Origin of the sequence: Mesorhizobium sp. M8A.F.Ca.ET.218.01.1.1, from assembly GCF_004791165.1 — a bacterium.
In the GTDB taxonomy this organism is placed as follows: domain Bacteria; phylum Pseudomonadota; class Alphaproteobacteria; order Rhizobiales; family Rhizobiaceae; genus Mesorhizobium.
In genome coordinates, this window is record NZ_SRUZ01000005.1 from 226030 (window position 1) to 283700 (window position 57671).

At 64.9% G+C, this 57671-nt stretch carries 49 protein-coding genes (2 of these 49 only partly in view); 31 read left to right on the forward strand and 18 right to left on the reverse strand.

The features are described 5' to 3' along the window. The 8 genes from EN861_RS19815 to EN861_RS19855 form a co-directional block, all read left to right on the forward strand. Positions 1-786, forward strand: the 3' portion of a protein-coding gene (locus tag EN861_RS19815) for a branched-chain amino acid ABC transporter permease (protein WP_167531366.1). The gene continues 216 nt to the left of window position 1, outside the view; only the last 786 of its 1002 coding nucleotides appear in the window; its start codon lies off the left edge, out of view; its stop codon occupies positions 784-786. Further along, complete coding sequence (locus tag EN861_RS19820; RefSeq protein WP_127277808.1) at positions 783-1811, forward strand: branched-chain amino acid ABC transporter permease; 1029 nt, start codon at positions 783-785, stop codon at positions 1809-1811. Before EN861_RS19815 ends, EN861_RS19820 begins: the two co-directional genes overlap by 4 nt. Positions 1812-1869: 58 nt before the next feature. Continuing rightward, the gene (locus EN861_RS19825) at positions 1870-3111 is read left to right on the forward strand and encodes an ABC transporter substrate-binding protein (protein WP_245511736.1); all 1242 of its coding nucleotides are present in this window, start codon (positions 1870-1872) and stop codon (positions 3109-3111) included. A 13-nt stretch (positions 3112-3124) separates the two neighbouring features. Continuing rightward, positions 3125-3922, forward strand: coding sequence for an ABC transporter ATP-binding protein (locus EN861_RS19830; protein WP_127870585.1), 798 nt, complete (start codon positions 3125-3127; stop codon positions 3920-3922). Then, on the forward strand, positions 3915-6131 hold the full coding sequence (locus tag EN861_RS19835) for an ABC transporter permease (RefSeq protein ID WP_127277811.1): 2217 nt from the start codon (positions 3915-3917) through the stop codon (positions 6129-6131). The genes EN861_RS19830 and EN861_RS19835 overlap by 8 nt, the downstream gene beginning before the upstream one ends. Before the next feature lie 89 nt (positions 6132-6220). Then, entirely contained in the window at positions 6221-8407 is a 2187-nt protein-coding gene (locus EN861_RS19840; RefSeq protein WP_135865142.1) for a flotillin family protein, read from the forward strand. A 255-nt stretch (positions 8408-8662) separates the two neighbouring features. After that, entirely contained in the window at positions 8663-9100 is a 438-nt protein-coding gene (locus EN861_RS19850; RefSeq protein ID WP_127275949.1) for an SRPBCC family protein, read from the forward strand. Between the two features lie 9 nt (positions 9101-9109). Further along, on the forward strand, positions 9110-10633 hold the full coding sequence (locus tag EN861_RS19855) for a zinc-binding dehydrogenase (protein WP_135865144.1): 1524 nt from the start codon (positions 9110-9112) through the stop codon (positions 10631-10633). Between the two features lie 9 nt (positions 10634-10642). Here the strand turns inward: EN861_RS19855 and EN861_RS19860 are convergent, their stop codons facing one another. Next, positions 10643-11926, reverse strand: a complete 1284-nt coding sequence (locus EN861_RS19860; RefSeq protein ID WP_135865146.1) for a D-tagatose-bisphosphate aldolase, class II, non-catalytic subunit — start codon at positions 11924-11926, stop codon at positions 10643-10645. Then, positions 11923-12876, reverse strand: a complete 954-nt coding sequence (locus EN861_RS19865) for a sugar kinase (protein WP_135865149.1) — start codon at positions 12874-12876, stop codon at positions 11923-11925. The genes EN861_RS19860 and EN861_RS19865 overlap by 4 nt, the downstream gene beginning before the upstream one ends. Positions 12877-13123: 247 nt before the next feature. Here EN861_RS19865 and EN861_RS19870 point away from each other — a divergent pair, with 247 nt between their 5' ends. Next, positions 13124-14158, forward strand: coding sequence for a LacI family DNA-binding transcriptional regulator (locus tag EN861_RS19870; protein ID WP_127870590.1), 1035 nt, complete (start codon positions 13124-13126; stop codon positions 14156-14158). On the opposite strand, the gene EN861_RS19875 is transcribed toward EN861_RS19870, so the two are convergent. From EN861_RS19875 to EN861_RS19885, 3 genes are all read right to left on the reverse strand, one after another. Further along, positions 14146-15099: an alpha/beta hydrolase gene (locus tag EN861_RS19875; protein WP_135865151.1), complete on the reverse strand. Its 954-nt coding sequence runs from the start codon at positions 15097-15099 to the stop codon at positions 14146-14148. The genes EN861_RS19870 and EN861_RS19875 overlap by 13 nt on opposite strands. Before the next feature lie 18 nt (positions 15100-15117). After that, positions 15118-16266 carry a Gfo/Idh/MocA family oxidoreductase gene (locus EN861_RS19880; RefSeq protein WP_135865153.1) on the reverse strand — a complete coding sequence of 383 codons (1149 nt, stop codon included), beginning with the start codon at positions 16264-16266 and terminating at the stop codon, positions 15118-15120. Between the two features lie 268 nt (positions 16267-16534). Then, positions 16535-17296: a DeoR/GlpR family DNA-binding transcription regulator gene (locus EN861_RS19885; RefSeq protein ID WP_135865408.1), complete on the reverse strand. Its 762-nt coding sequence runs from the start codon at positions 17294-17296 to the stop codon at positions 16535-16537. Between the two features lie 162 nt (positions 17297-17458). On the opposite strand from EN861_RS19885, the gene EN861_RS19890 reads away from it, so the two are divergent. From EN861_RS19890 to EN861_RS19945, 12 genes are all read left to right on the forward strand, one after another. Beyond that, positions 17459-18259: a class I fructose-bisphosphate aldolase gene (locus EN861_RS19890; protein ID WP_135865155.1), complete on the forward strand. Its 801-nt coding sequence runs from the start codon at positions 17459-17461 to the stop codon at positions 18257-18259. 3 nt (positions 18260-18262) lie between these two features. Then, positions 18263-19246: a PfkB family carbohydrate kinase gene (locus EN861_RS19895; protein WP_135865157.1), complete on the forward strand. Its 984-nt coding sequence runs from the start codon at positions 18263-18265 to the stop codon at positions 19244-19246. A gap of 56 nt (positions 19247-19302) precedes the next feature. After that, positions 19303-20448 carry an ABC transporter ATP-binding protein gene (locus EN861_RS19900; protein WP_135865159.1) on the forward strand — a complete coding sequence of 382 codons (1146 nt, stop codon included), beginning with the start codon at positions 19303-19305 and terminating at the stop codon, positions 20446-20448. A 111-nt stretch (positions 20449-20559) separates the two neighbouring features. Continuing rightward, positions 20560-21807, forward strand: a complete 1248-nt coding sequence (locus EN861_RS19905; protein ID WP_135865162.1) for a sugar ABC transporter substrate-binding protein — start codon at positions 20560-20562, stop codon at positions 21805-21807. A 138-nt stretch (positions 21808-21945) separates the two neighbouring features. Then, positions 21946-22842: a sugar ABC transporter permease gene (locus EN861_RS19910; protein WP_135865165.1), complete on the forward strand. Its 897-nt coding sequence runs from the start codon at positions 21946-21948 to the stop codon at positions 22840-22842. A gap of 5 nt (positions 22843-22847) precedes the next feature. Continuing rightward, positions 22848-23690 (forward strand): carbohydrate ABC transporter permease, encoded by an 843-nt coding sequence (locus EN861_RS19915; RefSeq protein ID WP_127870598.1) that lies wholly within the window; start codon positions 22848-22850, stop codon positions 23688-23690. Positions 23691-23869: 179 nt separating this feature from the next. Then, positions 23870-24691: a sugar phosphate isomerase/epimerase gene (locus tag EN861_RS19920; RefSeq protein WP_135865166.1), complete on the forward strand. Its 822-nt coding sequence runs from the start codon at positions 23870-23872 to the stop codon at positions 24689-24691. A gap of 4 nt (positions 24692-24695) precedes the next feature. Then, entirely contained in the window at positions 24696-25772 is a 1077-nt protein-coding gene (locus EN861_RS19925) for a Gfo/Idh/MocA family oxidoreductase (protein ID WP_135865168.1), read from the forward strand. Beyond that, positions 25772-26590: a sugar phosphate isomerase/epimerase gene (locus tag EN861_RS19930; RefSeq protein ID WP_135865170.1), complete on the forward strand. Its 819-nt coding sequence runs from the start codon at positions 25772-25774 to the stop codon at positions 26588-26590. Before EN861_RS19925 ends, EN861_RS19930 begins: the two co-directional genes overlap by 1 nt. After that, entirely contained in the window at positions 26590-27420 is an 831-nt protein-coding gene (locus tag EN861_RS19935) for an alpha/beta hydrolase (protein WP_135865171.1), read from the forward strand. The genes EN861_RS19930 and EN861_RS19935 overlap by 1 nt, the downstream gene beginning before the upstream one ends. Continuing rightward, on the forward strand, positions 27417-28139 hold the full coding sequence (locus tag EN861_RS19940) for a ribulose-phosphate 3-epimerase (RefSeq protein ID WP_127281284.1): 723 nt from the start codon (positions 27417-27419) through the stop codon (positions 28137-28139). The genes EN861_RS19935 and EN861_RS19940 overlap by 4 nt, the downstream gene beginning before the upstream one ends. Continuing rightward, positions 28136-29158: an ROK family protein gene (locus tag EN861_RS19945; protein ID WP_135865173.1), complete on the forward strand. Its 1023-nt coding sequence runs from the start codon at positions 28136-28138 to the stop codon at positions 29156-29158. The genes EN861_RS19940 and EN861_RS19945 overlap by 4 nt, the downstream gene beginning before the upstream one ends. Positions 29159-29331: 173 nt before the next feature. On the opposite strand, the gene EN861_RS19950 is transcribed toward EN861_RS19945, so the two are convergent. Then, on the reverse strand, positions 29332-30660 hold the full coding sequence (locus tag EN861_RS19950) for a dicarboxylate/amino acid:cation symporter (protein ID WP_127280707.1): 1329 nt from the start codon (positions 30658-30660) through the stop codon (positions 29332-29334). A 312-nt stretch (positions 30661-30972) separates the two neighbouring features. On the opposite strand from EN861_RS19950, the gene EN861_RS19955 reads away from it, so the two are divergent. From EN861_RS19955 to EN861_RS19965, 3 genes are read left to right on the forward strand one after another with little or no spacing between them, the layout of a single operon-like run. Beyond that, positions 30973-32790 carry a sensor histidine kinase gene (locus EN861_RS19955; protein ID WP_127870669.1) on the forward strand — a complete coding sequence of 606 codons (1818 nt, stop codon included), beginning with the start codon at positions 30973-30975 and terminating at the stop codon, positions 32788-32790. Then, the gene (locus EN861_RS19960) at positions 32787-34139 is read left to right on the forward strand and encodes a sigma-54 dependent transcriptional regulator (protein WP_135865175.1); all 1353 of its coding nucleotides are present in this window, start codon (positions 32787-32789) and stop codon (positions 34137-34139) included. The genes EN861_RS19955 and EN861_RS19960 overlap by 4 nt, the downstream gene beginning before the upstream one ends. A 29-nt stretch (positions 34140-34168) precedes the next feature. Beyond that, positions 34169-34594: a GNAT family N-acetyltransferase gene (locus tag EN861_RS19965; protein ID WP_127278729.1), complete on the forward strand. Its 426-nt coding sequence runs from the start codon at positions 34169-34171 to the stop codon at positions 34592-34594. Here the strand turns inward: EN861_RS19965 and EN861_RS19970 are convergent, their stop codons facing one another. The 9 genes from EN861_RS19970 to murA form a co-directional block, all read right to left on the reverse strand. After that, the gene (locus EN861_RS19970; protein WP_127278730.1) at positions 34595-35710 is read right to left on the reverse strand and encodes an anhydro-N-acetylmuramic acid kinase; all 1116 of its coding nucleotides are present in this window, start codon (positions 35708-35710) and stop codon (positions 34595-34597) included. 4 nt (positions 35711-35714) lie between these two features. After that, a complete protein-coding gene (locus EN861_RS19975) occupies positions 35715-36719 on the reverse strand; it encodes a serine hydrolase (protein ID WP_127278731.1) in 1005 nt (334 codons plus the stop codon). A gap of 208 nt (positions 36720-36927) precedes the next feature. Next, positions 36928-38676: an ABC transporter ATP-binding protein gene (locus EN861_RS19985; RefSeq protein ID WP_127278732.1), complete on the reverse strand. Its 1749-nt coding sequence runs from the start codon at positions 38674-38676 to the stop codon at positions 36928-36930. Further along, positions 38673-39512 (reverse strand): ABC transporter permease, encoded by an 840-nt coding sequence (locus EN861_RS19990; protein ID WP_127870608.1) that lies wholly within the window; start codon positions 39510-39512, stop codon positions 38673-38675. The genes EN861_RS19985 and EN861_RS19990 overlap by 4 nt, the downstream gene beginning before the upstream one ends. Then, the gene (locus EN861_RS19995; protein WP_127278733.1) at positions 39512-40471 is read right to left on the reverse strand and encodes an ABC transporter permease; all 960 of its coding nucleotides are present in this window, start codon (positions 40469-40471) and stop codon (positions 39512-39514) included. Before EN861_RS19995 ends, EN861_RS19990 begins: the two co-directional genes overlap by 1 nt. A 34-nt stretch (positions 40472-40505) precedes the next feature. Beyond that, positions 40506-42020 carry an ABC transporter substrate-binding protein gene (locus EN861_RS20000; RefSeq protein WP_135865180.1) on the reverse strand — a complete coding sequence of 505 codons (1515 nt, stop codon included), beginning with the start codon at positions 42018-42020 and terminating at the stop codon, positions 40506-40508. A gap of 170 nt (positions 42021-42190) precedes the next feature. Beyond that, a complete protein-coding gene (gene murQ / locus EN861_RS20005; RefSeq protein WP_127278084.1) occupies positions 42191-43114 on the reverse strand; it encodes an N-acetylmuramic acid 6-phosphate etherase in 924 nt (307 codons plus the stop codon). 164 nt (positions 43115-43278) lie between these two features. Beyond that, positions 43279-44160 (reverse strand): N-acetylglucosamine kinase, encoded by an 882-nt coding sequence (locus EN861_RS20010; RefSeq protein WP_127278083.1) that lies wholly within the window; start codon positions 44158-44160, stop codon positions 43279-43281. Continuing rightward, positions 44157-45413: a UDP-N-acetylglucosamine 1-carboxyvinyltransferase gene (gene murA / locus EN861_RS20015; RefSeq protein WP_127278082.1), complete on the reverse strand. Its 1257-nt coding sequence runs from the start codon at positions 45411-45413 to the stop codon at positions 44157-44159. Before murA ends, EN861_RS20010 begins: the two co-directional genes overlap by 4 nt. Positions 45414-45585: 172 nt before the next feature. On the opposite strand from murA, the gene EN861_RS20020 reads away from it, so the two are divergent. Continuing rightward, positions 45586-46437 (forward strand): MurR/RpiR family transcriptional regulator, encoded by an 852-nt coding sequence (locus EN861_RS20020; RefSeq protein WP_127278081.1) that lies wholly within the window; start codon positions 45586-45588, stop codon positions 46435-46437. Positions 46438-46450: 13 nt separating this feature from the next. Here the strand turns inward: EN861_RS20020 and EN861_RS20025 are convergent, their stop codons facing one another. The 3 genes from EN861_RS20025 to EN861_RS20035 all read right to left on the reverse strand — a co-directional run bounded on the left by EN861_RS20025 (position 46451) and on the right by EN861_RS20035 (position 51001). Then, positions 46451-47806: a glutamine synthetase family protein gene (locus EN861_RS20025; RefSeq protein ID WP_127278080.1), complete on the reverse strand. Its 1356-nt coding sequence runs from the start codon at positions 47804-47806 to the stop codon at positions 46451-46453. A 248-nt stretch (positions 47807-48054) separates the two neighbouring features. Continuing rightward, on the reverse strand, positions 48055-48753 hold the full coding sequence (locus tag EN861_RS20030) for a GntR family transcriptional regulator (protein WP_127278079.1): 699 nt from the start codon (positions 48751-48753) through the stop codon (positions 48055-48057). A 187-nt stretch (positions 48754-48940) separates the two neighbouring features. After that, positions 48941-51001, reverse strand: coding sequence for a N,N-dimethylformamidase beta subunit family domain-containing protein (locus tag EN861_RS20035; protein ID WP_127278078.1), 2061 nt, complete (start codon positions 50999-51001; stop codon positions 48941-48943). A 42-nt stretch (positions 51002-51043) separates the two neighbouring features. Between EN861_RS20035 and EN861_RS20040 the strand changes: the two genes are divergently transcribed. From EN861_RS20040 to EN861_RS20065, 6 genes are all read left to right on the forward strand, one after another. Further along, positions 51044-51358, forward strand: coding sequence for a hypothetical protein (locus tag EN861_RS20040; protein WP_127278077.1), 315 nt, complete (start codon positions 51044-51046; stop codon positions 51356-51358). Between the two features lie 88 nt (positions 51359-51446). Further along, entirely contained in the window at positions 51447-52484 is a 1038-nt protein-coding gene (gene ftsZ / locus EN861_RS20045) for a cell division protein FtsZ (protein ID WP_135865182.1), read from the forward strand. A gap of 185 nt (positions 52485-52669) precedes the next feature. Further along, complete coding sequence (locus EN861_RS20050) at positions 52670-54055, forward strand: SWIM zinc finger family protein (RefSeq protein WP_245512072.1); 1386 nt, start codon at positions 52670-52672, stop codon at positions 54053-54055. After that, positions 54052-55491 carry a DUF5691 domain-containing protein gene (locus EN861_RS20055; RefSeq protein WP_135865186.1) on the forward strand — a complete coding sequence of 480 codons (1440 nt, stop codon included), beginning with the start codon at positions 54052-54054 and terminating at the stop codon, positions 55489-55491. Before EN861_RS20050 ends, EN861_RS20055 begins: the two co-directional genes overlap by 4 nt. Before the next feature lie 20 nt (positions 55492-55511). Further along, positions 55512-56591, forward strand: a complete 1080-nt coding sequence (locus EN861_RS20060) for an AAA family ATPase (protein WP_135865188.1) — start codon at positions 55512-55514, stop codon at positions 56589-56591. Between the two features lie 4 nt (positions 56592-56595). Continuing rightward, positions 56596-57671, forward strand: partial view of a DUF5682 family protein gene (locus tag EN861_RS20065; protein ID WP_135865191.1) — the start only. It continues 1174 nt past the right edge of the window; 1076 of the gene's 2250 nt are visible here — the first part of the coding sequence; its start codon is at positions 56596-56598; its stop codon lies off the right edge, out of view.

The following is a 57671-nucleotide window of genomic DNA, read 5'->3' on the forward strand; positions in this document are numbered from 1 at the left end:
CTCGCACATGGCTCGCTCTATCTGCTCGGCGCCTATATCGGCTACGAGGTCACCAACCGCACCGGCTACTGGCTGCTCGGCGTCGCCGCCGGCTTCGCGGTGCTGGCCATCGTCGGCGTCGTCATGCAGGTCTTCGTCTTCCGTCGCCTCGAAGGCGACGACCTGCGGCAGACCCTGGTGTCGATCGGCATTTCGATCGTCGCCGCCGACCTGATGCTGGCGGTGTGGGCCGGCGGCACTTACCAGATCACGACGCCGGAATGGCTCGACGGCGCCTTGACCTTGCCTGTCATCACGGCGGTGCGTTCCAACGGCGCCTCGGTCTTCCTCACCTATCCGCTCTACCGCGTCGTCGTGCTGGCGGCGGCGATCGTCATCGGCGTCGGCCTCTGGCTGATGCTGCACAAGACCCGCGTCGGCATGATGATCCGCGCCGGCGTCGACGACCGCGCCATGCTGCAGGCCTCCGGCGTCAACGTGCACGCGGTGTTCGCCATCGTCTTCGCGGTTGGCGCAGGTCTTGCCGGTTTTGCCGGCGTCGTCGGAGGGTCGGCACTGTCGGTCGCGCCCGGCGAGGACGTGCGCTACCTCCTGGCGTCGCTGGTCGTGGTCATCGTCGGCGGCATGGGCTCGATCACTGGCGCGGCCATCGGCGCGCTGCTGATCGGGCTGGCCGAACAGATCGGCCTCGTTTATTTCCCGACCTATGGCATCGTGCTGACCTTCGTCATCATGGTGGTGACGCTGGCGGTCAGGCCGCAAGGCATCATGGGGAAGGCAAGATGAGCCTCGCCATCGCCACCGACAGCACCACCACACAGCGGAACTGGCTGGAGAAGCTTGGCGCCGGCAACATCATCCTTGCCGTCGCACTGGTACTTTATCCATTGGTCGCGTCCGATTTCTTTCTGACGCAGATCGGCGGCTATTCGCTGATCTTCGGCATGCTCGGCCTGTCGCTGATGCTGCTCGCCGGCTATGGCGGCATGGTCAGCCTGGCGCAGATCACCGTTGCCGGCATATCAGCCTATGCCATCGCCATCCTCGGCAACAACAATTCCAATATCCTCGGTTTCGGCTGGCCGTGGTGGTTGGCGGTGCCATTCGCCGTGCTCGCGGCGGCGCTGGCATCGGCGCTGATCGGCTGGATCTCGGTGCGCACCGAGGGCATCTACACGATCATGATCACGCTGGCGATCGCCACCGCGACCTACTATTTCGCCCAGCAGAACTACGCCATCTTCAACGGCCATTCCGGCTATGCCGGCATCCGCGCGCCGGCCTTCTGGGGCATCGGTTGGCGCGACGCCAAGCCCTTCTATTACCTTTGCCTCGGCCTGGCGGCGCTGTGCTACGCGGCGGTGCTTTATGGCTCGCGCTCGACCTTCGGCATGACCTTGCAGGCGATCCGCGACAACCCGCGCCGCATGCGCGCGCTGGGCTACCATGTCACCGCGCACAAGGTGTTCGCCTGGCTGCTCTCCGGCGTCATCGCCGGTCTGGCGGGCGTGCTGCTGGTCTGGTTCAACGGCCGCGTCTCGCCAGGCACTATCGGCGTCGATGCCGCGATCGATGTCTTGATCATCGCCGTCATCGGCGGGCTGCGCCATCCGATTGGGCCGTTCCTCGGCGCGCTCGTCGTCGTCCTGATGCAGACCTTCGCCATCGACATCGTCGGCGCTGAGCGGTTCAACACGCTGATCGGCCTTGTGTTCCTGGTGATCGTCTTCGTCTCACCGGACGGAATTCTTGGGTTGTGGGGGAGGATCAAGCCACATCTTGCCCAGGAGTCCTTGCGTCCCGGCGCCTAGCGACCGGGATGGAATGAACCACTGCAAAACGAAATCAACGGGAGGAAAAAACATGAGGATGCATAGACGTACCTTACTGGCGCTCGCGGTGTTCACCGGGCTGACCGCGCCGTCGATGGCGCTGGCCGCCGACGACACCGTCAAGATCGGCCTGCTCGCCACCTTCGAGGGACCGTTCACGGTGCTTGGCGAGGACGGCGAACGCGGCGCCATGACCGCGGTCGAAGAGATGAAGGGCATGGTCGCCGGCAAGAAGATCGAGATCGTCAAGGGCTCGTCCGACGCCTCGCCCGACAGCGCGGTGCGCGCGGCGCGCAAGCTGGTCGAGCAGGACGGCGTCAAGGTGCTGGTCGGCCCGCTTTCGGGCGACGAAGGCATCGCCGTCAAGGACTACGCCAAGACGCAGCCGAACGTGACCTTCATAAACGGTACGTCGGCCGCGCAGGACACCACTTTGCGCAATCCGGCGGAAAACTTCTTCCGTTTCTCCACCGACGGCGCGCAGTGGATGGCCGGCCTTGGCACCTATGCCTTCAAGGACAAGGGCTATAAGAAGGTCGCCACCGTCGCCGAGGACTATTCCTTCCCCTACACGCAGGTGTTCGGCTTCATGGCCGAGTTCTGCAAGGCCGGCGGCCATGTGCCGTCGAAGTCGTGGGTGCCGATCGGCAACAAGGATTTTTCGTCGGTCATCGCAGCCATTCCCGAGGACGTCGATGCGATCTATGTCGCGCTCGGCGGCGCCGACGCCGTCAACTTCCTGACCCAGTACCAGCAGGGCGGCGGCACCGCGCCGCTGATCGGCGGTTCGATCACCGTCGACCAGACGGTGCTGACTTCGAAGGGCAAGCTGAAGGACGTGCTCAAGGGCACGCCATCGGCCGGACCGACCGCCGACACCAATGACGCGCCGGCGTGGAAGGCGTTCGTCGAGGCCTACAAGAAGCAGCCTGGCGCCTTTCCGTCGCCCTCGCTCTTCGCCCATGGCTATTATGTCGACATGAAGGCGACATTGCTCGGCCTCGACCAGGTCGGCGGCGATGTCTCCGACGGCGGCAAGAAGCTGCGCGACGCGCTGTCGAAGCTCTCCTTCGACACGCCGACCGGCAAGGTGTCGCTCGACAAGAACCGCAACGCCATCGCCGACATCTTCCTGACCGAGGTCACCGAAGGTGCCGACGGCAATCTCCTCAACAAGCTGGTCAAGGTCGTGCCGCAGGTCAACCAGACGCTCGGCATTCCCGAAGACGAGTTCATGAAGCTCGGCGCGGTCAACCGCGACAATCCGAGCTGCCCGTAACAGCCAATATCGAATGCAGCCGCCAGTGACCGAAAGCCTCGCAGCAAACCGCCTCCAGAGCACCGGTGCCTATGCGCTGGAGCTCGATGGCGTGGCGCGGCATTTCGGGGCGCTGGTGGCGCTCTCGGGCATCACCATGAGGATCGCGGCCGGAGAACGGCGCGCGGTCCTCGGCTCCAACGGCGCCGGCAAGACCACGCTGTTCAACGCCGTGACCGGCGACTTCATGCCGACGTCAGGGCGCATACGCTTCTTCGGCGAGGACATCACCGACCTGCCGCCGCATGAGCGCATCCGGCGCGGCCTGCGGCGCACCTATCAGATATCGCAATTGTTCAAGGGCCTGTCGGTTCTCGATTCCATCTTCCTTGCCTGTCGCGGCGTCTCGAGGCGGCGCTTCTCGCTGCTGCGGCCGGCCGCGTCGGACGTCAACATGGTGCAGGCGGAATCGATCCTCAACGCCGTGCATCTGGAAACCTATCGCGACACGCTGGTGGCGACGCTGAGCCATGGCCAGCAGCGCCAGCTGGAGATCGCCCTGGCGCTGGCTGGTGCGCCGCGCTTCATCCTCTTCGACGAGCCGGCGGCTGGCCTGTCGCCAACCGAGCGCCGCGACCTCGTCGCCATCCTCAACGCACTGCCCAGGCATATCGGCTACATCATCATCGAGCACGATCTCGACGTCGCGCTGCGCGTCTCGGAATATGTCTCGATGATGCACAATGGCCGCCTGTTCAAGGAAGGCACGCCGCAGGAGATCGAAGCCGACCCGGAAGTCCAGGAGATCTATCTCGGGGGCAAGCATGGCTGAGCGTGCCGGGAAGACCGCCAAGGCAATGCTGCGCATAGAAGACCTCCAGGTCTTTTATGGCGAAAGCCATGCCTTGCAGGGCGTTTCGCTGACGCTGGAAAGCGGCGTGCTGTCGGTGGTCGGCCGCAACGGCATGGGCAAGTCGACGCTCTGCAACACCATTGTCGGCCTGAAGCGCGCGAAGTCCGGCTCGATCCGCCTCGACGGCCGCGAAATCACCTCGCTTGAGCCGCACGAGATTCACCGTCTCGGCGTCGGCTATGTGCCGCAAGGCCGCCGCGTCTGGCCGAGCCTGACGGTCGACGAGCATCTGCGCCTCGCGGCCGGCAACAGGCGCGACGCCTCCTGGACGGTCGAACGGGTCTACCAGACCTTTCCGCGTCTGGCCGAACGCCGGACAAATGGCGGCTCGCAGCTTTCGGGCGGCGAGCAGCAGATGCTGGCGATTTCGCGTGCGCTGCTCAGCGATCCCAAGCTGTTGGTGATGGACGAGCCGACCGAAGGGCTGGCGCCGGTCATCGTTGACCAGGTCGAAAAAATGCTGGTCGATCTCGCCGCCGAGGGCGAGATGGCGGTGCTGGTCATCGAGCAGAACATCGGCGTGGCGACCTCGGTGTCGAACCAGGTCGCCATCATGGTCAACGGCCGCATCAACCGGCTGATGGACGCCAAGGCGCTGGCCGCCGACCGCGAACTGCAGCAGCGGCTGCTTGGCGTCGGCCGCCACGCCGAGGAAGCGCCCGTCACGCTGGCCGAAGCCGCGCAGGCCAGGGAGCAACTGGCGAAAGTCTATCGCGTCGACCGTACCGGCACCGCATCGGGCGAGCCGATGCCTCAAGACGGCGTCTACCGACCGGTCGTCGAACTGCCCAACCGCTGGAACGTCCCGGTCACCGAATTGCGCCAGGCGGCGGTCGACAAAACCGCCCCGCAGGACGATCCGAAAAAAATCTTCGCCATCCCCTTTGCCGAGCGCATCGGCAGGACCGTGCTGGTTGTCGGCACCTTCGATACCAAGGGCAAGGAATTGCGCTTCATGGCCGACCGGCTGAAGGCGCTGGGCCTGCCGGCGCGTACGGTCGACCTGTCGACCTCGGGAAAACCGACCAGCGCCGACGTTCCGGCCATGCAGGTCGCCGGCATGCATGTGCGCGGATCCTCCGCCGTCTTCACCAATGACCGCGGCGGTTCGGTCAGCGCCATGGCGGACGCCTTCGCACGCTGGATCGAGCGCGAGCCGCGCATCGGCGGCGTGATTTCCGCCGGCGGCTCCGGCGGCACAACGCTGGCCACCGCAGGCATGCGCGTGCTGCCCGTCGGCATTCCCAAGCTGATGGTGTCGACGGTGGCGGCCGGCGATGTCGCCAAATATGTCGGCGGCGCCGACATCATGATGTTCCATTCCGTGGCCGATGTGCAGGGGCTGAACTCGATTACCGAACAGGTGCTCTCCAATGCCGCGCACGCCATGGCCGGCATGGTCGCGCAACTGCCCGATGCCGAGGCCTGGGAAGCCAAGCGCAAGCTGGCGCGGCCGGCGGTCGGCATCACCATGTTCGGCGTCACCACGCCTGCCGTGCAGGCGGTGACCAGACGACTCGAAGCCGACTATGACTGCCTCGTCTTCCACGCCACCGGCATAGGCGGGCGGGCGATGGAAAACCTCGGCGATTCCCGGCTGCTGTCAGCCTTCATCGATCTCACCACGACCGAAGTGGCCGACATGATTGTCGGGGGCGTCTTCCCGGCGACGCAGGATCGCTTTGGCGCGGCGATCCGCACCGGACTGCCCTATGTCGGCTCGGCCGGCGCGCTCGACATGGTCAATTTCGGCCCGCGCGACAGCGTGCCGGACAAATTCCGCAGCCGCAAATTCGTCATCCACAATCCCAACGTCACACTGATGCGCACGACGCGTGACGAGAACCGCGCCTTCGGCGAATGGATCGGCGCGCGGCTCAACGCCATGAACGGCCCGGTGCGGTTCCTGCTGCCCGAGGGCGGCGTTTCCATGCTCGGTGCGCCCAGCCAGCCCTTTCATGATCCCGAGGCTGACAACGCTTTGTTCGAAGCGATCGAGAGGACCGTTCGCCAGACGCCGCAGCGCAACGTCGAGCGGGTGCCGGCCAACATCAATGACCCGGCCTTTGTCGACGCGGTGATCTCAGCGTTCCACGCCATCACGCCGAAGCTGCAGAGGCGGGCATGAAGAATTGGACTTCGCCGCCCGACGGGTGGATGTTTGAAAATACTGCCGGTCGCCTCGCGCCGACCGCATTGTCTTGGGGAGGATAGATCATGGACGCGCAGACCTTTGGCGCTTTCCTGTTGTGGCTGATCATTGCGGCGATCGTCGTCGTGATCGCCGTCTACATCTTGCGCTGGCTCTATCGCCGCTCGACCAAGGAGACGGCGTTCGTGCGCACCGGCTTCATGGGCGAGAAGGTGGTGGTGAATGGCGGCGCTTTCGTCATTCCGGTGCTGCATGAGATCACCCCGGTCAACATGAACGTGCTGCGCATCGAGGTGCGCCGCGAGGACGCGCTGGCGCTGATCACCCGCAACCGCATGCGCGTCGACCTGATCGCTGAGTTCTTCGTCCGCGTCGGCGCGCATCGCGAACTGGTGGCCGCCGCCGCGCAGACGCTCGGCCGCCGCACGCTGCAGCCCGACAGCCTGCGCGAATTGCTGGAAGGCAAATTCGCCGGCGCGCTGCGCACCGTCGCCGCCCAGATGACGCTGGAAGAAATGCATGAACTGCGCGGCGACTACGCCGCCAAGGTGCGCCGGTTGGCGGAGGAGTCGCTCGCCGCCAACGGGCTCGAGCTCGAAAGCGTCGCCATCGTCGATCTCGACCAGACCAGTCTTGAATATTTCGACCCGTCCAACGCCTTCGACGCCGAGGGCCTGACGCAACTGACCGAATCGATCGAGACCCGGCGCCGCATGCGCAACGAGATCGAGCAACGCACGCTGGTCGATATCCGCAACCAGAACCTCGACACCCAGCGCAAAGTGCTGGAGATTGACCGCGACACCGAATATGCGCGCCTCGAACAGGAGCGCGAGGTCGAGATCCGCCGCGCCGCGCAGCGTTCCGAACTCGCCATAGAGCGCGCATTGCGCGACCAGGAGTCCGAACAGGCGCAGCTTTCCTCGCGCGAGGCGGTCGAGAAATCGCGCCTCAATCAGGAGCGCAACATCACGCAGGAGCGCATCAACAGCGAGGAAGAGACGCAGCGCCGTGAGATCGCCCGCCGCCGCTCGCTCGACGAGACCGAGATGAAGATGCGCGAACTGACCGAGCGCGAGCAGATCGCACTCGAATTGTCGCTGGAGAAAGCCCGCATCGAACGCGAAGGCGCGCAGCGTGAACTCGAAATCCAGCGCAAGAAATTGCTCGAGGTGGCCGAACTGGAGCGGCAGATCGCACTCGCCGAAAAGGCGCTCGAGGTGACGAAGGCGGAAGCTGAGAAGCGCCGCGCCGAAATTTCCGAGAACCAGGCGACCGAGACCGCACGCATCGCGCAGGAGCGTGCGGTTGATGAAGTGCGGATCGCCAGGGAGCGGCATCTCGAAGCGCTTCAGATCGCCAAGCGGCAGGCCTTCGAGGAGGCCGAGATTTCGGCCGGAGAGGAGGTCGAACGGGCCCGCATCACCACCGAGCGCGGCATCGAGGAAGCGCGGCTGATCAAGGAACGCGACATCCGCCAGCTTGGCGTCGACCGCGACCAGAAGATCGAAATCGCCGAAATCCAGAAGGCGATCGACATCGCCAAGAAGACGCAGGAGCGTTCTTCCGCGATCGCGGCGTCCGAAGCCGTGCGCGCCAAGGCCATCCAGGCCGAGGAACAGGCCTTCACTGCCCGCGAACGTGAAATCGCCGAGCGCCGCAAGCTGACCGACCTGATCGGCGCGCAGCGCGAGGCCGAGCGCGAGGCGCTGCGAGTCACATCCGCTGCCGACGCCGAGATGAAGGCGGCCAAGAGTCTGGCGGAAGCGCAGAAGATCGCGGCGCTGGCATCGGCCGAAGCGGAGAAGATCCATGCCCTTGCCGCGGCACAGCGTTACGAAGTCGACGCCGCCGGCAACCGCCAGCTCAATGAGGCCGAGAACCTGTTGTCCAGCGAGGCACGCGCCGGCCGCCTGCGCGGCAAGCTGCTCGACCACATGGAAGGCATCATCCGCGAAAGCGTCAAGCCGATGGAGAAGATCGACGGCATCAAGATCCTGCATGTCGATGGCATCAATGGCGGGCAGGGCGGTAACCGCAACGTCACCGACGAGGTCATCGACTCCGCGCTGCGTTATCGGGTGCAGGCGCCGATGATCGACAATCTGATGAAGGAGATCGGCATCGAGGGCGGCTCGCTCGGCCGCATGACCGACGTGCTGCGCGACGCCAAGGACATTTCCAGCCTGACCCGCGACAAGAAGGGCAAGGGCAAGAGCGCCAAGGACGACGATGACGACCGCGATCATTGAGGTGAACATCTGCGCTGCCCCTCACCTGCCTGCCGGCATCCTCTCCCCGTATAGTGACGGGGAGAGGGGCGCCGTCATCGACGGTTTCGCCAGCAGCCAGCGTTGCAAGGTGGGCGCCGAGGTAGCGGCCAGCCTCTTTCTCCCCGTCACTATACGGGGAGAAATGTCCGGCAGGACAATGAGGGTCGGCGCTGACATCAACAGGGAGGGCACACCCAAGCTCGGCCTCCATCGTTCCACTCTCGGCCAGCAAGCATGACCAAGGTCTATGTCTCTTCGGTCATTCCCGCACCGGCGGCGGAGGTCTGGAAGATCGTGCGCAATTTCAACGGTCTGGCAGGCTGGGCGCCGTTCGTCGCCGAAAGCCGCATCGAACAGAATGCGCAGGCCGACCAGATCGGCTGCATCAGGAATTTCACGCTCAAGGACGGCGGTCGCATCCGTGAAAGGCTGCTGGCGCTGTCGGATTACGACCTGTCCTGCAGCTATGCGATTCTGGAAAGCCCGATGGCGGTGGAGAACTATGTCGCCACGCTATCGTTGACGCCGATCACCGACGGCAATCTGACGCTCGCCGAATGGCAGGCGGAGTTCGACTGCGCTGACGATCGCGAGGCGGCACTCATGCAACAGATCGGCAATGGCGTGTTCCAGACCGCGTTCACCGCGTTAAAGCACCGGTTCGGGCGCTGACGCCGGCCGATGGTCAGGGTTTGCCAGAGCACGATCATCGATGCACCGATCGACGAGGTCTGGGCGATCCTGCGCGATTTCAACGGCCATGATCGCTGGCACCCGGCGATCGCCTTCAGCGAGATCGAAGGCAGCGAGCCGGTCGATGCCGTCGGCTCGGTGCGCCATTTCAGGCTGAACGACGGCGGCGAATTGCGCGAGCAATTGCTGGCGCTGTCCGACAAGGACCGGCGGCTGAGTTACTGCCTGCTCGAAGCGCCGCTGCCGCTGATGGGCTATGTCGCCTCGCTGCGGCTGAAGCCGGTGACCGACGGCGACGCCACCTTCTGGGAATGGCGCTCCGAGTTCAACCCGCCAGCGCATCGCCGCGACGAGCTGGTCAAGCTGGTCACCGAAGGCATTTATCAGGCCGGCTTCGCCGCCGTGCGCGCTCTTCTGCGGCGAAACGCCGGCGCGCCGTTGGAGGCGCGATCATCGCCAGCGATCGTCCCGCCGGCCTCATCCGCAAGCGCGCCGCTCGTCACCTCAAGGGCTGCCGCGAGCCATGCCGAAACGACCCACGCGATCGTCGTCGAGCGCTATGGCGGACCGGAGGAGTTGCAACTCAGGGACTTCGCCTTGCCTCTGCCCGCGCCGGACGAGGTGCGGATCCGTCACACGGTGATCGGTGTCAATTTCATCGACGTCTACTGCCGCACCGGGTTCTTCGACCTGCTGCAACCACCTGGCGTCCCGGGCATGGAAGCCGCCGGCGTCATCGAGGCGGTTGGTCCGGCGGTATCGGGTTTCTCAATCGGCGACCGGGTCGCCTATGCCTGTCCGCCGGTCGGCGCCTACAGCGAGCGGCGCAACATGGCGCCCGAACTGCTGGTTCGTCTTTCCGACGATATTTCGGACGAGACCGCGGCTGCCGGCCTGCTCAAGGGGGTCGCCGCGAGTTTCCTGCTGCACGATGTTCATGCCGTGAAGACGGGGGACATCGTGCTCATCCATGCGGCGGCAGGCGGCATTGGCCAGTTGCTGGTACAGTGGGCGCGCCATCTCGGCGCGACAGTCATCGCCACCGTGTCGAGCGACGACAAGGCGCGCATCGTCGAGCGGCTCGGCGCCCACCATGTAATCGTCTATTCCCGCGACAACTTTGCCGAGGCGGTCATGCGGCTGACTGGTGGCAGGGGCGCGAATGTCGCCTACGACGCGGTCGGCAACGACACGTTTGCCGGCTCGCTGGCGGCGCTTGCCGTGCGCGGCCATCTCGTCAGCTTCGGCCAGGCTTCGGGGCCGGTAGGCAATTGGGACATCGGCCGCTTCGCCTCGAAATCGATCACCGTTTCACGCCCCAACTATGCCCATTACACCGACACGTCGGAAAAGCTCGGCACCCATGTCACCAGGTTTTTTCAGGCGCTGCGCCAGGGTGTGATCAGGGTCGAGACGCCGACGCACTACGATCTTGCCGATGCCGCTCGCGCGCATCGCGATCTGGAGGATCGTCGCACGACGGGTGCCCTCGTTCTGGTGCCACGGGCATGACTGTCGGGATCAGCCGGTTGCGCTGGCGTAGATGTCGAGAACATCCGTCACGGCTGCGATCAGGAGTTCCCTGGCCTTTGGGGCGACGGATCCGCTCGCTACCGCGCCGTCGAGGCGGCCGAGATACTGGCTGATCAGCGGCGAGGGGATGTCGCGCTCGCCCAGCGCCTGCATCAGCGCGTCCACTGCCTGCCGCGCCGCCTGCGCCGGCCAGTAGTAGCGGATACGGTCGCTGTAGGAGAAATGCCGCTCGATCCGCTGCTCGGCCTCGCTGCCGTGATAGTAATTCTTCCAGTTGCCGGGCGCCGCCAGCATGACGCGCTCCATCGCCGCCGGCAGGCTTTCCCGAGCCGGGTCGGGAGCAAGAATGTCGGCGATGTGGCTCAAACCGTAGAGCGCTTCGCGCAGCGCGAAGGTCAGCCAAGGTCCGACTTTCAGGATGGCGAAGCCATCGTCGACCAAGGCGCTCAGCGCCGCGATAGGCTGGTAGTCGGTCGAATGCGCCTCGAATACGAATTGCGGCAGGTCCCGCGGCGTGCCGGCCAGCGCCTGGGCGCGTTCGGGCCGGTAGGTGATGACCTCGGCATTGCCGAATTCGACGCCGGGCTGGACGACGACGCCGATCGCCCGCGAGAAGGCATGGTCGAGGCCACGCTGGTGGAAGGCCTGCTGGTGGATGCGCACCGTCTCGCCAGCCGCTTCCGGTGTCGTCACAGCCAGATGGTCCATCGCTTCCAGGGCACCGCCCGGCACCGGCACTTCCGTGCCGATCACATAGACAGGCTTGGCGCCGGCTGTTCGTTCAACCGCGGCCTCCGCCACCTCGGCCAGTTCGGCGGCGCGCGCGGCGATCGTCGCGTCGGGTGGTGCGGCACCTTCGCCGGCACAGCCCATGCTGGCGTCCAGGTGGATCTTGGTGAAGCCGGCCTCGGCATAGGCGTCCACCATGCGCGCTGCCTTTTCCATCGCCTCGGGCGCCGGCAGGTGCTTCCAGGGATTGGGGCCGAGATGGTCGCCACCGAGCACAAGCCTGTCCAGGGGAAACCCGGCCTTGCCGGCGATCGTCTCGACGAAGCGGCGGAAATCGCCCGGCGTCATGCCGGTATAGCCGCCTTCGTGGTTGACCTGGTTGCAGGTGGCCTCGATCAGCACATCGGCGCCGCGCGCCTTGCCGTGGCGCAGCGCCGCTTCGATGACCAACGGATGGGCCGAGCAGATCGAGGCAATGCCGGCGCGCTCGCCGGCCGTACGACGCTTTGCTATGGCGGCCAGCCTGTCGGTCGCCTGGCTCATGCCGGTGCTCCGGTCCTGGCGGTCGCGACGAACGCCTCGACAGTGGCCAGCGAGGCGATGCCTTCCATCGGGCCCTTCTCCGTCACCGCCAGCGCGCCGCAGCCATTGGCGATCTCGAGCGCCCTCCTAGATGCTTCTCCACGCAGCCAGAAGGAGACGAAAGCCGCCGCAAAACAATCTCCGGCGCCGGTCGGGTCGATTTCCTCGACGACGAAGCCGGGTGAAGCGATGCGCCCCGACCGGTCGTAGTGAACGGCGCCCTGCGCGCCCTTCTTGACGACCACGGCGGAGATGCCGCGGTCCAGCATTTCGCGCGCCGCGCTCTCCTCGTCGGTTGCCTCGGCGAAGGTGAAGAGTTCCGGCCCGCTCGGCAGGAACACATCGGTCTTGGAGAGCACGAAATGCAGGGCGTCGCGCATGCCCGGCAGATCGAGCATCTCCTTGCGGATGTTGGGGTCGAAGGAGATCGTGCCGCCGCGCGCCTTGACGGCTTCGATCCCCTCGCGGGCGACCTCGATCACCTCGGGCGAGAACAGCGATGTGCCCATGACGTGAAAATGGTCGGCGCCAGAGAGCAGCGCGCGTGCTTCCACGCCGATCTCGATCAGCCCGGCGGCGCTTTGCCTGATGTTGTAGACGAAGTGGCGGCTGCCATCGGTCTCATAGGTGACGAAGGCGGTTCCGGTCGCGGCACCCCGATGGACGGTGATGGCCGAGATGTCGGCGCCGTCGGCGCGCAAGCGCTCTATGTTCAAATGGCCGAAATCGTCGTCGCCCACTGCCGCGATCAGCCCCGCCGGCTGACCGAGCCGCGCCGCCTGGTCGATGAAGATGGCGGGAGCGCCTGACGGAAACGGGCCGACCAGCGGGCCGGCGGCGCGAAAACTCTGGCCGATCCGCTCGGCCATGATCTCGACCAGGATCTCGCCGGCGCAAACCAGTTTCTTCATGTCCTCACCATCTGCCGGACTCTGGTTGCCGTACGCTCCCCCCATGTCCGTGCGGTTCAAAACCTAAGTTGTTGTTTTCAGAGCGTCAATAAATAATTTGACGTGCGCAATACTTTTGCGTTGTACTGGAAACGTGGAAATTTGACTGAATAAGTTCGGTCAAGCAATGCTGCCTCATCGCGACGGTCGCAAGGCTGATTCTGGCCAGAGCGCGAAGGGCGGCTTTGAGGTAAAGGGCTAAATATAGATGGCGGAGAAGACCCACCGGACGATGGATGATTTCGCCAGGGCGTCCGGCGTGTCGCGGCCGACCCTGTCGAAGTATTTCGACGATCCGGCCAGCGTGAAGCCGGCGACGCGGGCGCGCATCGAGGCCGCACTTCGTTCCTCGGACTATCAGCCGAATGTTTTTGCACGCAATCTCAACCGCAAGCGCACCCGCAATGTCGGCATCGTCGTGCCGACGATCACCGATCCGTTCTACGCCGAGATGGTCAGCCGCATCGAACTGCGCTGCCGCGACGAAGGGTTTTGGCCGATCGTCATTTCCTCGCACGGTTCGCCGAAGCTGGAGGCGGAATCGGTCAGGACGCTGATGTCGCTGAAGGTTGCCGGCGCCATCGTCGCTCCTTTGGGACGGGTCTCCGAACCCGGCGTCTTCGAGCGGATGAGCGAGGACATCCCGATCGTCTATTTCGACACTTACATCGAAGGCGACACGCCGTTCGTCGGCAATGACAATCACCAGAGCACCTCGACGATCGTCGATTATCTCTGCCGGTCCGGCGAACCGCCGGTCTATGTCGACATTCCGCATGTCAACCACAATTCGGGCGAACGTCTGCAGAGCTATGTCGACACGATGCACGCCGCAGGCCTGGAGCCCACCGTTCTCAAGGCGGCGGGCGACTACAGCTGGGACTTCGAGCGCATCGGTCACGAATGGATGGACAGGACGCTCGAGAAAGGCGGCCTGCCGGCCCGCACGCTGCTCTGCGCCAATGACCGTCTCGCCTTCGGCGTCATGTCGGCCGCCTTTTCGCGCGGGCTGAAGATCGGCCGCCGCGCCGATTGCGATTTTCGCGTCGCCGCCCACGATGATCATCCGCTGAGCCGCTACACCTGTCCCGCGCTGACCACCATGGCGCAGGACTTCGCTGCCATGGCTGGCCGCAGCGTCGAGATCCTGCTGGCGTTGTTGGACGAGGCCGATCCGCCCGGCCACGACATGGCGCGCAACGTCAAGCTCGGCGCGACCCTGGTGATGCGTCAGTCGGCCTGAGCACGCGTCTGCAGTTGAAGCCAGGCCGCCGCCTCGCTCACCGCTTGCCGCGCGGCCAGGATGTGGCGGCCCATGGAGACGAAGCCATGGATCTGGCCCGGCCAGTGCCGCAACACCAGCGGCACTCCGTCGGCGCGCAGGCGCTCGGCATAGGCCGTGCCTTCGTCGGCAAGGATGTCCTGGCCGGCGATCGCGACGAAGGCCGACGGTGCGCCGGCAAGGCTGGAGGCCAGAAGCGGCGAAACACGCCAGTCCGCGATGTCGTCAGGCGTTCGCACATAGCGGTCGCGGAACCAGGCCATGGTGGCGGCGGTGAGCCCGAAGCCGTCGCCGAAACGCCGGTAGCTGTCCGCGATCTGGCGGGCATCGGTGTTGGGATAGATCAGGATCTGGGCGGCAAGCGGCGGCGCCAGTCCGTCGCGGGCAAGCAGCGCCAGCACGGCGGCAAGGTTGCCGCCGGCACTGTCGCCGGCGACGGCAATGCGGGCTGGGTCGATGCCAAGGTCTCCGGCATTCCCGGCCATGAAGCGCAGCACTGCCGCGCAGTCCTCGAGCCCGGCGGGAAATTTGTGCTCCGGCGCCAGCCGGTAGTCGGGACAGATGACGACCGCGTTGCCGAGATTGGCCAGCCAGCGGCAGATCTCGTCATGCGAATCGAGATTGCCGATGACCCAGCCGCCGCCATGCAGATAGAGCACGGCGCGTGCCCCGGTCCGCGGCGCGCCGATACCGCGATGGATGCGGACCGTCACCGGGCCGTCGTTCGGCCCGTCGACCTGCCGTTGTTCGGTTGCCGCGACCGGCTCGCGGTCGCCCTGCTGGGTCGGGAATGAAGCGATATAAGCGGCCCGCGCCGCCGCCACGCTGCCATTCTCGAACGGCTCGCCACCGGCGGCCCGGCCGATTTCGAGGGCACGCTGTGCATCCGGATCAAGTGTCATCGTGATCTCCATTGGAGGTCAGGCGAGCAGGTCGCGCGCCTCGTCTTCGCCGAGCAGGGCCGGCTGGACGACGTCACCGGCAATGGCGACCGAGCTTTTCGTCTCGCCCGACCGCAGGATCGCTTCCATGATCTCCAGCACATGCAGCGCCAGATTGCCGGACGCGCGCGGCGCCGCGCCTGTCTTCAGCGAACGTGCGAGATCGGCGACCCCGAGCATGCGGTAATTGGCGCGGTCGGGCGCTGCGTAAGGCCAGTTGCGGGCGCCGTAGAGTTCGCCTTCGCTGGCGAAATCCTTCCACTCCGCGCCGCGTTCGGACAGCGAGACGGTGCCGCCGAACGTGTCCGGGTCGGGCAGGCGCAGCGAGCCTTCCGTGCCGTGCAGTTCGATCGGATGGTTGGAATGCCTGAAGACGTCCCACGATGCGCCGAAGGTGACGGTGGCGCCGGAGCGGAATTCGAGCAGCGACAGCACATTGGTCGGGGCGCCGACCTTGAACGTCGTGTTCTTGAACGGCCCTTCGGCCGATATCAAACGTTCCTCCTGGCCCTTCGTCGCCATCGCCATAACGCGCGCTACCGGACCGAGCAGGTTGACCAGCATGGTCAGGTAGTAGGGCCCCATGTCGAACACCGGGCCGCCGCCAGGCTGGTAGTAGAATTGCGGGTTGGGATGCCAGTGTTCCATGCCGCGTCCCATCATGAAGGCGGTGCCGCAGACCGGGCGGCCGATCGCGCCCTCATCCATCAGACGGCGCGCCCGGCGGCCGGCCGCACCAAGGAAGGTGTCGGGAGCCGAGCCGAGCAGCACGCCGCGCTTCGCCGCCTCCGCCACCAGGCGGCGCCCGTCATTGGCCGACGTCGCCAGCGGCTTTTCGGTGAAGACATGCTTTCCCGCCGACAGGGCTGAAATCGAAATGTCGAAATGCGCCGCCGGAATGGTCAGGTTGAGGACGAGGTCGATCTCGGGATCGGCCAGCAGCGCATCGACGCCAAGGGCACGGATGCCATATTCCTTGGCTCGCAGCGCCGCCATTTCGGCCGAGATGTCGGCGCAGGCACGAAGCTCGACCCCGCCAAACATTGCGGCGTTGCGCAGATAGGTCATCGATATGTTGCCGCATCCGATGACGCCGATGCCGAGTTTGGCCTGTGAGCTTGCCTGCATTTTCTGTTCTGCCTCCCAATACGGTCACGCGTCTGCCAGATCCGTCGCGACGATGCCGGATCGTTTTCGAAATCGCTATACAACATTTTAAATATTGACGCGCGTAAAATTTTTATAGAACATGCGGAAATGCTGGCGCGATATCGGGAGGCTGCCAGCCGTAGGAGGAGAAAATGACAGGCATGAAAAATCGGCTGGGCGCCGACGCGAATCCCGTGGATCAGGCGCACATTGGATTTTTGCCGCGCCACCAGGGATCGCGACGGCTTCAGGCATAGATCACCTTGGCCACGGCCCTATCGAGCTGGCTGCGTATCGGGCCGGACAGGCCATCGTCGGTGATCACCACATCGACACCCGACAGCGAAAAAGCCTTGGAGGTTCCGCTGACGCCCCATTTGCTCGAATCCGCAAGCAGAACCACGCGCCGGGCCATGCGCACCAGGTTTCGCTTCGTTCGCGCCATGTCTTCATTCACGTCGACCACATCCAGTGAGGAGTCGATCGCATGCGCTCCGACAAAGACCTGATGCGCCACCAAGCCGCCGAGAGCCGTGTCGGCATCGGTGATCAGCGTGCTCACCGTGTCTGGATAGACCCGGCCACCGATCATGTGAACGTCGAGCCCGGGCCGATGCATCAGATGCTGCACGATATTCATCGCCGTGGCCGCGACCACGACATTGCTGAGCGGCGGTAACTGCATGGCAACCTGCATCAACGTCGAGCCGCCGTCGAAGATGACCGACTGGTTGTCCTCGAACAGTTCCACCGCCGCCCGGGCGATGCGTTTCTTTGCCTCGATGTTGGTTTGCATGCGCCGCGCGAACGCCGCCGAGGTCGAATCGGTGGTCCGGGTCACCGCACCGCCACGGGTCTTGGTCAGCAGTCCCTTGCGGTCCAGTATTTCGAGGTCGGATCGCACCGTGACTTCCGACACGCCGAAATCGTCGGACAGGTCCTTGATGCGAACCTGTCCGCTGCGTTGCACCTCGCCCAGGATCGCTTGGCGTCTCTGCTCTGACAACATTGCCCCGTCCTTGCCTCCACGCGCCAGGCGATCGCCATGGCCTCGGTTCGTCATACCCAAAATACGCAAATTCGAAAGCTTTCGAAAGATTGATTTTGTGATTTCTTTCGCAAACACTGCGTTTGGGATTTTGAAATCAACCGATTGGAGAATTTTGCAGTCATGAGTCTCGGAACCAAGGTGCGCCTCGCACGCCTCTTCTCGCATCCTTCGGGGAACCTTTTTGGCGGCGCGGTGGACCACTTCGTCGGCTATGGCGACGTGCGCAAAGGCGGTCTCGCCGACCTGCCGGGCGCGCTCGCTCGCGTCATGGAAGGTAAGCCCGACTACGTCAGCATCCAGCCCGGCACCGCGCGCCATCTGTGGCCGCAATACGCAGGCAAGGCTTCCCTGGTGATCCAAGCCGGCTGCTTCACCCCGGACGATCGCATCAGCGAACTGATTGCGACGCCCGAGGACGCGGTGCGGGCTGGCGCCGACGCGCTGGCCGTGGCCATTCCGGTGCGCGGCGCGACCGAGGGCAAATACATACGCTGGCTGACCGACTCGGTGAACGCGGCGGCCCGTTACGGCATGCCCGTGGTGGCGCATATCTACCCTCGCGATTTCACCGACGGTGCAAAGATCGTCTTCACTCCAGACGAGATCGCCTATGCGGCGCGCATCGGCTATGAGTCCGGCGTCGACGTGATCAAGATCGGTTACACCGGCGATTTCGAGTCGTTTCGAGAGACCGTTCGGACCTGCCCGGTGCCGGTTGTCATCGCCGGCGGCCCGAAGACCGATACGCTGCTCGGTGCCCTTCAGCAGACGGTGGACGCCATCCGTGCCGGCGCGCGCGGTGCCGTGGTGGGCCGCAATCTCTGGGGGCATGGCGATCCGCAGAAGGCGGCCATTGCCTTCCGGGGCGTCATCCATGACGGCCTTTCGGCGCAGGACGCCCTGGCGAAGGCGGGTGCCTGAACCATGCCCACCGTCCCTGCAATCCTCGGCTTCGGAGCGATCGCGATCGACGACATCGTCTATGTCGATCAGCCGTTGTCGGCGGGCAAGGGGAAGGTTCTGCAAAGCGCCCGGACTTTCGGCGGAAATGTCGCGACGGCGCTTGCCGCCGTCGCGCGGCTCGACGGAAGCGCCGGGTTCATCGGATGGCTTGGCAGTGCCGTGGACGACGCCGTGCTGTGCGATCTCGTTGCGAGCGGCGTTGAAACCGCGTTCGCGCCGCGCCACGCCGATGCGCGCCCGGTGCGCTCACGGATCACGGTCGGTTCGGATGGGGACCGGTTCATCGCCTATGACGACGAAGCGATGCTGGGCACCGCACCGGATTTTCCGGACGAGGTCCTCAGCCGCGCGACCGTCCTGATCGTCGATAGTTACGCGATCGGGTCGCTGGATGTCGTGGCGCGGGCTCAGGGTCTCGGCCTGGCGATCCTCGGCGATGTCGAATGGAACGGCGGCCCAGCCACCGAGAGGCTGATCGCGCTCTGCGACCATCTCATTCTTCCCCTCGGCTTTGCGCGGACCGCCACGGGCCGCCGATCGCCGGCCGAGATACTCGATGCATTGTGGTTGCCGTCGCGGTCCGCCGTGGTTCTGACGGATGGCGGCAGGGGCGTCTACTATCGCGGACGCGACGAAGCCGGGCTGTGGCACCTGCCTCCGCACCGGGTTGAAGTCGTCGACTCGACCGGCGCCGGCGACTGCTTTCATGGCGCCTACGCCCTTGCATTGACGCGCGGCGCCGACACCGCGGGCCGGGTCGCATTCGCGGCCGCTGCTGCGGCTCTTTCGATAACGGGGCGGGGCGGGCGTGAGGCGCTTCCGACCGACGATCAGGTCAAGGCACTCCTGGCATCGACGAACGCGCCGTCGGCAGTCGAACTGGAGCATGCGCGGCTCGATACCGCAACAGAGCCCGAACTATCCGAGGAGATATCTCGCAGGTAAACCCAAGCCGAGGATAATTATAAAAATCAGTGGCTTGGACTTGTGGAGGGAGGAAGATGGCAGAAGTCGTTCTTGAGAATATCTGCAAGACCTATGGCAACAATTTTCACGCGATCGACCAGCTGAATCTGTCGGTCGAGGACGGCGAGTTCTTGATTCTCGTCGGGCCGTCCGGTTGCGGCAAATCCACCGCGTTGCGGATGATCGCGGGATTGGAGGACGTCACCAGCGGCAGCCTTCGGATCGGCGGTATCGACGTCGTCGACATGCCGCCCAAGGACCGCGACATCGCGATGGTCTTCCAGAGCTACGCGCTTTACCCGCATATGACGGTGTTCGAAAACATCGCCTTCTCGATGCGTCTGGCAGGCAAGTCCAAGGCCGAGCGCAAGAAGCGCGTGGACGAGATCGCCAAAACCCTGCAACTGACGTCGCTGCTGGATAGCAAGCCCGCGAACCTTTCGGGCGGGCAGCGTCAACGGGTTGCCATGGGCCGCGCCATGGTGCGCGAGCCGGCCGCCTTTCTCATGGACGAACCGCTTTCCAATCTGGACGCGAAACTGCGCGTGCAAATGCGCGCCGAAATCACCAGCCTGCAAAAGCAGCTCGGCGTAACGACCATATACGTGACCCACGATCAAACCGAAGCGATGACGATGGGGGACAGGGTCGCGGTGTTGAAAGGCGGCGTGCTGCAGCAGGTCGACACCCCCAAGAGGCTCTATGAATCGCCGGTGAACGCTTTCGTTGCGGGCTTCATCGGGTCTCCTTCGATGAACCTTTTCGAGGCGACCCTGACGGGCGACGAACTGACGTCCGGCGCCTTGGCTATCCGTTTGCAGGATGCGGCCTTCGTCCGCAGGCCGGGCTTGAAGTCCTATGCGGGGCGCAAGGTCGTGTTCGGGATCCGACCCGAGGATCTCTATGACAGCAACCTCGAATCGGGCCGCAAGTATCAGACCATACCGGCAAAGGTGACCTCGATCGAAGAACTCGGGTCCGAACACATCGTCCATCTCAACATCGATGCGGTCCGGGTGGACTCCGGCGACCCGGACGCGGTGCAGGATTTCGGCCTGGCGTCGAACGCGGTGGCGAGATTCGAACCGGCCAGCACGGTCCGCGCCGGCTCGGAAATCCGCTTGGCCCTGGATGACGCCAAGCTCCATTTCTTCGATCCCGAGACGCATCTGGCGATCTGAAGACCCGCGGCAAGGCCCGCAGGCGAGGGTGAGGCGCCTGCGTAAGAAGACTTCTGAATAACCAGACGGTCGTCCGCATTGTGCGGTCGATCCCCAAAGAAGGAGGAGAAAATGACGTTTCGTATTAAACCCGCAATGCTGAAAATAGCCGCGGCCGCATGGTTGCTCGGCGCAACCGGCGCCCTGGCGGACACGACGCTGGAATTCACCCAATGGTGGGAGCCCGAATTGCCGGCTGGCTCGCTCAGGTCAATCATGGATGAGTTCGAGGCCGCGAACCCCGGCATAAAGGTGACGCTGGTCAGCGGCCCCTACGCGACCACGCGAGACCAGATCTCGGTTGGTGCTGCGACCGGAACGCTCAGCGACGTTGTCGGTCTCGACGGTGCCTGGGTGAACAATCTGAATGCGCAGAACGCGCTCGCCGACATGAATCCGATGATGGATGCGAGCAAGTTCGACAAAGGCCAGGTCGCCGATATCATCAAGGTGGACGGCAAGGCGGTGATGTTTCCGGTGGCATCCTTCGTCTATCCGGTCTTCGTCAATCTGGATCTCGCCGCCAAGGCCGGCGTGACCAAGCTGCCGTCGACCCGCGCGGAATTTCTCGACGCCGCCAAGAAGATGACCGACGCCAACAAGAACCAGTATGGCTGGGTGCTGCCGCTGTCGCTGCAGTCTCCCGGCGGAGTCCAGAACGATCTGATGTCGTGGGTCTGGGCTTCGGGCCAGTCGATGATGGCGGACGGCAAGCCCGCCCTCGAGGGCAAGCCGGTGGTCGATATGCTCTCCTTCGTCAAATCGCTCAATGACGCCGGCACCATCTCGCCCGGCATCGCCACCAAGACCGAGCAGGAAAAGGTCGAGGAATTCGTCAACGACCGCGCCGGGATGATGATCGACTCGCTCGCGCATGTGAACCTCATCCGCAAGCGCAATCCGAAGCTGAACTTCGACCTGATCCCGGTCCCGGTCGTGGAAAACTATACCGGCAAGCGCGGCCTTCCCTATGCGTCCTGGGGCATCGGCATCTCCGCCGCCTCGAAACATCAGGAGGAGGCCTGGAAACTCGTCCAGTATCTGATGAGCGAAAAGGTGAACGCCAAGCTGGTCTCGCTTGCAAACGCCTTCCCGGGCAACGTCAACGCCAAACCCGACTTCGTGACGTCCGACAAGGCTTTCGGCAAGGCCTTCGAGATATTCAAGACCGGCTATCTCACCAACGAGTTCACGGGCCTGCCGGTGGCCGAAGACCTGATGACCCAGTTCGACGTGCAAGCCCAGAAGATGCTTGCCGGCGAGCAAACGCCGGAACAAGCCGCAGCCGCTGCTCAGAAGGGTTGGATGGCGAAATTCTGATCGGCCTGTTCCCCTTTGCTATCTTCGACCGGGTGGCCTGGCTTCGGGCAGGCCACCCGGCAACAACGGATCGGCAATTTGAGATGGACCTGTTTTTGAAGCTTACCTTCTCTTGAAGGCGTATCCCAAGGTTGGCACATGACCCGGCAAAAGCGCTCCCACCACAAGCTGAAACGAGCGGTCGCACCCTACCTCTATCTGTCGCCCTCGCTGCTCATCATCGGCCTTCTGATGCTGTTGCCGATGGTGACGGTGATTGCCTATTCGTTCCAGAACAGCGCCGTGCTGCGCCGCGACCCATCCTTTGCCGGACTGAAGCACTACCAGGCGATCTTCGACGACCCGGTGTTCTGGGCGTCGCTTTGGCATACGCTTTACTTCACATGCATGAGCGTCATTTTCCACATGACCATCGGCATGATCTTCGCCCTCATGCTGAACAGCGACCGCATCAATCCGACGCTGCGCAATATTCTGCGGGTGCTCTACATACTGCCCTGGCTGTTCACCGCGGTGATCATCGCCGTGATCTGGCGCCTGCTGCTCGAGCCGAATGGCGTGGTGAACAGCATTCTCATGCAGATCGGCATCATCGGTTCCAAGGTCGAGTGGTTTTCCTCGCCGCAGACCGCGCTGCACGCCGTCACCTTCGCCAACATCTGGGCGGGCTATCCGCTGTTCATGGTCAGCCTGCTCGCGGGCCTGCAAGGCATTCCCAAGGATTTCTACGAGGCCGCCGATATCGATGGGGCGAAGGCCTACCAGAAGCTGATCTTCATCACCATCCCGCAGCTGATGCCGATCATCATCAGCATCTCGCTGCTCGATTTCATCTGGACCATGCAGGTCTTCCCGTTGATCTGGATAACCACGGGCGGCGGTCCGATCTACGCGACCGAGGTCCTCAGCACCTACACCTACAAGCTGGCGTTCTCGAGCTACAACCTGTCACAGGCGTCGGCGAGCGCCGTGGTCATCCTGCTGATCTCGCTTGGCCTGACGCTGTTCTATATCCGTTATCAGAAGGCTCGGTAGTCACCATGAGGAAACGAAACTCTGGCAAAGACAAGCTGATCACCGTCGCGCTGCATGTCGCTCTTGCGGCAGGGCTGTTCTTCGCGGCCTTCCCGATCTACTGGATGCTGAGCAGCTCGTTCAAGTCGAACACCGAAATCTTTGCCCTGCCGCCAACCATCCTGCCGAAGGCTTTCACGCTGGAAGCGTATGCCGCCATCCTTGGCGACCCGGTAAAGCTGCGCTTCTTCTTCAACAGCTACTTCGTGGCGGGAGCGGTGACCGTGCTGACGGTGCTGATCGCCTTGCTGGCGGCCTATGGGTTCAGCCGCTTCAACTTCCGCGGCAAGGGCAGCCTGAATACAATCATCATCAGCACGCAGACGATCCCGCCGATCACACTTTTGATCCCTTTCTTCGGGCTTGTCGTCTCGTACGGCATCTTCGACACCTATGTCGCGCTGATCCTGACTTACCTGGTGTTTACGCTGCCCTACGCGATCCTTTTGATGACAGGATATCTGAACACCTTGCCCCGCGATCTCGATGAAGCGGTGGCTGTCGACGGCGGTAGCAGTTGGACCGCACTCTGGCGGGTGATCGTCCCGATCTCGCTGCCCGGTATCGTGGCGACCTCGGTCTACACTTTCCTGCTGTGCTGGAACGAATTTCTCTTTGCGCTCACGCTGACCAAGTCGACCTCGATGCGCACCGTCCCGATCGGCATCCAGCTGTTGATGGGGCAGCACGCCTTCGAATGGAACCAGATGATGGCGATGAGCGTGCTCGGCTCGCTACCGCTCTTGCTCATCTACCTCGTTGCCCAGAGGTACTTCCTCGCCGGCATGACCGCGGGCTCGGTCAAGTAGGATGTCCATCCCCAGAAGAACTGACCCGCGTATTGCAATCGATGATTGGACCTTGTCTGCTGGCAGGCGATATCGCCGCGGCCTCGTCCGTCATCACCGCTCCGCTACTCGTGTTGTTCTTCTAGCGCCACATCATCGCGGGGCGGCATCAAGAGTAAGCGGTATCAAGGAATGAAAGGATGAACGTGAAAGACCTCAAAGTCGGCTGCCAGACCTTCACCTGGGAAATGCTGGGAGACCGGTTTACCGGCGGTCCCGACGATCTGTTGAAGGCGATCGCCGATGGCGGCTATGCAGGCATCGAGATCACCGACACCATGATCGGCCGCTATGCCGGCAAGCCGGCCGAGTTCGCCGCTGCCCTGAAGTCGTCTGGGCTGACGCTCGTCTCCTTCGCCTTCGGCTCACGCAGCGGCTTCACGCTGAAGGATCAGATCGGCACCGATCTCGAAACCGCCAAACGCTGGATCGACTTCGTCGCCGCCTTTCCTGGCGCGCTAGTGTCGATGGGCTCGGCGACCCTCGTCTCCGACGGGCCGCGCGACGGCAAATTCGCTATTGCCGCCGAGGTGTACAACAAGGCCGGCGAGCTCGGCCGCAAGGCTGGCGTCCAGGTGGCGGTGCATCCGAGTTCGCACCACAACACGCTGCTGTTCGACCGCGCCGACTACGACGCGATTTTTGCCTTGCTCGATCCCGACCTGGTCGGCTGGGTGCCGGACACCGGTCACATCCTGCGCGGCCACAAGGACATGGCCGACACGCTCACCACCTACCGCGACCGCATCCGCTACATCCATCTGAAGGACGTCGACGCCAGCGGCACCTGGGCGATGTTGGGCGAAGGCGTCTGCGACACACCTAAAGTCATCGAAATCGCCGGTACCGCGCCCAACTTCAACGGCTGGCTGGTGCTGGAGGAAGAATCCGACACCGCCGCCGCCGATCCCGCCGGCGCGGTGAAGACCAACCGCCAGACGATGCGCGGCTACGGGGCCTGAGACGATGATCAAGAAACAGGACAGACGCCTCAGGGTCGGGGTGCTCGGCTGCGGCCCGATCGCGCAGTTCGCGCATCTGGAATCCTGCGTCAAGGCCGGCAATGCCGACCTCTACGCTATCTGCGACGCGGCGCCCGATCTGCTCGCCCGCATGGGCGCCACCTACGAACCGCGGAAGATGTATGCCGACTATGACGCGATGCTCGCCGATCCGGAGCTGGAAGCGGTGATCGTCGCCACGTCGGATGCCTATCACGTGCCGATGTCGATCAAGGCGCTCGATGCCGGCAAGCATGTTCTCTGCGAAAAGCCGATCGGCACCTCGGTGGAGGAAGGCGAGGCGCTGGCGGCGGCGGTCAGGCGCTCCGGCAAGGTGCTGCAGGTCGGCCACATGAAGCGCTTCGACCCGGCGCTGGAGGCCGCGCGCGACTTCGTCCGCGACGAGATGGGCGAGGTGCTGGCGCTGAAGGCCTGGTATTGCGATTCCACCCACCGCTACACCAACACCGATGCCGTGCAGCCGCTGCCCGTCACCAGCAAGCTGGCGAAAAAGCCGGCGGGAAATCCCAAGGCCGATCTCAGGCAATATTTCATGCTGGCGCACGGATCGCATCTGGTCGACACGGCCCGCTTCCTCTGTGGCGACATCGTCGCCGTGCGCGCCCGCCTCAACGAGCGCTTCGGCGCCTATTGCTGGTTTGTCGAGACTGAATTCGCCAGCGGCGCGCTCGGCCATCTCGATCTGACCGTCGCCGTGCGCATGGATTGGCACGAGGGCTTCCAGCTCTATGGCGAGAATGGCTCGGTCATCGCCAAGACCTTCAACCCCTGGTACTTCCGCGCCAGCGAGGTGGACATCTTCCATGAGAAGGACGCGACCTCGCGCAAACCGCTCGGCGCCGACGGCCATTTCTTCCGCCGCCAGCTCGAAGGCCTTGCCGACACCGTGCTCACTGGCGCGCCGATGCGCGGCGCCAATGTCGAGGACGGCATCGCCTCGATCCGCGCCATGGTGGCCATTGCCCGCTCTGTCGAGACCGGCGAACGGGTTGAGCTCGCCTCGGTTTCGGGTGCCGTCTGATGCGCCTCGGCATCTTCGCCAAGACTTTTCCCGGCATTGACCCGGCCGCCGTGCTGGCCGCGGTGAAGAAGGCCGGATACGAGACGACGCAGTTCAACCTCGCCTGCGCCGGCCTGCCGTCGATGCCGGATACCGTGCCGGCGGATGCCGTCGCCGCCATCCGCGCGGCCGCGCGATCGTCTGCCGTTTCGTTGGCGGCGCTCTCGGGCACCTACAACATGGCGCATCCCGACAAGGCGGTACGCGATGATGGACTCAAGCGCCTGGCCGTGGTCATCGCCGCCGCCGCCGCCCTCGGCATTCCGCTGGTCACGCTCTGCACCGGCTCGCGCAATACCGCCGACCAGTGGGCCTATCATCCCGACAACGCCGCGCCGGCGGCTTGGACCGACATGGCCGCCGAGATGGAGAAGGCGTTGGCGTTGGCCGAACGCGCCGGCGTCGATCTCGGCATCGAGCCCGAACAGGCCAACATCGTCACGTCGGCAAGCGATGCAAGGCGCCTGATCGCCGAGATGGGCTCGAAGCATCTGAAGATCGTGCTCGATCCGGCGAACCTGTTCGAGCACGCGACACCCGACGGGGCCCGCGCCATCGTCGCCGCCGCGATCGACCAGGCCGCCGGCCACATCGCCATGGCGCATGCCAAGGACCGGCACGGTGACGGCCGCTTTGCCACCGCGGGGCAAGGCGTTGTCGACTTCCCGGATTTCGTCGCGCGGCTGAAGGGCGTGGGTTTCGATGGCGCGCTCGTCACGCACGGCTTGTCCGCCGACGAGGCTGCCGGCGTCGCCGCCTTCCTGCGAGGGTTGCTCTGATGGGCGCGGCGCCGACGATCATGCTGCGCGACGATGCAGCGCTCCGCGTCTTCGATACGGGGCAGGGCCTTCCCATCGTCTCCCAGCACGGGCTCGGCGGCGATGCCGCCCAGGTGGCTTTGAACTTTCCCGACAGCCCGTCGCGCCGCCGGCTGACCGTCGAATGCCGCGCGCAAGGCGGCGCCAGTGCCGGCAGCAAGCGTCCGTTCTCGATCGCGATGTTCGCCGATGATGTAATGAACGCGGCCGACGCAGCCGGAATGGAGCGTTTCGTCGCCGGCGGCATCTCGATGGGAGCGGCGATTGCGTTGCACCTGGCGGCCCGGCATCCCGATCGCGTCTCAGGCCTCGTACTGGTGCGCCCCGCCTGGGCCTTCGACGCGGCCCCGCAAAACATGCGCCCTTACGTCGAAGTGGCGCAACTCATCAACCGGCTTCCGGTGGACGAGGCACGCGCGGCCTTCACTTCCTCCGCGACTGCTGCCCGCTTTCGAGACGAGGCGCCGGACAATCTCGCCTCGCTGCTCAGCTTCTTCGCGCGCGAAAACGCAACCGTTTTTGCCGAGGTGATGCAGGCGATCGCCAATGATGGACCCGGCGTGACGCGGGCCGAAGCTGCCGGCCTTGCGATGCCCACGCTCGTTATCGGCAGCGGCATCGATCTCGTCCATCCCCTGGCGACCGCCCGCGAACTCGCCCAAACCATCCCGAACGCAGCCTTCGCCGAGGTGAGCCCGAAGGCCACCGACAAGGACCGCCACTTCGCCGAAATCCGTGCCGCCATCGGCGGCTTCCTCGATAGAAATTTCAACAACCAGGACCAGTCATGATCTCGAAACCTTTGTCAGGCCCGGCCGCCATCGCCGCATTGCCGCGCGACCGTCTGGTCGCCGAATTCTCGTCATGGTCGGCCAATCTGGCCAATTTCGAGAGCGACTTGAAGCGCATCGAGCCCTATGTCGATCTGCACCACATCGACGTCGCGGACGGCCATTTCGCTCCGTCCTTCCTGTTTTTCCCCGATCTCGTCGCCCGCATTGCCACGCTGACGGCCAAGCCCATCCATGTCCATCTGATGGTCGATGGGGCAATCGTCGAAGAACAGACGCGTCAGTTCATCGAGGCCGGCGCCGACATGATCAGCGTCCATGCCGAGAACGGCGAGGCGGGCCTGCGCGCGGTGCGGCTGGCGCGCGAACTCGGCGCCGAGGCCGGCGTCGTGCTGAGGCTGGAGACCCCGGTCGAGGCGGTGACGCCTTTCGTATCCGAGGTCGCTTTCGTAACGCTTCTCGGCACCGCGATCGGCGTCAAGGGCCAGGGCCTGTCGGAGAAAGCCTGTGACAGGCTGGGTGAGGCCCGCGCCATCCTGCGAAAGGCCGGCCGCGAGGCGGCGGTGGTGCTCGCCGCCGACGGCGGCATCCGCCACGAAACCGTGCCGTTGCTGCGCGCCGCCGGCGCCGAGACGGTGGTTCTGGGTTCGCTCGCTTTCGGCGACAAGGATCTCGCCGGCCGCATCGGCTGGCTGCATGGTTTGAAGGTCGCGGCATGAACATCGAAGCCGCCCTCGCGATCGATCTTGGCGGCACGGAGCTTCGTGCCGCTTTGGTCGACCGTGACGGCAAGATCCTGGCCTTCGCGGCGGTGCCGACGCAGGCGCAGGCCGGCCCCGACGTGGTGATCGGCCAGATCGAGGCGCTGGCCGCGACCATCCATGCCGAGGCGCCGGCACTGTCGATCCTAGGCGTCGGCGTCGGCGCGCCGGGTCCGCTCGATCCGCTCGCCGGCATCGCGGTCGGACCGCCGACGCTGGCCGGCTGGCAGGACGTGCCGCTGGCCGACATACTCGAGCGCCGGCTCGGCCTGCCGGTACGGCTGGAGAACGACGCCAATGCGGCAGCGCTCGGCGAATGGCGTTTCGGCGCCGGCCACGGCGCTCGCTCGCTGGTCTTCGTCACCGTCTCGACCGGGATCGGCGGCGGTGTCGTTGCCGACGGCCGCATCCTGCACGGCCGCCGCGGCCTTGCCGCCGAGATCGGCCACATGACCATTACCAACGAAGGCGAGCGCTGCGTGTGCGGCGTCGTCGGCTGCTTCGAGGCCATTGCCTCGGGTACAGCGCTCGGCCGCCGCGCCAACGCGGCGACGTCGCCCCTGGACGGCTCGACGCTGCGCCGCCTCTCGGCAAACGCCGAGGTGACCGGCCGCCACGTGGTCGAGGCGGCACGGCTGCAGGACGACCTCGCTGTGGCGCTGCTCGAGGAGGAAGCTCGCTGGCTGGGCGTCGGCTTCACCAACCTGTTGCATCTCTATTCGCCCGATGTGCTGGTCGTCGGCGGTGGCATCGCCAATGGCCTCGACCTGATGGCACCCGTCATCGGGGCGACCATCCGCCAGCGCGCCATGCGCGCCTATCGCGACGTGCCGGTGGTCCAGGCCCAGCTCGGCCGCCACGCCGGACTGGTCGGCGCGGCCAGCCTCGTCCTGTTCGACGATGGCGGCACATTGGCGGCTCCCATGCCTGCCGGCCCAAGCACATATCCGGAGAGGAGGAGGGACTTCAATGGCTGAGCTCAAGCTGCGCGGCCCTGTCTCGCGGCAAGCCGATCCGTCGCGCTGCGATCTTTTCGCTGCCGATGGCAAGGCCCTGCCACTCCCGCGCAAAGCCGTCTGACAGCGATGACACATGAAAATGGCCGCAAGCGGCGTGCTTGCGGCCATGGTCCTTGGCATGAAGCCGTGGATCACTCGGCGGGAACGATGTCCGCCGGCAGGCTGTCGTCGGCCGTGCCAGCCAGTGCCCGGGCCAGCTTGGCTTCGTCGAGCTCGCCTTCCCAGCGCGCCACGACCAGCGTGGCCACCGCATTGCCGACGAAGTTGGTCAGCGCCCGGCATTCCGACATGAAGCGGTCGACGCCGAGGATCAGCGCCATGCCGGCGACCGGCACGGAGGGAACCACCGAAAGCGTGGCGGCAAGGGTAATGAAGCCGGCCCCGGTGATGCCGGCGGCACCCTTCGAGGATAGCATCGCCACCAGCAGCAGCAGGATCTGATCCGATATCGACAGATGGATGTTCGTCGCCTGGGCGATGAACAGCGCCGCCAGCGTCATGTAGATGTTGGTGCCGTCGAGATTGAAGGAATAGCCGGTCGGGATGACCAGCCCGACCACCGAGCGCTTGGCGCCGGCCTTTTCCATCTTCTCCATCAGCGAGGGCAGGGCGGCTTCCGAGGACGATGTTCCGAGCACCAGCAGCAGCTCTTCCTTGATGTAGCGGATGAGCGACAGGATCGAGAAGCCGTTGTAGCGGCAGACCGCACCCAGCACGACGAAGACGAACAGGAACGAGGTCGCGTAGAAAGTGCCGACCAGCATGGCGAGGTTGATGACCGAGCCGATGCCGTATTTGCCGATGGTGAAGGCCATGGCGCCGAACGCGCCGATCGGGGCTGCCTTCATCAGCACGCTGACCAGCTTGAACATCGGCGCCATCAGTGCCTGCAGGAAGTTGAGCACCGGCGCACCCCGGTCGCCGACCAGCGCCAGCGCGATGCCGAACAGCACCGAGAAGAACAGCACCTGCAGGATGTCGCCATCGGCGAAGGCGCCGACGATCGTGCCGGGGATGATGTTCATCAGGAAGCCGGTGACAGACTGGTCATGTGCCTTGGCGGCGTAGGTGTTGACGGTCGACGCGTCGAGCGTCGCCGGGTCGATGTTGAAGCCGGCGCCCGGCTGCACGACATTGGCCACGACAAGGCCGATGATCAGCGCCAGCGTCGAGAAGGTGAGGAAGTAAAGCATCGCCTTGCCGGCGACGCGGCCGACCTTCTGCAGGTCGCTCATGCCGGCGATGCCGGTTGCGACCGTCAGGAAGATGACCGGCGCGATGATCATCTTGACCAGCTTGATGAAGGCGTCGCCGAGCGGCTTCATGCTCTCCCCGATCGACGGATAGTAGTGGCCAAGCAGGATGCCGACGGTGATCGCCACCAGCACCTGGACGTAAAGCTGGGCATAGAGGGGCTTGCGCTGCGCGGCGGGCGCGGCGGATTGGTCTGCGATATGCATCGAACTCTCCCTGGCCGGAAGGGACGGACATGCGCCGTCCTGCGTGACTTCTCCCATCGCGGCGCTCCGGTTGCCCGCCGCTGGAAGAACTTTTGCAAGCGCCGTGCCAAATCGGAGGAAGGCCGGAATCCCCGGGTTTCGGCCGTTCCTGCCCCCGCTTTCGACGGAGACGTGTGCGGATTTCCGCACACGTCTTGTTTGCCCTGGCGGAATTTCGCATTAGACTGGGGGCCAAAGCCGTGCAGGGAAGGGAGAGGGCCGACGCCGCGACAGCGCATCGATAGCGAAACCCCTGGGTTTGCCGGCCGCGACCTGTTGCGCGAAGCGGTAGCGCGCCTGCGTGATGGGCGTTGGCTGCTTGCGGCAATCGCGCTCGCGGTGCTGGCCGGCGCGGTTGCCATTGCCGGCCGCATCGCCGCGGGCCAGGCGGCCGGCGAGCTGCGCGATGGGGCACTGGCCGCCTTGCCCCTGGCGGCGGGAACCTTGACCGGCGAAATCGAAAAGCAGCGTCTCGTGCCGCTGGTGCTGGCGCGCGACGATGCGGTGCGCGATGCGCTGCGCCGCGCCGGGAAGGTCGAGGAAACGGCTCTCGACGCCAAGCTGAAGGCGATAGCCGGCGATGCATTGGCCTCGGCCATCTATGTCATCGACACTGCGGGCATCGCGATATCGGCCAGCAATGCCGGCCAGCCGGACAGCTTTGTCGGCATCGACTATAATTTTCGCCACTATTTCACCGATGCGATGGCCAAGGGCGCTGCCAGTCAGTACGGCCTCGGCACGATCAGCGGCAAGCCGGGACTCTACCTCGCCGGCCGTGTCGACGATGCCGGCAAACCGCTTGGCGTCGCGGTCCTGAAGGTCGAACTCGGCGGTGTCGAAGCCAATTGGCGCGCAAGCGGCTTTCGCGTTTTCGTCACCGACGAACGCGGAGTCGTTCTGGCCACCAGCCAGCCCGACTGGCGGTTCCATGCGCTGGCGCCGCTCTCCGCCGCGGATGCAGCCGCCGCGCATGCCCAGCTTCAGTTGGACGCAGCCTTCGAACCGCTGCCGATACGGCGTGGCGCCGGTGATGGCCTGGCGACAATCGAGGAGGCTGGAAAATCGCGCCGGTTCGTCGAGGTGGTGCAGGACTTGCCTGGTGCCGTCCCCGGTTGGCGCCTATGGTTGCTGACGCCCGCCGATGCCGCCCTGACCGCCGCCGCCAACACGGCGCGCCTGACGACGCTGCTCGGGCTGTTGTTGACGGGCTTGCTTGCCTATGTGCTCACCCGGCGCCGCCGCACAAGCCGGCTGCGGCAGGAGGCGCTGGCCCGCATGAACATCGAGCTGGAGAGCCGGGTCAGCACAAGGACGGCCGAATTGACGCGATCGAATACGGCGCTTGCCGGCGAAATCGCCGAGCGCGAAAACGCCGAGGCCAAGGTCCGCCGGCTCCGCGACGATCTCGCCCAGGCCAACAGGCTCTCCATCCTCGGCCAGATCGCCGCCGGCGTCGCGCATGAAATCAACCAGCCGGTCGCCGCCATCCGTACCTATGCCGAGAATGCCGGCCGCTTTCTCGACGCCGGCAAGACCGAACCGGCGAGCGGCAATCTGACGTCGATCGTCTCGATGACCGAACGCATCGGCGCCATCACCAGCACCTTGCGCAGTTTCGCCCGCCGGCCCGGCGTTGCGGCATCGCCACTGCCGGTGCGCGAGGCGATCGAAGGTGCGCTGTCGCTTCTGTCCGGCCGCATCCGCGATTCCGGCGTCACCATCGTCAAGCCGCACGGCACCGCCTCGCCATTGGTGATGGCGAGCCGCATCCGGCTGGAGCAGATCCTCGTCAACCTGTTGCAGAACGCGCTGGACGCCATGAAGGACCGGCCCGATCCCCGCATCGAGATCGACCTCGCCGAACGTGACGACCGGGTGCTGATTTCGGTGCGCGACAATGGTCCCGGCCTCGGGCCGGAAGCCGCCGGAAATCTGTTCATGCCGTTCCAGACCACCAAGGAGAAGGGGCTTGGCCTCGGCCTGGTGATCTCGCAAGAGATCGCCCAGGAATTGGGCGGCACGCTGCGGCTCGACCCCGACACCGCCGGCGGCGCATCCTTCACCATCGACTTGAGGCGGATCGAATGACCGAGGAATCAGGGCTGGTGGCGCTCGTCGATGACGATGCGGACCTGCTGCATGCCACCACGCAACTGCTCGAACTTGCCGGTTTCACAGTAATTGCGCTGAAGGCCGCCGAAGCGGCGCTCGGCGTTGTCGACGAGAGTTTCGAAGGCGTGGTGGTCAGCGACATCCGCATGCCCGGCATGAACGGTCTGCAGCTCTTCGACCGCGTCAAGGCAGTTGACGCCGACTTGCCGGTGATCCTGGTTACCGGGCATGGCGATGTCGATCTTGCGGTCGCCGCGCTCAAGGATGGCGTCTACGATTTCATCCCGAAACCCTATGCGGCGGAGCGCTTGGTCGAGGCGCTGAAACGGGCATCGGAGAAGCGGCGGCTGGTGATGGAAAACCGGCGGCTGCGCGAAGCCGCGGCACTTGCCGCCGACGGTATGCCGTTGATCGGCGAGGCGCCCGCCATCCGCCGATTGCGCGAGACCTTGCGCCAGATCGCCGACATGGATGTCGACGTGCTGGTGGAAGGCGAGACGGGAACCGGCAAGGAAGTGGTGGCCGACCTCCTGCACAGATGGGGCAGGCGCCGTGCAAAGCCCTTCGTGGCGCTGAACTGCGGCGCCCTGCCGGAGACCGTCATCGAGAGCGAACTGTTCGGTCACGAGGCCGGCGCGTTCACCGGCGCGCAGCGGCGACGCATCGGCCGCGTCGAGCACTCCAGCGGCGGCACGCTGTTTCTCGACGAGATCGAATCCATGCCGCCGGCCCTGCAGGTCAAGCTCTTGCGGGTGCTGGAAACGCGCAGCCTCACCCCCCTCGGCTCGAACGAGACACGGCGCCTCGATCTCAGGGTCGTCGCGGCGACCAAGGTCGATCTCGGCCGGCCGGATCAACGCGGCGATTTCCGCGAGGACCTCTATTTCCGCCTCAACGTGGTGACGCTGCGCATCCCGCCCCTGCGCGAGCGGCGCGGCGATATCCCGATGCTGTTCGGGCATTTCCTCGGCAAGGCCGCGGAACGCTTCGGCCGGCCTGTCGGCAAGGTGAATGCCGCCGTGAGCGATTATCTCCAGTCGCACGACTGGCCGGGCAATGTGCGTGAACTGGCGCATTTCGCCGATCGTGTCGCGCTCGGCCTTGGGCCCGATGACGAGGCCGGCGCGAGCCCCGCGCGGCCGGGGCCTGCCGCCGCGCTGCCCGAAAGGGTTGGGCAGTACGAGGCGCAGCTCATCCGCGACGCGCTACGCGACCATGGCGGCGACGTGCGCGGCGCCATCGACGCGCTCGGCGTGCCGCGCAAGACGTTCTACGACAAGCTCAAGCGCTATGGCATCGCCGCATCCGACTTCCGCCCCTCTTGATGCTTCCAACCCCGCAATCCGGAAAAGCCATGAACACCACGCTCGAAACGACCGCCAATCCCCGCCCGGAAGAACTCGCCTTTCTCGGTGAACGGCTGACGGCGTTCAACGATAGCGATGTCGGCGCTTCCCAGAGGAAGGCACTGGCCGTTTTCGTCCGCGACGAGGCCGGTGCGATCGTCGCCGGGATCTCCGGCTATACCGCCTGGGGCTGGCTCTATGTGCAATGGCTGTGGGTCGATGAAAGGCTGCGCGGCCGGCACATGGCTGGCCAGATGCTCGAGGCGGCCGAACAGGAAGCCGTGGCGCGCGGCTGCCACGGCGCGTTGATCGACACCTTCAACCCGAACGCCGACAAGGTCTACCAGCGCCAGGGCTATCAGCCGTTCGGCACCCTTGCCGATTTCCCCGTCGGCCGCAGCCGTATCTTCCTGCAGAAAAGGCTGGTTGCGTGATCAGCCTGCCAGTTTGCCGCCGCGCATCGGCTGCGGCGCACCCGTCGTGCTCGGGAAACTGATCGGCAGGCCACGCAGGACGCGGACCGCGAGGAAGGCGAAACACTCCGCCTCCACTGCGTCGCCACTCCAGCCGAGGCTTTCGGCCAGCACCACCTCGACGCCAGCGCGGCTGGCCAGCATGGCCATCATCGTCGGGTTGTGGCGGCCGCCGCCACTGACCACCAGCTTCTTCGGCCGGCTGGGCAGGAGGTCGAGCGCCTTGCCTACGGCGCCGGCCGTGAAGGCGGTGAGCAGGGCGGCGCCATCCTCGGCATCGAGGCCGTCGGCCATGGCGGCGCCGAAATCGAAACGGTCGAGCGATTTCGGATAGGGCTTGCTCAGATAGGGATGCTGCAACAGCTTGGCGAGCCGGGCTTCATCCACCTTGCCCGCGCCGCCCAGCGCGCCGTCGCGGTCCATTTCGCCGAGCCCTTTCGACTTGATGAAATCGTTGAGCGGCGCGTTGGCGGGGCCGGTGTCGAAGGCGATGACATTGTCGGCGCCGTCCCACCAGGTGATGTTGGCGACGCCGCCGAGATTGAGCACGGCCACTTCGCCACTGGCGCCGGCGCTGCGCATCAGCGCGGTGTGATACGCGGCTGCCAAGGGCGCGCCCTGTCCGCCGGCGCGCATGTCGGCCGAGCGGAAATCATAGGCAACCTTGGTGCCCAATATCTCATGCATCAGCTCACCATCGCCGAGCTGCCGGGTCTGGCCGAGCCGTCCGACCTGCGGCGCCCGATGCAGCACGGTCTGGCCGTGGAAGCCGACGACGCCAATCTCGGCCATCGTCATGCCGTGGCCCTCGACCAGTTCCTTGACCGCCGCCGACTGGGCGCGCGTCAGCGCCTCTTCGGCCTTGCGGAAGATCGCCGGTTCTGGCCCGGTGAAATTCCAGGCCCTGGCCGCCGTCAGCGTCTCTTCCAGCAAGGAGCGGATCGATTGGGGATAGGGCATCAGCCGGTAGGTACCGAAATCGTCGATCCGCTCGCCGTCGGTCTTGATCAGCGCCACGTCGATATTGCCGTCAAGTACGGTGCCGGTCATCAGGCCGACGGCCCAGATTGGTTCCATGGTCCTAGTCCCTGTTGATGAGATCGCCGACCGCCTGCCGCAGCGAAACGATGCCGCTGTCGAAATGACGTGTCGGATGAATGCGGTTGGTGAGCAAGGTCCATGCCTTGCCTCTGTCGAAGTCGATCCACAGCCCGGTGCCGGTAAAGCCGGTATGGCCGATCGTTCCCGGACCGCACAGCGCACCGCCGGACCACCCTTCATAAGGGCATTCCCAGCCATGGGTGCGGGTGGCCGACAAGGGCGTACGCATCAACGCGATCGAACGCTCAGATGCGCCGGTGCCGTCCAGCAGCGCTTGCGCGAAATCGAGCACCGAAGCGGCCGTGCCGAACAGGCCGGCATGACCCGCACCTTGCAGGGCCGAGCAATTGTCGTCGTGCACCTCGCCCGACAGCACGCGATGGCGCCAGGTGCAGTCCTCGGTCGCGGCGGTGGCATCGGGTTCAGCGAACCAGGCAAAACCCGGCCCGGGCTCCATGTCGCGGATGCTCTTGCCCGACAGCCGCTCCAGCGCGAAGCCGAGCAGGATGAAGTTGATGTCGGAATAGACGGGATCACGGGCGCGCCATTCGCGCTGCAGGATGAAGGCGCGCAGCAGTTCGGGATCGCGTCCATAGGTGTAAATCGGCTCGACGGCAGGGAAGGGCGTCTGGTGGCCGAGGCACTGGCGGAAGGTCACCTTCCGCTCCCAGGCGTTCGCGTCATACTGGCGAAGGTCGGGAAGCAGGGTGATCAGCGGCGCGTCGAGATCGATGGTGCCGTCCTGCGCCAGCGCCAGGATGCGTGGCGTGGTGAAGATCACCTTGGTCAGGGACGCCAGGTCGAACCAGGTGTTTTCCCGCATCGGCCTGACCTTGGGCACGAGCTGTGCCGAGCCAATTGCGCGGACGATGCGTTCGCCACTTTTGTCGACAATGCCGAGCACGCCGCCGGGGATACACTTGGCCGAGACGGCCGTTGCCAAGGGCGCGAATGCGCGATTGAAGATCTGGGCGAGGTCGCTCAATGCCGGCCTCCTTCGGAGAAGTAGCGCTCTACGGCGCCCCCCTCTGTCCTGCCGGACATCTCCCCCTCTAGGGGGGAGATTGGCAGTTCGTGCGCGGCGCCAGCCCTCAGACGTTGGAGATTGGCGAAAGCCGTGACGGCATCCGATCTCCCCCCTAGAGGGGGAGATGCCCGGCAGGGCAGAGGGGGGCGCTGTCCCGCTGACATGTCTAGGTTTCCATCCTCACTTTGTGATCCGCCCCAAACTTCTCCCATTTCGCCGGCGCCGGTTCATACCCCTGCGGCCTGACCAGCGAAGGGACCTGACGCGTGTCGATCTCGAAATGCTCGTGCCGACGATCGATCGCCGGAACGGCTGATATCAGCTTCTTCGTATAGGAATGCCTCGGCTTCGACAGCACGGACTGCGCGTCGCCGATCTCGACGATCTGGCCGGCATAAATGACGGCGATGCGGTGCGCGATCCGTTCGACCACCGCCATATCGTGCGAGATGAACAGATAAGCCAACCCAAACTCGCGCTGCAGGTCGACCAGCAGCTCCAGCACCTTCGCCTGCACCGAGACATCGAGCGCCGAAACCGCTTCATCGAGAACGACCACGGACGGGTTGAGCATCAGTGCGCGGGCAATACATAGCCTTTGCCGCTGGCCGCCGGAGAATTCATGCGGATAGCGCTCGAGGCTGTTCTTGGGCAGGCCGACGCGTTCGAGCAGGCTCGCCATCCTGGCCCGTGTTTGGGCATCCACCCGCCCACCGGTGGCGATGACCGGCTCGGCGAGGATGCTCTCGATGGTGAGCCTCGGGTTGAGCGACGCGTAGGGGTTCTGGAACACCATCTGCACGGGCTTGGCACTGCGCTCCGCCGACGCCATTCGGCTGGCGACGGAGAAATTGCCACGCGTCGACCGCACCAGCCCCAACACCGCCTTGGCGGTGGTGGATTTGCCCGAGCCGCTCTCGCCGACGATGGCCAGCGTCTCGCCTTGCATCAGGTCGAAGTCGACGCCGTCGACGGCATGCACCGCGCCGGTCGCGCGACTGAAGAAACTGCTCTTGAGCGGAAACCGCACCACGAGCCCATCGACCTTCAAGGCCGGCTGCGTGTTCGCGCCCTTGTCGCGCAGCCCGTCCGCGCGCGTGGCCCGACCGCTGGCGAAATGCGGCACGTCCTGCAGCAGATGCTGCGTGTAGGGATGCTGGGGGCTATCGAGGATCTGGTTCAGTTCGCCGTGTTCCACGGCCTCTCCGTTCTGCATCACCATCACCTTGTCGGCGATGCCGGCGACCAGGCCGATATCGTGCGTGATGAAGATCATCGACATGCCGCTTTCGCGCTTCAGCTCGGCCAGCAGCGCCATGATCTGTGCCTGCACCGTCACGTCGAGCGCCGTCGTCGGCTCGTCGGCGATCAGCAGGCGCGGATTGCAGGCGAGCGCAATGGCAATCATCACCCTTTGCAGCATGCCGCCGGACAGCTGGTTGGGCGTGTATTTCAGCCGTCGCGCGGCATCGGGAATGCGCACGCGGTCGAGCGCGTCCCTGGCTGCCGCCGTCGCTTGCCGGCCCGTCAGCCCGCGATGCAGCCGGAACGATTCCTCGATCTGCGTGCCGATGGTCAGCACCGGGTTGAGCGACGTCATCGGTTCCTGGAAGATCATGCCGATTTCGGCGCCGCGAATGCCGGTCAGTTGTGGCTCGGTTGCGGTCGCCAACTCGAAGATGGTCCCATCGGCCCGCTTGAGCTTCATCGAGCCGCCGGTGATGCGGCCGCCGCCGAAGTCGACGAGCCGGTTGATCGACAGCGCGGTGACGGATTTGCCCGAGCCGCTCTCGCCGACAATGGCCAGCGTCTCGCCGTCGGCGACATCGAAACTGACGCCGCGCACCACTTCGTTGGCCTGGGGATTGCGGCCGAAGCCGACGCGCAGGTCTAAAACCGAGAGGAGCGGGGTCATGCCAACGCCCTTCGCATCTTCGGGTCGAGAATGTCGCGCAAGGCGTCGCCCAGCAGGTTGAAGCCGAGGATGCTGATCATGATCGCCAGGCCGGGGAAGATCATCAGCCAGGGCGCCGTCTCCATCAAATTGCGGCTGTCGCTCAGCATCAGGCCGAGCGAGGCGGCGGGCGGCTGCGTTCCGAGGCCAAGGAAACTCAAGCCGGCTTCCGTCAGCAGCGCCCAGGCGAGCGCCAGCGTCACCTGCACGGTCAAGGGCGCCACAAGGTTGAGCAGCAGATGCCGCGTCACGATGTAGGACGAACTGCTGCCGAAGGTACGCGCCGCATCGACGAACTCGCGTGTCTTGAGCGACAGCGCGGGGCCGCGAACCACCCGCGTGAAGATCGGCGTGTAGACGATGCCGATGGCCACCACGCTGGTCCAGGTGCCCGGCCCGGCAACGGTAACGATGAGCAGCGCCAGCAGGATCGCCGGGAAGGCCAGCAGCACATCCATGACCCGCATCACCACGCCGTCCCAGCGGCGGCCGAGCCAGGCGGCGGCAAGCCCCAGCACCGTGCCGGCAAGGGTGGCGAAGGCAACCGAGAAGAAGGCGACCGTGAAGGACTGGCCGATGCCCGCCATCAGCCGGCTGGCGACGTCGCGGCCGAACAGGTCCGTGCCCATCCAGTAGCCGGCGCTCGGCGCGTGCAGACGGTCGATGCGGTATTGCGTGATCGGATTGTGCGGCGTCAGCCCGAGCAGGCCAAGGATGGCGAGCAGCAGATAGACGCAGACGATGCCGCCGCCGATGCGGCCGCTGCCATGCCGGAAGACGGCGCGCAGGATGCGCATCACTGTTCCCCAAGCCGGATGCGCGGATCGAGCGCGACATAGGCGAGGTCGACCAGGAGATTGACGATCATGAAGTTGAAGGCGATGAACAGCACGCTTCCCTGCACCAGCGCGTAGTCGCGCTGCAGGATGGCGTCGAGCACCATGCGCCCGAGGCCGGGCAGGGCGTAGATCTGCTCGACGATGACCGCGCCTCCCAGCAGATAGCCGAACTCGATGCCGCTCAGTGTCACGACCGGGATCAGCGCGTTGGGCAAGGCATGCCGCCAGATGACGCTGCGCGCCGAGGCGCCCTTGCTGCGCGCGGTTCGCACATAATCGTCGCTCAGCACGTCGAGCATGGCGGAACGGGCTATGCGGGTGACGGACGCCGCGAAGGCGAAGCCGAGCGTGATGGCGGGCAGGATCAACTGGCTGAGATTGCGCAAGGGATCCTGCCAGAGCGGCGCGAATTCCCCCATCGCCGGCAGTACGCCGAAGCCTGCCGAAAGCGTGTAGATGATCAGCAGTCCAAGCACGAAGCTCGGCGTCGACTGGCCGATCATGGCGACGATACGCACGCCGAGATCGGACGGCTTCTCATTGTGGGTGGCCGCGTAGATGCCCGCGGGCATGCCGACGGCGAGCGCGATGACCATCGACAGCAGAGCCAGTTCGAGCGTCAGCGGGAAGCGCTCGAGGATAACGTCGAGAACCGGCCTGCCATAGGTGACGGAGATGCCGAAATTACCGTGCAGGATGCCACCGACCCAGCGCCAGTACTGGATGAACCAAGGCTGGTCGATGCCGAAATAGGCGGCGAGCGAATCCCGCTGTGCCGGCGTCAGCAGGCCGGCTTCGGTGCCCAGCATCGCCGTGATCGAATCGCCGGGCACCATCCTGATCGCGACGAAGACCAGGATGGACACGCCAAGCAGGACGAGAGGAAACGTCGCCAGCCGTCGCAAGAGATAGTCCACGCGAAGAAGTCCTCTCGTCCAATGCCTCCGGCGGCTACTGCTGGATGGTAACCTTGCTCAGGCTGAACAGCGTGCCGGTCGGCGTCGGCACGAATCCGGCGATGTTCTTCTGCTGCGCCGTGTAGCTGTAGGACGTGTAGAGCCAGATCCAGGGCGACATCTCGGCGAGATGCTTCTCGAACGCGGCGAAGATCGCCTTGCGTTTGGCCGGGTCGGTCTCGGCGCGGCCCTGCTGCATCTGGCTGTCGAGCGTGTCGTCGATGTAGTTCGACACCTTTTGCAGATTGCCAGCCTTGGTCCAGTAGCGGTTGTACATGGTGTAGGGGTCGGCACGGCCGCCATTGAGCGCGATCGCCATGTCGAAATCGCCCTTCAGCCAGGCGTCGACATAGACGTTGAGCTCCATCATCTTGATGTCGAGCTTGACGCCGATTTCAGCGAGCTGCGACTGGATGACCTGGGCTTCCGCCGCCGCCGTCGGCGGCTCGCCGGTGGCCCCGATCACGGTCGCCGAAAAGCCGTCGGCAAAGCCGGCCTCGGCCATCAGCTTCTTGGCCTTCTCGACATCGCGCTTGTAGCAGAACAACTGGGTCGGATCGGTGGCGCGCGCCGGGATGGTCAGCGGCCCGGTGACTTTGCCTTCGCCGAGCGAAGCGGTGTCCAGCACCTCCTGCCGGTCGATGGCGCATGAGATCGCCTGGCGCACCTTGAGCTCCGTCATCGGCTTGCGCGACGGATTGAGCTGCAGAACGTGATAGGCCAGCACCGGCACGCGGTTGAGCTGCAGGGTGGGTTCTTTCGGCACCAGCGTGGCGACGAGCGGATCATTGAGCAGGGCAAAATCGATTTGCTTGGTACGCATGGCGGCGAGGATCGCCGCTTCGTCCGGCAGTACGCTGATCTCGATGCCGTCGACGCCGGTAGCACCCCCGGCCCAGTCCTTGTTGGCGCTCAGAACTTCCTTGGCGTTGGGGTCCCATTTGTCGAGCTTGAATGGACCGGAACCGACCGCCTTGGTGCCGATCGAACCGGCCTTGATCTCGGTCGCCGGAACGATGGCCGCGTTGACGTCGCTCATCGCCGTCAGGATCGGCACGTCGGGCTGCGAGAGATGGAACACTACGGTCGCCGCATCCGGCGTGTCGATGCTCGCGATAGACAGGAAGTTGGCGCGGGCGGCGGCACCCGTCTTCTCGTCGAGGATGCGCTCGAAGGAGGCCTTGACGTCGGCGGAGGTCACGGCCGTGCCGTCCTGGAATTTCGCCTTGGGATCGAGCTTGAAGGTCAGCTCCTTGCCGTCCTTGGAGAACTCCCAGGAGCTGGCGATGGCGGGGATGATCTGCAGGCTGGCATCGACCCGCACCAGCGGCTCGTAGATCAGCTCCAAAAGCCGCAGCGACGAGAACGCCGTCTGCTTGTGCGGGTCAAGCCCGGTGGCGTCCTGCGACCATGCCATGTGCAGCGTCGCCGCCTGCGTCGAAACCGTCGCGATGCCCAGCATCGCGCCAAGGGTAATGCCCGAAAGCAGCCTTCTTGTAAGATGAACCATTCTCGTCTCCCACTATTGAACTCGATGCCTTGCAGTTTCCGTCGGCCGCTTCCATGGCACACATGCTTTGGAGTATCGGCCCAGTCTATGCGGCTTGACGCCGTCTTGTCCCATGCGGCTTCTTGCCGTCATGTCTAAAGCGGCTTTCAGCCGTCATGTCCCGGGCGGCCTCAGGCCGCTTCGTCGCCGATCGCCTTTCGCAGGAACCCTCCGGCCTTGAACAGCGCGGCCCGCGCCGCTTCGACGTCGAGGCCGGTAATGGTCACCAGGATCGCCAGCTTGACGTCATTGCCGGTCCGGTCGAGCGCCTGTCGCGCCTGCGGCGCGGTGCAGCCGGTCGTCTGCATGACGATCCTGATCGCCCGGGCGACCAGCTTACGGTTCGACGGGTTAAGGTCGACCATCAGATTCTGGTAGCTTTTGCCGATGCGGATCATCGAAGCCGTGGTCAGCATGTTGAGCACCAGCTTCTGCGCGGTTCCCGATTTCAGCCGCGTCGAGCCGGTGAGCACTTCGGGGCCGACGACGGGCGAGATGGCGATGTCGGCGATGCCGGCAATGGTCGATGCCGGATTGCAGGACAGCGCGACCGTCGCCGCGCCCAACTGCTTGGCATAGGTCAGGCCGCCGATCACATAGGGCGTGCGCCCGCTGACCGCGATGCCGACCACCACGTCATCGGGTGTGAGCCCGATGTCCTGCAAGGCCTTGGCGCCCATCTTCGGGTCATCTTCGGCGCCTTCCAGCGAGCGCACCAGCGCGTCGGATCCACCGGCGATCAGGCCGACGACCATGCCTTCGGGTACGCCGAAGGTCGGCGGGCATTCCGAAGCGTCGAGCACGCCAAGCCGGCCGCTGGTGCCGGCGCCGATGTAGATCAGCCGCGCGCCTTTCTGGAAGGCGAGCACGATGCGATCCACCGCGGCGGCGATTTCCGGCATGACCTTTTCGACGGCCGCCGGGACAAGCCTGTCCTCGTCATTGATCCTGCGCAGGACGTCGATGGTCGGCAACAGGTCGATGTCGACGGTCCTTGGGTTCCGGCCTTCGGAAACCAGCCGGTCCAGCTCAGACATCAACCCTTGCTCGGTCATTCCAGCGCTTTCAAAATCATGCTGCACGGCGTCCGGCACCGCTCGACGGGCGGAGCGCGTCCGGATCCTGGGTCCGTCATCGCAGTTTTCTTTGTTAACTTTTTAGAATTCAATATTCACATCGTCAATCGAATTTTGGAATATTTTATTCCTATCTTGTCGACCTATCCTCCGCCAACCGACCTCTTGGCAAGAATGATCGCGCCGGACACGGCGTCGCCGTCGGCGGGCTTCAGGCGGCGGCGCACGTCAGGGGAGAGCCAGGGTTCGAGGGGGCTGGCGAGGCCGCCGAGCAAGGTCACGCGCGGCGCGCCTTTTTCGAACAGCACCCGCACCAGTGTGTCGATCTGTTCGGCGGCGCTTTGCACGATGCGGCGTCCGACAGGGTCGCCCTGGTCGGCATGGCGCATCACCATGGGTGCAAGCGCGGCATAGTCCGTCGCGCTGGCGCGGTCCATCCAGGCGACGGCCTCCATCGGGTCGCCGGCGAAGCGCTGCATGACCTCCGCCAGCAACGCGGTCCGTTCGTGCCGGCCGTCATGGGCGCGCAATGCCAATTGCACGGCTTTCAGTCCGAGGTCGGCGCCGCTGCCCTCGTCGGAGATCGGAAATCCATAGCCGCCGGCGCGCAGGTCGCGGCCCTCGACAAAGCCAAGGCCGATCGAGCCTGTCCCGGCAATGACGATGGCGCCGTCCTTGCCGGAGTGCGCGCCAAGGCAGGCGCCGACGCCGTCGCTGACGAAATCGGTGCTGGCAAAGGGATGCGCGATTGCCCGCAGCGCCTCCAGCGCGCCCTTGCGGCCGATACCGGCAAGGCCGATGCCGGCATGGATCCGGGCGGTCTCGGCTGGCGCGAAACCTGCTTCCTCGACCGCTGCGCCGAAGGCTTTCGCGATCGAGGCCCAGGCTGCCTCGATACCGAGCCGCGTCGTCGCCGGGCCGGACAGGCCCTGTCCCAGCACCACGCCTTGCGCGTCCTCGAGGCGGGCGCGGCAACCGCTGCCGCCACCATCGACGCCGAGGAAATAATGCGCCTCGGTATTCATGCGCCCAGCCGCTCGATGTCGGCGCCGCAAAGGCGCAGCTTGCGATCCAGTTGCTCATAGCCGCGGTCGAGGTGATAGACGCGGTTGATTGTTGTCTCGCCTTCACTGACCAGCGCCGCCAGCACCAGCGACACCGAAGCGCGCAGGTCGGTGGCCATCACCTGCGCGCCATGGAGCTTCGCGCCGCCGCGCACCAGCGCCATGGTGCCTTGCAGCTTGATGTTGGCGCCGAGCCGCATCAGTTCGGGCACATGCATGAAACGATTCTCGAAGATGGTCTCGCGCAGCAGCGACGCACCCTCCGCACAGCACATCAGCGCCATGAACTGCGCCTGCAGGTCGGTCGGAAAACCGGGATAGGGTTCGGTCGTCAGGTCGGCGGCCTTGAGCGGCCGGTCGCGCGACACGATCAGGCCGCGATCGCCCGGCCAGACACTCACCCCCGTCGCCTCCAGCAATTGCACCACCGAGGCCATGTGTTCGAGCCGGGCATGGGTGAGTTCGAGCTGGCCGCCGGTGATCGCCGCGGCGATCGCATAGGTGCCGGCCTCGATGCGGTCGGGGATGATGTCGTGCCTGGCGGCGTGCCAGCTGGTGTCGCCCGCAATCAGGATGCGGTGCGTGCCGGCGCCCTCGATGCGCGCCCCCATGGCGTTGAGGCAAGCCGCGAGATCGGCCACTTCGGGTTCGCGCGCGGCGTTGAGGATTTCGGTTTCGCCCTTGGCCGTGGTCGCCGCCATCATGGCGGTTTCCGTCGCTCCGACCGATGGCGAGGGGAGCACGATGCGGGTGCCGGTCAATCCGTTCGGCGCTGAGGCAACGATCAGGCCGTTCTCGATGGCGATCCTGGCGCCGAGTGCGGCGAGTGCGGCGACATGCATGTCGACCGGCCGCGCGCCGATCGCGCAGCCGCCCGGCAGCGAAACCCGCGCATGGCCGAACCGCGCCAGCAACGGCGCCAGGACGAGCACCGTCGCCCGCATCTTCCGCACCGTGTCGTAGGACGTCTCCTTGGAGACGGCGGCACTGGTGTCGATGGTCGCGGCATGGGCGGACCGCGTCACGTCGGCGCCGTGAAGCCGTACCACACCGAGCATGTTTTCGACGTCGGTCACATCGGGCAGGTTGGTCAGTTCGAGCGGGTAGGGGCTGAGCAGCGAAGCCGCGATCTGCGGCAAAGCGGCATTCTTGGCGCCCGATATGGTGACCGCGCCTTGCAGTCTCTGTCCGCCGACGATCCGCAATCTGTCCATGACTGAAACCTTGATGATGAGGGCCACGCCCGGGATCTGCCTGGGAAAGCCTGCTCCGAATCCCGGATATTGATCCGGGTCGAGTTGAGAATTAATTCTGCGTTCTTGGCTGTCAATCGAAATTGGAATAATTTATTCCTCGTCTTGCAAGTCTGAACAGCGAGGAATTCCCGTGTCCGTCCTAAGCAGGATCAATGCGAAGCTCGACGGCATGGCGCCCGGCGATCGCGAGATCGGCCGGTACATCGTCGACAATCCCGACCAGATGCTGCGCCTGTCGACGGCGGCGCTCGCGGCCGAGATCGGCCGCAGCCAGTCGAGTGTCGTCAAGTTCAGCCAGAAGCTCGGCTATGCCAGCTACCAGGAGCTCAAGCTCGCCGTCAGCGAGGCCAAGGCGCAGGACTGGCAGGTGCCGGCCGGTGTCATCCATGGTTCGATCGAGGTCGGCGACAACTTTCCGGTCATCCTGAAGAAGCTGATCGGCAGCAAGCTGCTGTCGATGCAGCAGACCGTCGCCGCCAACAGCGAGCGCGTCATCTCGCGGACGCTGGAACTGCTGGATGGCGCGCGCCGCATCCATCTGGTCGGCGTCGGCGCCTCCTCGCTGGTGGCGCGCGACTTCTCCTACAAGCTGATGAAGCTCGGCCGCAATGTGCTGCACGACAGCGACAGCCACATCCAGATGGCCAATGCCGCGACGCTCGGGCCTGGCGACGTGCTGTTCGCGATCTCCTATTCCGGCGCCAGCATCGAAACCTTGCGCATCGCCGAACTTGCAGCCAAGCGCGGAACAATGGTGATCGCCGTCACCGGCCTGCACGACAATCCGCTGAGCCGGGTCGCCGACATCCGCCTCTACACCATCGCCGACGAGGAGCGAGCGCGCTCCTCCTCCATCACCGCGCGCGACGCGCAGCTCACACTAACCGACCTGTTGTTCATCCTGTTGGTGCAGAGGCAGCCCGACGCCAACGACTATGTCCACAACAGCGAGGCGGCGGTCTCGGTGCTGAAGGCCGGATGATCGCCGTAAACACTCAGACGCTTTCGAGATAGGTCTCGATCTCGAAGTCGCTGACGTTGAGGGCAAAGGTGTTCAACTCCTGGCGTTTGCAGGCGACAAAAGAGTCGCGCAGGATCGCCGGGAAGATCTCCGCCACATGCGTTCCACCTTCGAAAGTGGCGATCGCGGAGGCCCAGTCCGGCGGTAGCTTGGCTGGCGCCGCGCCTTGGCCATCGCTCCCGGTAGGCTCGCCCGGCGACATCTGTCTTTCGATGCCGATCAGGGCTGCTCCCAATATGGCGGCAAGCACCAGATAGGGATTGGCATCCGCCCCCGACACGCGATGCTCGATGCGGCGCGCCCCGGTCGGGCCGCCGGGAATGCGGATCGCGACCATGCGGTTCTCGTAACCCCAGGCGACCGCGGTCGGTGCATAGGAGCGCGGGCGAAGGCGGCGATACGAATTGAAGTGCGGTGCGAAGACCAGCGTGCTCTCGGCCATCGCCGCCAGCAGCCCGCCGACCGCGTTGCGCATGGTTTCGGAGCCCTGATCAGTGCCGTCGTCGAACACGTTGCGACCGTCGGCGTCGACCAGGCTGAAATGGACGTGAAAGCCGTTGCCGGCCCGGTCGCCATAGGGCTTGGCCATGAAGCAGGCGGCAAAGCCATGCTTGCGGGCAATGCCCTTCACCGTGCGTTTGAACAACACCGCATCGTCGGCCGCCCGCAGGGCGTCCGCGACATGGTTGAGGTTGATCTCGAACTGGCCGACGCCGTTTTCGGCAATCGCCGTGTCGACGGGAATGCCTTGCGCCCGGCAGGCCTCGTAGACGTCGTGGATGAAGGCCTCGAAATCGTCGATCTCGTCGATCGACAATGCCGCGTCGGAATCGAGACGCCGCCCGGTGACCGGCGAGACAGGTCCGACCGGCCGCTGCGACTGCGGATCAACCAGATAGAATTCAAGTTCTGTCGCCGCGACCGGGGTCAGGCCGAGCGCCTTGTAACGGTCGAGGATACGGGCCAGCGCGCGCCGGGGATCGCCGAGATAGGGCGCTCCGCTCTCGTCGGCGAGCCAGAGCGGGACGAGCGCCGTCGGATGCGCCGTCCATTCCACCGGCAGAATGCCGCGTCCCGTCCATTGGCAAAGGCCATCGGCATCGCCGGTCGAGAAGACCAGGCTATTGCCTTCGATGTCCTCGCCCCAGACATCGAGCCCGATCAGCGAATAGGGCATGCGCAGCTTGCCCTCCAGCGCCTTGCGGGCCTGCTCGACCGGGATGCGCTTTCCCCGCATGATGCCGTTGAGGTCGCACACTGCGGCCCTCAGGCTCTGGATGTCGTTTCGGCTCTCGAGCCAGCTCAGAACGTCCGCAATTGCATCGCTCAATTTCCGTTACCTCTGGTTCCCTGCGGTGCCGCGCCTGAGGCGGCCACCCTATTTCACGACAAGACGGCTGATGAGTTCATGAAGACATCTCCGACATCAGTCGGAAGAATTTCCCTCATTTTTTCAGATCATTAGCCGGGATATCGGGAGGCATTTCAGGAACCAATTGCGCGATCTGCGATCGCAACATAGCGGCAAGGCAAGGGAAAGCCAAGTGGCATCTGGTGACGGGTCCAGGAGACACCGGTCTAGCTCCTCGCTTCCGGAAACCTGGCCTGCCGCAGGATATGCGCGGCGCCCTCGTCGATGTCGCGAACGATGGCCACGCGCGCCCGCGCGCCGTCCTGTGCCTCGATCGCCGCGACGACTTCCTCGTGATAGTCGATGTCCAGAATGGAGGAGAGGTCGTCCTCGAACCCCATGGCGAGGTTTCGGAGAAACGGGCCGACCTGCATCCACACCGTCTCGATCAGGAAGATCATCTGCTCGTTGCCGCAATGACGATAGATCGAGAATTTGAAATCGTGGTTCTTCCTGAGATAGTCGCCGATGTCGCCCTTGCGGGCGGCCAGGGTCAATTCCGCGCAATGGCGTCGGATCGCCCGCAGATTGTTGCCGTTGATCAGTTTTGTCGCAAGCTCGGTCGCCGGGCCTTCGAGGATCGTGCGCACGGCGGTCAACTGCGAGAACCTTTCGGCCGAGATCACCGGCACCTCGACGCTGCCGTTCGGCATCGGGGTCAGCGCCCGCAAGGCCTGCAACCGCATGAAGGCACTGCGCACCGGCATGTCGCTGGTGCCCAGTTCCCTGGCGAGCTTGCGCGAGGTCAGCTTCTGGCCGGGCAGGAATTGCCCTGACATCAAAGCCCGCACGAGCTCCAGATAGACCTTCTCGTGCAAGGGCACGGTGTCGACGGCGGTCAAACCGAAATGTGTTCTGTCGGCCATTGGCGGGGGCGTTGCTTCATGCGTTCTGAAATTGACCTGACGACACGCGCCGCGGACAAACCTTGAGCCGGGCACGGCGGGAACACCCAAGCCGCCGATTGATCATGCATGATAGACGCTTCGGTCGTTGCGCGGCAAGCCAACTGGCCCAACCGGCGCGGTGCGGTGGGTTGCCTTCCTTTCCGGGCTATCGATCCGCGGCCTGCCGGCTCTTTTCCGCCGCCAGATGCGTCAGCAAATTCTTGGTGATCCGGCCGACGTCGTTCATGGCATCGCCCGCCGGCAAGGCGCCGCACCAGGCGACCGAACTCGCGCAGAAGATCAGGCCGCCCGAAGACAGATGGCGCAGCGTCATCTCCGCGCAGCGGCGGCCGTCGCGCTCGCTTTCACCTCCCTCGTACCAACGGGTGGCATCATGGACGAAGCTGTCCGGGAAGCCGGTCGCGCGGGCAATGACCATGGTGTCGGGGGACGTGCCCAGATGCGGATCGGTGGCATCGACTTCGTAGCCGGCGGCGCCGCCAAGCACGATGCCCTCGTCGCCGAAGGTCTCGCTGGTGACGCCGTCGAACAACCACGCGGCCGAGGGTTGATGGCTTTCCGGCGTGCGTGTGAAGGGTCGCGCGCCGTCAAAACCCATCAGCGAGATCGCGACGCCGGTCAGCGAGAATTCACCGCGCCCACTGGCGCGCAGATCGCCGCCCGGCTGGTTGGTGATCGACAGTGACTGTTCGGCGATGGGGCCGTCCCAGGTCCGACCCGCCTCGAGCGGCGAGCGGCGCAGTTCCATCAGATCGTCCTTGAATGCGACCTTGCCGGCAAAGCCATTGCCGCCGAGATAGGCGATGCCGCCGCCCGCCGCCGCGAACTGGCGCAGCGCATGCTCCATCTCGACCGACATATATTCGGGATGGCTGCCGGTGATGACAGCCTGATAATCCTGCAGGCCGGCAAGGCCCCGCTCATGCAGATCGCGGTCGGTGATGAGATCGAAGGCAATGCCGTTGCTGTGGCAGAAGCGCAGAAAGTGCAGGTCGACCGGCAGATTGTGCGGGCAGCCGCACAGCGGATAATTGTAGTCGTCGCGCAGCGTCGCCTTCGGCTTCCTGGTGGAACAGATAGACACGCCGCTGAGATCGCTGTGGTAGTCGTAGAGCGACTTCAGATTGTTGTCGATCGCGAAGCGATGGCCGCGATCCTCGCACATCCATTCGTAGAGATGCGCTGGCAGGAATTCATCGGCATAGGCGAGATAGGTGGCCGTCGGCACCAGGAACAACAGCGGCGCCCGGCGCACCGACGAAGTGATGAAGAAGACGACGCGCTCCGATCCTTCATCGTGACCGACCTCGAAGGCATAGACTCCGGCCGGCGCCTCGGCGGGAACCTGTAACTGGTAGGAGGCGGGCCACTGCAACGCGCCCATGTCGTCGTCGTGGCAATGCACGGCGTCGTAATGCGCCGGCACCAGGCGGGGGTCGAAACTCGACCCGTCCCAGCGCCGCGAGGTCATGCAGAAAGCGGGCTGGTTGATCGTTTCCAGCAAGAGGACGCGATCGGCGCCTGTCGAAGAGAGCGGGCCGCTCGGCAGCAGGGTGGGAAACGCCCAGGCGATGCGACCGGCCGCGGTTCGCAGCGCGATTGCCGAGAACTTGGCGTTGAGCGACCTCAGGTCGTTTGCCGCGCTGGTCCCGAAGACCATGTCTCCGGACAGGGGCCGCCAGGGCAGGTCGAATTGACGATGCAGGCGAAACGGCGACAGGAGATCGTCCGAGCCGATGCGCAACACGGTCACGCCGTCGTTTGACGAAATCTCGACCATGAGCCAGGTGTTTGCCGGCAAGGCCACGTCGGTTTCGAGCGGCTTGCCGTCGTGGCCTGACGTCAGCCGCCCGTCCTGCAAGCCCAGGCGCAGGTTTCCGCTCTCGAACAGCACGCGGGCGCCATCGTTGCGCGTCAAATACACTTCGAAGGCGACGCCTTCGATCTCGGTGGCCTTGCCCAGTTCCGCCGCCGCGATCTTCAGGAAGGATCCGTGATCGAAATCGCGGTGGGACACGGCATTTCCCGTCGGCTCGACGCGCCAGCCCATCGGCTCGGCCGCGGGAGTATCGAGCCGCACGACGTGCACGTCGCGTAGCTGCCGCGACGACGAGACATGAAGGGCGACCGGTGTTCCGGCCGCTGTATGCCAGGGAACGGTGTAGCCTGAGACGGCCATGGCGCCGTGATCGACGGGGCGTTTCATCGCCGCGAAAGTCCGCGCCGCCATCCCGGCTGACGCAATCTCATGGCTGGCAAACTGGACAACTCTTTCATGCCTTTTTGGGTTCTGGAAGGGAGATATACCCCTCCAGCTTTGATTGATGTCGAACTCCGCAGAGATCTCGTCCTGGCCATTGAGACGATCGGCAAAGGCGGGCTCCGCCCGGCCATCGCCAGGCATCCGTCGTGGCGCCTGATCCGCGACGACAGTATCGCGATCACCCGGGACCGGACAATCGCGTTCTCGCAGGTCGGCCTCTTCATCACAAAACTTGACCCTCACACACTTGCACGTGCGGCCGCTCTCTGGCTCTTTGGGGTACCCATCCGAACGGACTGATTCGCGTCATGCCGCTCGATTGCAATGTCCTACGGGCAGTCTGCTTGTGGGTCGTGAAGCGCACGCAATTGGCGAAGGAGAAGCAGGCATGGCCGAGTTCAAGAAGCCGGAAATCTCCGAGATGAGACCCAAGATCACCGTTATCGGCGTCGGCGGCGGTGGCGGCAACGCGATCAACAACATGATCGTGGAACAGCTTCAGGGAACCGAGTTCATTGCCGCCAACACCGATGCCCAGGCGCTGACCATGTCGAAGGCGACACGGCTGATCCAGCTTGGCGCGCACGTCACGGAAGGCCTCGGCGCCGGCTCGTTCCCCGAGATTGGGCGTGCCGCGGCCGAGGAATCGCTTGACGAGATCATGGATCATCTGGCCGGCACCCATATGTGTTTCGTCACCGCCGGCATGGGCGGCGGCACCGGAACCGGTGCTGCTCCTATCATCGCCCAGGCGGCGCGCAAGGCCGGCATCCTCACGGTCGGCGTCGTCACCAAGCCGTTCACCTTCGAGGGCAGGCGCCGCATGCAGATGGCCGAAGAGGGCATCGAGCGGCTGCGCGAGGCCGCCGACACGGTGATCGTGATTCCCAACCAGAACCTGTTCCGCATCGCCGATGCCAAGACCACCTTCGCCGACGCTTTCGTGATCGCCGACCGGGTGCTTTATTCCGGCGTCAGCTGCATCACCGACCTCATCGTCAAGGAAGGCCTGATCAACCTCGACTTCGCCGACGTCAAATCGGTGATGCGCGGCATGGGCCGCGCCATGATGGGAACCGGCGAGGCGTCCGGCGACGGCCGTGCGATGAAGGCGGCGGAAGCCGCGATCGCCAACCCGCTGCTCGACGAAATGTCCATGAAGGGCGCCAAGGGCGTCCTGGTGTCGATATCGGGCGGCAGGGACATGACCCTGTTCGAGGTCGACGAGGCGGCCACCCGCATTCGCGAGGAAGTCTACGAGGACGCCGACATCATCGTCGGCGCCATCTTCGACAAGAGCATGGAAGGCCGCTTCAGGGTCTCGGTGGTGGCGACGGGGCTCGATCGTTCGCTGGCCGAGGCGGAGGTCCATGCCGATATGGCGCGTGACCATCCAGGCCACGCGCCGACACGAATCCTCCAATAGAATTTATTGGCGGGTCTCGCCAATATCGCCTTTTTGCGTGCGCAGCGGGCTGGTAGAGACAATCGGCACGCAGCGCCTGTATTGATCTCCAGTCCGCCGCTGCTACAAGAATCCGTCACAGACGGCCATCTATACTGGCAACTGGCATTCGTTCTGGCGACCAGAGGCGCGGCTTGGAATTTGACTTGAAAACGATCGAGGCGCTTGCCCCTGACCAGGCATCGCTGAGCGCCGCTTCCAAGCTGACCAAACGATCGAACTGGCCACGCCTCGAAAAGAACGAAGCGCTGGCCCTTATGTGGGGCGAGTGTCAGGGATCCGGTTCCAATCCCTATCGTGTGGTCGTCGACACCGGCGATCATGGCTATAAATGCACGTGCCCGTCGCGGAAATTCCCCTGCAAGCACAGCCTGGCCTTGATGTGGATCGCCGCCACGGTGCCGACCAGTTTTACCCCCGCCGATTCGACGCCGGAGTGGGTGAATGATTGGCTCGGCCGCCGCAGGAAGACCACGCCGCCGAGCACGCAACAGGCCTCGGGTGCCGGCGGCAAGAGCATCGGTGAAGCCGCGCGGACCGACGAGAGCACCGAGGTGGAAGACACGGCGGCCGTGGAACGCCGCGAAGCGGCACAGCGCAAGCGGGCCGAGGAGACACGATCTTCGGTCTCGGCGGCGCTGGACGAGATGGACCAGTGGATATCGGATCAGTTACGGCTTGGTCTTGCCGGATTTGTCGACAACAGCGGCGACCGTTGCCGCCGGATTGCCGCGCGGCTGGTCGACATGAAGGCGACGGCCCTTGCCGGCCGTCTCGATGAGATTCCGTCGCGGTTGATGTCGCTTCGCAGCGAAGAACGGCCCGATGCGGCGATCCGCGAACTTGGCAAGCTGGTGCTGCTGGCCAAGGCCTGGCGTGCCGCGCCCGACGATCCCGAAATGAAGCGGTTGGTGTCGACTTCCGAAACGCGCGAGCAGGTTCTGGCCAGCCCCCACGCGGTCCAGGTCGAAAGTGCATGGGAGGTTCTCGGCGAGAAGATCGAGACCCGCCGCGACGGTCTCGTCAGCCATTCGACCTGGCTGCTCGATATCAGGAGTGCCGCTCCGCAATTCGCGCTTCTGCTCGATTATTTCCCGGCTTCGGCCGGCCGCCGGTCCAACGCCTTCACACCAGGCGACCGCTTCGACGCGCGGCTGATCTTCTATCCGTCACGCCAGCCGCTGCGTGCCCTGGTGATGGACCGCAAGGGTAAGGTTTCGTCGGGCGAGTGGCCTGCTGTTGCGTCGAGCGAAACGGATCCGCTCGCCACGCATCTTTTCTGTCAGGACGCGGCGCCGTGGCTCACCGATTGTCCTGTCATGCTGCCGCCAGGCGCGATCCTGCTCGACGACCGGGGCGCGCCCTGGTGGCAGGCGGCTGGCGACCCGAACGGCATCGCTCTGCCGATCAACGAGGCTGTCAGTCCAACCCTTCTCGGTATCGATCTCGCGGCAACGGTCGCGCTTTGGAATGGCAGCCGGCTCGACCTCCTGGCGGCGCGGAGCAGTTTCGGGAGGCTCGACCTGTCGTGAACGAGCTTGAGCAGATCGGCCTGGCGGCGATGCGTGACTGCTGGATCACCGGCGGAACGAGCTTCGACCTGGCCCCGGTGGCGTGGCAACAAATCGCCGGCGGTTCGGACCCCGACGAGAAGGAGCGCCGGCTGCTGGTGATCGCCGCGCAGGCGCTTGAAATCGCCTTGCGGCCCGCCGCGCCATCGACGCTGAAACGCCGCCCCCCGTTACCAGCACTCGCTTTGCCGATGTTGCCCGCCCAGCTGCGGCCGCTTGTCAGAGCCGCACTCAAACAGGCGGCCGACACAAGGGGCAAGGTACGGGTGGTGGCGCTTGTCGCCAGCCATGGCCTGGTGCTGCATCCGATGGACTGGATGCCGGCCGCCTCCGATCAGGACAGTCCTGATGTTTATGCCCCCTGGGTCGACTGGCAGGCGGGCGTCGAAGGGCAAAGCCATATCAGCCAAGACAGGCTGACGGCGCAAAACTGGCATGATTTCTACCCCGCGGCGCGGCGTACGGCACTGGCCGAGATGCGCCGCCGCGAACCGGCTTCGGCCCGGCTGCTGATCGAGACCAAGGGATCCGGCGAGCCTGCGGAGATCAGGCTTGCCCTTATCCAACTCATGCATTTCGGGCTGGGGCCGGATGACGTGCCGTTTCTGAAGGGCCTCTCCGCCGATCGCTCAGGCAAGGTGCGCGAACTCGCCGGCCGGCTGTTGGCAAGGTTGGGTCAGCACGGCCTTCCAGGTGAGGGCGGAGGCGAAGATCCGGTCACCGAACTTGCGGCCTTCATCAGCGCGGGCAAATCCGGGTTCATCCGCCGTCGCACGACCTACACGCCGGTGAAACCAAAATCCCCGGCGCAGGACCAGCGCCGCGCCGAATTGTTCGGCACCTGCAATCTCGTTGATCTCGCCACACGCTTTGGCGTTGGCGAAACCGAATTCATCGCCGGTTGGCAGTTCGGCGCCGACAACAATGCCGATATCTTTTTCGCGCGAATGGTGGCCGCCTCGGGCAGCGATGGCGCGGTGGCGCAGATGGCCGACACGCTTGTCGCGGAAGGCGGCAAGCCGGCGCTTTTCGTGCTCCAGTTGATGCCGCGCCTGGATACCGGAAGAAAACAGGCCCTCATCCGGCTGATCTTGAAAGACGCGGCATATCTCGCCTCGCTCAGCCTGCTTGAAGCCGCCGAGGCGGGCTGGGTGGAGTGGGGCGACCTTGGGCAGGTCCTGCAGGCGCTGCGTCCGGCCGTTGGCGGAAGCGATGACGCCGCCAGGCGGACCGCCGACAACGTCCTCGAAATGCTTGGCTTTCTTGCCACGTCAGCCACGGCAAAGCGGCTGATCGACGAGATGGTAACAGCCGGCATGCCGCCGGCAGCCCCTTCGCTCGGCTTGCTGCGCCTCAACGCGGCGCTGGCCGAATATCAGTCCGAATCTCGAAAATGATCAAATCCGGAGAACAGCAAATGAACGCAGTCATCCGTCTTCCGGTCGAGCAGGCCTATGCCGGCGAGTTGCAGGCGCTGGCGCGTAACGACGATCGGCAAAAGCCCGCCGGCTGGAGCCTGTCGCCAAAGGCGGTGCTGACCTATCTCCTCGGCGGAAAAGCCGACGACGGCACGCCGATTACGCCGAAATATGTCGGCCGTCGCCGATTGATGGAAACCGCGGTGGCGACGCTCGCAACCGACCGCGCCCTGCTGCTGCTTGGTGTTCCCGGTACCGCCAAATCCTGGGTGTCGGAGCATCTCGCCGCCGCCATCATGGGCGACTCGACGCTGATCGTGCAGTGCACCGCCGGCACCGACGAAAACCAGATCCGCTATGGCTGGAACTACGCACAGCTTCTCGCCAAGGGCCCGAGCGAGGAGGCGCTGGTGCCGACACCGCTTTATCGCGCCATGCAAGGCGGCAAGCTCTGCCGCCTCGAGGAACTGACGCGCATGGGTTCGGACGTGCAGGATACGCTGATCACCGTGCTGTCCGAAAAGATGATGCCGATCCCCGAGCTCAACACCTCGATCTACGCGCAACGCGGCTTCAACATCATCGCCACCGCCAACAACCGCGACAAGGGCGTCAACGAATTGTCCTCGGCACTGAAGCGCCGCTTCAACGTCGTCGTGCTGCCCTTGCCCGAAGACATGGCGGAGGAGGTGGCGATCGTCTCCAAGCGAGTCGGCGAGATGGCCGGCGGTCTCGACCTGCCGGTACCGAAGAATGTCGGCGACGAGATCGCTCGCGTGCTGACCATTTTCCGCGAGCTTCGCTCGGGCGCGACATCGGACGGCAAGGTGACGTTGAAGACGCCATCCGGGTCGCTGTCCACGGCCGAGGCGATCGCGACCATGGTCGGCGGGCTCAGCCAGGCGGCATGGTTCGATGGCGGCAAGCTCGGCGCCGAAGGCCTGGCCGCCAGCCTCGTCGGCGCGATCGTGAAAGATCCGGTGCAGGACAAGCTCGTGCTGGAGGAATATCTGGAGACGGTGCTGAAGAAGCGGCCCGACTATGCCGGTTATTACGCGGCCTTGAACGCAGCGATCTGACGCCATGGCGCAGGGCGAGGTTTCCTATTTCGGCATACGCCATCACGGGCCCGGCTCCGCCGACAGTCTGGTGCAGGCATTGCAGGACTTGAAACCGGTCGCCGTGCTGATCGAGGGGCCCGCGGATGCTTCCGCGCTGCTGCCGTTGCTCGCCCGCCCCGAAATGCAGCCGCCGGTGGCGCTGCTGTGCTATCCCGAAGACGATCCGGCTTCGACAAGCTTCTGGCCGTTCGCCGAGTTCTCGCCGGAATACCAGGCGGCCCTGTGGGCCGTTGGCAACAACGCGGCATTGCGCTTCATCGACCTGCCGTCATCAGCCCGGGTAGCACCGCTTGAAGATGCGCAAGACGCTGCTGCCGACGAAACGGGAGCCGAGGTCGAGACTGAAACGGCGCCGCATCTGCGTGACCCGATCGGCGCGCTGGCACAAGCCGCCGGCTACGAGGATGGCGAAAGCTGGTGGGCAGACATCATCGAGCAGAACCCGGAGCCGGGGCCGATCTTCGCGGCCATTGCCGATGCGATGACGACACTGCGCGAAGGCGAAGGTCCGCTTGCCGAATTCGAGGCCAAACGCGAAGCGCATATGCGGCTTGAGATCGCCGCCGCGCGCGAGGAATTCGACGGGCCGATCGCTGTCGTCTGCGGCGCCTTCCATGTGCCGGCACTGCAGGCGACACGTCCGCAAAAAGAGGATCAGGCCCTCCTGAAAGGGCTAGCCCGGCGCAAGAGCACGATGACCTGGGCGCCTTGGACCGGACCGCGTCTGGCGCTTGGCTTCGGCTATGGCGCCGGCGTCGTCGCCCCCGGCTGGTGCAAGCATCTGTGGCGCACCCGCGGCCGACATGACGCGGCGACCTTGTGGCTGGCCATGATCGCCGCGGTGCTGAGGGCTAAGGGGCATATGGTCTCTACCGCCTCGCTGATCGAAGCCGAAAGGCTGGCCCGCGCGCTGGCTGTAATCCGCGAACGGCCAAAGCCCGGCTTCGAGGAATTGCGCGACGCCGCGATCGCCGCCTTGTTCAACGGCGAAGCCATCCTGTGGGCGCTGGTCGAGGCCGAACTGCTGTTGGGTGCGGA

Bases quoted from the DNA above. Each gene is read 5' to 3' on its own strand.
- EN861_RS19900 (WP_135865159.1), top strand. From the start codon at position 19,303: ATGGCAGAAGTCGTTCTTGAGAATATCTGCAAGACCTATGGCAACAAT.
- EN861_RS20060 (WP_135865188.1), top strand. From the start codon at position 55,512: ATGAACGCAGTCATCCGTCTTCCGGTCGAGCAGGCCTATGCCGGCGAG.
- murQ (WP_127278084.1), bottom strand. From the start codon at position 43,114: ATGACCGAGCAAGGGTTGATGTCTGAGCTGGACCGGCTGGTTTCCGAA.
- EN861_RS19860 (WP_135865146.1), bottom strand. From the start codon at position 11,926: ATGAGCCAGGCGACCGACAGGCTGGCCGCCATAGCAAAGCGTCGTACG.
- EN861_RS19835 (WP_127277811.1), top strand. From the start codon at position 3,915: ATGGCTGAGCGTGCCGGGAAGACCGCCAAGGCAATGCTGCGCATAGAA.
- EN861_RS19840 (WP_135865142.1), top strand. From the start codon at position 6,221: ATGGACGCGCAGACCTTTGGCGCTTTCCTGTTGTGGCTGATCATTGCG.
- EN861_RS20040 (WP_127278077.1), top strand. From the start codon at position 51,044: ATGGCTGGCAAACTGGACAACTCTTTCATGCCTTTTTGGGTTCTGGAA.
- EN861_RS19970 (WP_127278730.1), bottom strand. From the start codon at position 35,710: ATGGAACCAATCTGGGCCGTCGGCCTGATGACCGGCACCGTACTTGAC.
- EN861_RS19905 (WP_135865162.1), top strand. From the start codon at position 20,560: ATGACGTTTCGTATTAAACCCGCAATGCTGAAAATAGCCGCGGCCGCA.
- EN861_RS19895 (WP_135865157.1), top strand. From the start codon at position 18,263: ATGCCCACCGTCCCTGCAATCCTCGGCTTCGGAGCGATCGCGATCGAC.
- EN861_RS19920 (WP_135865166.1), top strand. From the start codon at position 23,870: ATGAACGTGAAAGACCTCAAAGTCGGCTGCCAGACCTTCACCTGGGAA.
- EN861_RS19830 (WP_127870585.1), top strand. From the start codon at position 3,125: ATGCAGCCGCCAGTGACCGAAAGCCTCGCAGCAAACCGCCTCCAGAGC.
- EN861_RS19885 (WP_135865408.1), bottom strand. From the start codon at position 17,296: ATGTTGTCAGAGCAGAGACGCCAAGCGATCCTGGGCGAGGTGCAACGC.
- EN861_RS19985 (WP_127278732.1), bottom strand. From the start codon at position 38,676: ATGACCCCGCTCCTCTCGGTTTTAGACCTGCGCGTCGGCTTCGGCCGC.
- EN861_RS20035 (WP_127278078.1), bottom strand. From the start codon at position 51,001: ATGAAACGCCCCGTCGATCACGGCGCCATGGCCGTCTCAGGCTACACC.
- EN861_RS19825 (WP_245511736.1), top strand. From the start codon at position 1,870: ATGCATAGACGTACCTTACTGGCGCTCGCGGTGTTCACCGGGCTGACC.
- EN861_RS19950 (WP_127280707.1), bottom strand. From the start codon at position 30,660: ATGCATATCGCAGACCAATCCGCCGCGCCCGCCGCGCAGCGCAAGCCC.
- EN861_RS20010 (WP_127278083.1), bottom strand. From the start codon at position 44,160: ATGAATACCGAGGCGCATTATTTCCTCGGCGTCGATGGTGGCGGCAGC.
- EN861_RS19935 (WP_135865171.1), top strand. From the start codon at position 26,590: ATGGGCGCGGCGCCGACGATCATGCTGCGCGACGATGCAGCGCTCCGC.
- EN861_RS19850 (WP_127275949.1), top strand. From the start codon at position 8,663: ATGACCAAGGTCTATGTCTCTTCGGTCATTCCCGCACCGGCGGCGGAG.
- EN861_RS19940 (WP_127281284.1), top strand. From the start codon at position 27,417: ATGATCTCGAAACCTTTGTCAGGCCCGGCCGCCATCGCCGCATTGCCG.
- EN861_RS20000 (WP_135865180.1), bottom strand. From the start codon at position 42,020: ATGGTTCATCTTACAAGAAGGCTGCTTTCGGGCATTACCCTTGGCGCG.
- EN861_RS19820 (WP_127277808.1), top strand. From the start codon at position 783: ATGAGCCTCGCCATCGCCACCGACAGCACCACCACACAGCGGAACTGG.
- ftsZ (WP_135865182.1), top strand. From the start codon at position 51,447: ATGGCCGAGTTCAAGAAGCCGGAAATCTCCGAGATGAGACCCAAGATC.
- EN861_RS20030 (WP_127278079.1), bottom strand. From the start codon at position 48,753: ATGGCCGACAGAACACATTTCGGTTTGACCGCCGTCGACACCGTGCCC.
- EN861_RS19890 (WP_135865155.1), top strand. From the start codon at position 17,459: ATGAGTCTCGGAACCAAGGTGCGCCTCGCACGCCTCTTCTCGCATCCT.
- EN861_RS19930 (WP_135865170.1), top strand. From the start codon at position 25,772: ATGCGCCTCGGCATCTTCGCCAAGACTTTTCCCGGCATTGACCCGGCC.
- EN861_RS19960 (WP_135865175.1), top strand. From the start codon at position 32,787: ATGACCGAGGAATCAGGGCTGGTGGCGCTCGTCGATGACGATGCGGAC.
- EN861_RS19880 (WP_135865153.1), bottom strand. From the start codon at position 16,266: ATGCAGGCAAGCTCACAGGCCAAACTCGGCATCGGCGTCATCGGATGC.
- EN861_RS19965 (WP_127278729.1), top strand. From the start codon at position 34,169: ATGAACACCACGCTCGAAACGACCGCCAATCCCCGCCCGGAAGAACTC.
- EN861_RS19865 (WP_135865149.1), bottom strand. From the start codon at position 12,876: ATGAAGAAACTGGTTTGCGCCGGCGAGATCCTGGTCGAGATCATGGCC.
- EN861_RS19875 (WP_135865151.1), bottom strand. From the start codon at position 15,099: ATGACACTTGATCCGGATGCACAGCGTGCCCTCGAAATCGGCCGGGCC.
- EN861_RS19855 (WP_135865144.1), top strand. From the start codon at position 9,110: ATGGTCAGGGTTTGCCAGAGCACGATCATCGATGCACCGATCGACGAG.
- EN861_RS19945 (WP_135865173.1), top strand. From the start codon at position 28,136: ATGAACATCGAAGCCGCCCTCGCGATCGATCTTGGCGGCACGGAGCTT.
- EN861_RS19915 (WP_127870598.1), top strand. From the start codon at position 22,848: ATGAGGAAACGAAACTCTGGCAAAGACAAGCTGATCACCGTCGCGCTG.
- EN861_RS19990 (WP_127870608.1), bottom strand. From the start codon at position 39,512: ATGCGCATCCTGCGCGCCGTCTTCCGGCATGGCAGCGGCCGCATCGGC.
- EN861_RS19925 (WP_135865168.1), top strand. From the start codon at position 24,696: ATGATCAAGAAACAGGACAGACGCCTCAGGGTCGGGGTGCTCGGCTGC.
- murA (WP_127278082.1), bottom strand. From the start codon at position 45,413: ATGGACAGATTGCGGATCGTCGGCGGACAGAGACTGCAAGGCGCGGTC.
- EN861_RS19910 (WP_135865165.1), top strand. From the start codon at position 21,946: ATGACCCGGCAAAAGCGCTCCCACCACAAGCTGAAACGAGCGGTCGCA.
- EN861_RS19870 (WP_127870590.1), top strand. From the start codon at position 13,124: ATGGCGGAGAAGACCCACCGGACGATGGATGATTTCGCCAGGGCGTCC.